Genomic DNA, 42,131 nt, shown 5'->3' on the forward strand with positions numbered 1-42,131 from the left:
AAGTCGCGATGAACCAAAAAAAAGGCCATTGAAAATTCCCTATTCAATGACCCATTACTAATCGCTTTATACGTGAACGTTTCTATTAACTAACGCTTTGCAGCTTGTTTTTTGAGTTCGAAATCGAACTCGTCAGGGAAAACGATCACACCTTCTTCTTTCTCATTAGGGAAGACAACTATCGACAGTTCATCGTCTTCTAAACCCGTTGTCCAGCGGCTATGCCACTTATTTAAAGAGATAGATTCGGCCTTGCACTCTTTCCAATCTTCCGTTGCCCAAGCAAGTGCAAATTCTTCATTTGGCCAAACAGGAACACAGTCATCCTCTTCTGTATTGAGCATGACACAACCATCTTCATCAGTCAGAATCCAGATTTGACGATTTGAAACCATCTCTTTAATGCAGTATTTGAATCTCTGCTCATCATTGTAACTATTAATGGTCGAGATCTGATCGGCGCTTAATGCTGTTGTTGTCATCATTAGTTCCTTAACTTCGGGTTGCTTTCGTAGTGCGTCTTTAATAACTAAAAACGCCCACAGAGGTTATCTGTGGGCGCTTACCTGACTAGTCTGAAATTATACTAGTTCAGCTTGTAGCCAAGGCCAACCTTGTTTCTTACGGCTTAGCGTATTTTCCATCATTAGTAAGCCATCTTTCTCGTGCTTAACTAATTTCTCAGCCCACTCTCCTTTATAAAGTAGACGAGTTTGAGCGGTTGTGATGTCTGTTAGCATCACTGCAGCGAATGCAAGACCATCTTTTTCACAGCGCGACTCTAAATCAGCTTCTAGAGCATCAATCATGCCGTCTACTTGCTCTAAAGTTGCAAGCTCAACCTGGCCAACGACCACGTCACGACCATTGAAAGGGTAACCTTTCAGGTCTTTCTCAACTAGCTCGGCAGCTGTTAGGCCTTCAATGTTAGTTTTCGCGATGAGTAGCTCTTTGATGAATGTGTCTACATCTTGTACGTCAGCGATCTCAGCTAACTCTGCGACAGCGTCTTTATCTTTTTGGGTACAAGTTGGAGAGGCGAAACCAACAGTGTCAGATAAAATAGCTGACATCATCAGTTTAGCGATCTTTTGAGAGATTGAATGACCTTCAATCTTAAACATATTGAAAAGAACAGTATTGGTACAACCTACAGGCCAGATCCAAGCTTCCATTGGGTTTACTGTCATCACGTCACCAAGGCGGTGGTGATCAACAATACCTAAGATTTCCGCTTCAGCGACATCATCTGGCGCTTGTGCGAGATCAGAGTAGTCAACTAGCCAGATTTTCTCGCCAGCTACAGAAGTACGCAGTTCCGGAGTTTCAGCATCAGCAACTTCTAGAATGTGCTGAGTTTCACGATTGATTTCGCCTTGGCGAATTGGCATTGCCTCTAAACCACGAGACTTAAGCAGCTCAGTGGCTACCAATGCACTACAAATACTATCGCTATCTGGGTTCTTATGACCGACAACTAGAATCATCTTTCTTCCTGTCCATTTAGTTTATTCACCCTCTAACGGGGTGAGGTTGCTCACAAAGGTGCTACTTTACCTGAATTTAAAAATTTGTCATTCCCTAAGCACGCAAAGCCCGAGTGATTGCACTCCCCTGCACTTCTTCCACCCCATTTGGGCTTAGAGCAAAAAACTCGCTTTGCTTGTTATAAAAGTTTACAAATAATATTGATAATGATTCTCATTTACATATAATGAGAATCATTATCAATGACGGGTACCCAGGTATGAACACTTCTAACCCATTTCTCAATTTTCCTAGTTGGCTTTCCGCTACCCAGTTTGATCTTGCCTATAAGCGACTGCTTCTTCCTATTTTGCTTGTCGCCCTAATCGCTTCTGAGACCACTAGAGAGCTCGTCGTTGCGACGTTATCTGATGCATTCTGGGCTGTTTCTTGTTATGTCGCGTTCACTCTCGCCATCTACCATTATTTGTCGAGCTACATGAACAAAACTAACGCGCTGGTTAAGCTTTACAACACTTCTCGTTCCCATCAGGTTTTCTTTGCCTCATTACTGGGTGCTTTACCAGGCTGTGGTGGAGCCATTGTTGTAACGACGCAATTTATTAGCGGTCGCGTCGGTTTTGGGGCCATTGTGGCTGTTTTAACTTCGACCATGGGAGACGCTGCATTCTTACTTCTCGCAAGTAAACCTGACGTTGGCCTCGGTGTGGTTGCGCTCGGTGTGGTTGTCGGTACGCTATCAGGCTGGGTCGTCAATTATTTCCACGCCGATGACTTTCTAAGGCCAAAGAAACAAGAAGATACCCCAGAGAAATGCTGTGTACGTAACACTCCAAAAGAAACGTCTTCTGGTGATTCTCTAGAGAAAAAAGCGATCAATCTGCAAGGGATATTTTGGAAACTCCTTTTAGTTCCAACCACTGCCATCGCATTATTGGGGTCATTTCAAGTAGACGTAAATCAGCTTCTTGCGCTTCCAGAAGTGACCATTGAATGGGTAGGCACGGGGTTAATCATCGTCAGCATGTTTTTGTGGGCAATGACTAAAGAGATCAAAGACTATCAATCTACCGTTTCAGAAGATGAAAAATACTCGGGTTCTCACCCTATCCAAAAAGCTGCACAGGATACAAATTTTGTCACAGCTTGGGTGATCGTTGCTTTCCTTCTTTTCGAACTCACCACGTTTTTCGCGGATATCAATCTATCTGAGTTAGCTTCAGGATGGGGAGTGTGGATGCCGCTAGTTGGTTTAGCGGTAGGGATACTTCCTGGTTGTGGTCCGCAAATATTGATTACAAGTATGTATATTTCAGGCGCAGTTCCACTCTCAACGCAATTGGCCAATTCGATTTCGAATGACGGAGATGCATTATTCCCTGCCATCGCACTGGCACCGAAAGCCGCTTTGGTGGCTACTTTCTACTCTGTCATTCCCGCTTTCATTGTTGGGTATGGGTTTTACTTCTTGTTCGAATAAAAAGAGTCGCTCTAAAGCTTTTCGGTAGAGCCGCTTAACAATATCAGCTAGCCGTAATGATAGCGCGGCTACTCAATCCCTTATCTAAACTGACTTCCAACACTTGCATAGGCTCGGAAGTCAGTTTCTTTCCTGTCCAGTAATCATACCAGTACACAGGCTTACTCGATGTCAGTGTCACTTCTGTTTCATCCCCTTGATAATGAAACAAACAGTGCAGGTCATTATGGTCTGTGATTGGCAAGAACGCGTGTGACAACGATAAAGATGTAAACTTAGCGACGTTCTGGTTGTGCTTTTGTCTTAACACCAATTTGGTAAGACTTGATTTCGCAAAAGGCGTGAGTTCTGGAAGAGGATCTCCAGATAGAAGCAACCCACCGCTCGCTAATAACGCTGTGCGATGAAATTCATAATACTGCCTTTCGGTCGTTTGGTTCGGAAGCGACACAAACGTTGCGCAATCTGGATCAATGTGCCAAAGCTTTCTGTGTTGCCAGCTGCGAAAAAATGTCTCTTGGGCAATCTGGCTAAATCGGTCTGGAGAACGTTCCACATCGTCAGACACTCTCATCGCATCAACCAAGCCTAAAGATGGCCACATCGGCGCGTTGCAGCCTAATATCCACGCATCCCCTGCCCCTATTTCAATCGCTGCCATGCCCATTCGATAGGCTTGTACGCCAGTAATACCGGATAAATACCGCTTCCCTTTTAGCGTTCCCCAATAATTAGCGTCCAATTTAAACAGCTCGACACCCCATTCTTCCCGCATCGTCCTCACTACTTTGGTGAGGTACTCTTGCACCTCTGGATGTGACGCATCGAGAATATACCAAGGTGTACAACGCCAACCGCCATAAGTAATGTCTTCAGCTTTGAGAAAATCTCCTGAAGCGTGCTTCACAAACCAATCAGGATGTTGCTTGAATAACTGAGATTCCGCTTGAGCAATGAATGGTGCGAGCCAAATAGCCGGTTTTTTCCCTTGTTTCCGTATTCCTTTAATAAGAGATTTCACACCATGAGAAAATTTGTCTGAAGGCGTTAACCAGTCCCCCATGAATGCCTGATAGCCATCATCGAGTAAGACCCACTCTAAATAATCAAGATCGTCTTTCATAGACACGACGTTTTGGCTGATATTCTCTTCCGTTACAGAGGCGTAGTAGGCATACCACGAGCACCACCCTATTGGGGATTTCTGCGTCAATGTGCTCTTAGGTGGATGATGGATACTGATCAGTTGGCTGTATTCCTCAAACAGAAGAGAAAGTGATGGGCCGCTAAGAATAGCGACTGACTCAAGGCTTTGACTGTCCCAATCGAGAGGGTAAGTTTGTTCTCCATCAACATTGGCGACAATCGTTCTCTGGCCGTCTATCTCTTCAATCAAGAAATACCCAGCGAATCGGTCACAGCTTGTGAAACCAAGCAATGTGTAGCCGGTCGATTCTTCGATAACCAAATAATTGTAATAGCGTTTGATGTCGGTTTGTGGATAGATTCTATAACTGGCGTTGTTATCTGGGCAGCGCCCAACATCAATGGGGTTGTCGCAGGTACCCGATGTTTGGGCCAACATTTGGAAGCCGTCACCTATCAATGTGGCTGACACTTCAAATTCAAACGGCAGGGTAAACAGACGATATTCATTGGAAATTTCATTGTTATGGATTCCGATGAATCGAAACGTAAGCTCTTGATTAGAGAGAGATACGGATAAATCGTTGTTCAGCACCGACACTTCTCGCTGGCAAGCTAGTGTAATAATCTGCGCCATAGTGTTGTCACCACCTCTTTTATTTCTACTGAAAACACCAACGAATCGTTACTTTATTATTTTTATACTATCTATTTGGATTTTAATACAAAAAAGCCAACCCTGTTGGGCTGGCTTAATTTTTTGTTACCGTAAGCGAGTATTTAGCTCACTTCAATCGGACCGCCGAATGAGGTTACTGGCGGCACTTTGCCTGTGAATTTCTCAAAGTCAACTTGGCAAGTGTTCGCAGAAGTCGCTTGGGCAAGCTCCGACGATGGAATGTCCTGCGTTAATGTGTTTGGATCACCATACGTATCAAGTGCGCCAATTTTTTCATTAATTGGGCCATACCATGCGCCTTCTTCAATACGAACAACCCCAGGTGCGTAGCTATCCATTAACACGGCGCCTGCAAGTAGCTGACCTCGGTCGTTAAAGACTCGGACGATGTCTCCATCTTTCACGCCTTTTTTCTTCGCGTCTTCAGGGTTGATGTAAATAGGCTCGCGACCTTTAACAGCATACGTTGCACGGAACTCTTCAGATTCACACATCTGTGAGTGCAAACGCTTGTCAGGGTGGCACGATTGCAACCAGTACGGGTGTTTATCAGAGCCAGGACCACCGTGAGAGCGTTCCGATTTCTCGAACCACATCGGGTGGTTTTGGCACTTCTCATACCCCATGTTACCGATCGTTCTACTCGAGATTTCGATAAAGCCAGAAGGTGTACCCAGTGCATTAATTTCAGGGTCTTCACGGAATGCGGCGTGACGAGTCCAAGGCTTGCCTTTACCGAAGTCTAAGAAACCTTTTTCCCAGAATTCGTCAAACTCTGGCATTTCGAAAGCGCCTTCATTCGCAGATCGACACTCATTGTACAGCGAGCGAACCCACTGCATTTCATCCATGCCACGAGTATATTCTTCGTGACGTCCCCAGCGACGAGTTAGGTTTCGCATAATGTCGAAGTCTGATCTTGACTGGAACAGTGGATCAACCAACTTCTGCATTGCCACTAACCCACGCCCAGAGTACGCACCGTAACCATCAATATCGTTACGCTCCCACTGAGTACAGGCAGGAAGAACAATATCAGAGTGGCGGCAGGTCGCTGTCCACGCAAAGTCAACTGCGACTACTGTCTGCAAGCTCTTAAATGCTTTACGCATTTTGTTACGATCTTGGTGATGATGCCAAGGGTTGTTACCACTGAACACCATCATCTTGATGTCTGGCAGTGTTACCGTAGACCCGTTCGCTTGAATCTTCTTACCTGGTTCAAGTAGGCTATCAACCCAACGAGCCACAGGGATAACGCGGCTGTAACCGTTAAAATCGTTGTTGTTGTATTTTGGCTCTTGCCCTTGGTCGATGTTCAGCGGGAATGAGCCTGGTGCACCAAAGCCCGTTGAAGAAACACCGATACCAGAGTAGTGGTGCCCGTAAGAGATACCACCGCCAGGAAGGCCAATTTGACCAACCATTGCTGCCAATACCGCACACATCCAGTAAGGTTGTTCACCGTGCTCTTGGCGTTGGATGCTCCAGCCCACCATGATTTGGGTGCGGCCGTTAACCAGCATATGAGCAAATTTACGAATACTTTCAGCGCTTGCGCCACAAATTTCCGCCGCCCACTCTGGTGTTTTCTCGACCTTGTCTTTGGTTTCACCTTGAACATACTGAATAAAGTCATCAAAGCCTAAACAGTACGTGTCAATAAACTCTTTGTCGTACAGCTCTTCATTATAAAGTACATGGGCAACACCTAGCATGAACGGGACATCGGTCTGCGGGTTGATGTACATCTGCTCGTTATTAAGGAAACGACCCGTTTTGTTTTGAACAGGATCAACAGAGACAACGTTGATCTCTTTGTTCGCCACTTTCTCTTTCAGTTGATTAAGGTATTCAAACGACTCATGTGTCTCACACGTCCAGCCAACCTGAAGGTTCTTAACGGGATCGTTGCCCCACATGATGATGTTGTCACTGTTCTCTAGGATGAGTTCCCAAGATGTACCTTGTGCGTATACCTCTGTAGACCCAAGCACGTACGGCAAAATGGTTTGGCCAGCACCCGTTGAATAGTCACCGATCTTCTTCACGGAGTTACCGTGTAATCCCATCGCTCGCATCATATGGTTGGTACAGCTGTGGAATTGACCCGTTTGACGCCAACCCGTTTGGCCCGTATGCAGCGCCCAAGGACCGTAATCTTTTTGTACACGCTCTAATTCGCGGTATACAAGATCAAGTGCTTCGTCCCAAGTCACACGTACGAAACGGTTGTTACCACGGGTATCTGCGCTGTATTTGTGCTTCTTAAGCCAATCTAGGCGAACCATAGGGTAACGAACACGTGAAGGGCTATAGATGATGCCTTTGATACCATTAAGCATCTCTGTTGGGTGCTTATCGATTTCTAGCGGTTTAATCTCTTGTACTTTACCCGCATAAACTCGTGCTCTAAATGCGCCCCAGTGAGAGCCCGATACTCGCCATGTGCCTTCTGTTTCAGCCGCCATCGCGGAAGTCGACGCAAGCAAGCTTGGCCCGATGACCGATGCAGCACTCGTTGTCGCGACGCCTTTTAGAAAACTTCTTCTTGAAATTGCCATTGTATTACTCCAAATTGACGTCGATTAATGATGACCTTCAGCGAAATCTGATGAGTGCTTCTGTAGATACTTAAGAACAAGTGCTTCTGTGTCAGTATCGAAATTTACGAACGCAATCATTCCATCAAGCATGCCGACCCAGCCGTTAGCACTGAAGTGCGCTTCTTCTGGTTGAGAGTGACAAGTTGAACAGTTGCTTGTGTAAGCCCCTTCCGCCGCATTCCAAATTGGATTGAACTCGGTCACCATTGATTCTTTTTTCATCCACAAAGACAAGCTAACTTCTTCCCAAGGAAGGCCTGTTAATTCATCTTCTTTCTTCTCACCGATACTAATCGATTCACTCTCAGACACTTCACGAGTCAGAATTGCCGTTGAAATATTCAGTCCAAAGTCTTCTTGGATGACTCGACCAAAGCCTTTCGCTTTACGCCAACCATCGATTTGAACCTCAATCATGTCGCCACTTTCAGCGATAATAGAGACTTCACTGGCTGGGCTTAATAGGCCTGCCTCAGTCGCCCCAGTTTGATCGGTATAAAGCGGTAAATGACGGATAGAGATGACATCACTGCCATTTGCGTAGCGAGTACCATTAGCAATTTGCTCGAGATCGCCAACAATCCCACTCGCTGACGCCATGTCTTGTGGTAAGTGGTGAGCGATGCCTTTATGACAATCAACACAGCTTTGGTCACGATCCGCTGCTTGTTTCATTTGAATGCGCGCAGTTGGAGACATTTGCTCAAAGTCCATGGACTCGTAAGCATGACAGTTTTTACACTCTAGTGAGCCATTTGCCGAGAATCGATCCCATTCATGGCGAGCAAGTTCTAAACGTCGAGCCTCAAATTTTTCAGGCGTTCCTAAATCACCGAATATCTGCGCAAACACTTCTTTTGAAGCTTGCATCTTACGCGCAATTTTTGCTGTCCATTCATGTGGAACGTGACAGTCAGGGCACGTTGCTCTCACACCAGAACTGTTTTTCCAGTGTGCCGTCTCTTGCAACTCAACGTATACGTTTTCTTTCATGGTATGGCAGCCAATACAAAATTCTTCTGTATTCGTTGCTTCTAAGGCCGTATTAAAACCGCCCCAAAAGATCACACCAGCTATGAAACCGCCCATTGTTAGCACACCAAGGCTAATGTGAACTGCTGGACGAGTCATTGTTCGCCACAGCTTAATAATCAATGATTTCATGTTTTGCTCTCTTAAAAATTCTAATCAAAAGTGGGTTGTGAGACGGTTTTAGCCATGTGCTCCAGGAGGCCCCATGAAGAACACTTGCAACATCCAAACAATGAATCCGTAACCGCCAACAAAGGCGACACTTAAGATTGGAAAGAGGATAACGGTAATGAAAAGAAACGACTTCCACTCCATTGAACGTTTTTCAACGCTTTGAACATTATTAACATCACTCATACATTTACCTGCATTTTATCGTTAATTTTCTGATGGCTCAGTTTTCTTACGACGTAAAACCAACTTTTGTTTTGATAAATTTTAGTTCAAAATTTCGGTTCACTTCAATTAGAACCGCCTAATAACCCTAGTTAATCAACGCTTTCTTGAGGTCATCCAAAGTTGTGTTTGAATAACAGAACATGTGTAAAATTATGAACAAATGTGACAACTTGTACATGTTAATTATAAGTAAAAATTACAACACATGAGAAACAAACACCCATAAGTAGCTTTTACCATACTACTCAAAATGAAGGCGGTTCTTCTCGGTTTGTTAACTAGCTTCTTTTGTCGTCGGAAAACAGTGCTATAAGGAAAGGGAATTCTGTACAATTCTATGTGGTTATAAAGGAGCTCTCATGGAATCCATCGTTGATATTTCTTTTCTGCAACTCGCCCTTTTCAGCTCGACGCTGCTTATCCCAATTTTCATTAATGTCCACTATCAACTTGATCTAGGAAAAGATATTTTTCTTAGCATCACACGAATGGTTATTCAACTCATTGCCATCGGAATTTACCTCGAGTATTTGTTCTCCATCAATAGCTTAGCTATCAATCTAATTTGGATAGCAATCATGATTGTCATTGGTTCGCTCTCCATCATTGGCAAAGCAAAGCTCCCTACTCGTTTTCTTTTTAAACCAGTAAGTAGCGGGCTTCTTTTGGGGCTATCGCCTATTCTCATATTGCTCTGTTTTGTCTTTATTCAGCCCAAACCTGTATACAATGCTCAATACTTGATCCCACTTGCCGGCATGCTATTGGGTAACAGCCTCAGCGGGAATATTATCGCACTACAAAACCTATTCACGGCTTACGAGAGTAGACGTTCAGAATACGAAGCTGCCCTTTCCTTGGGCGCTTCACCAACGTATGCCTCGATGCCATTTTTGCGAGAAGCCATACAAAAATCATTCGCACCTGTTTTGGCTTCAATGGCAACAACAGGACTTGTCACACTTCCAGGTATGATGACAGGTCAAATTTTAGGCGGCATTGCCCCGATGACTGCAATCAAGTACCAATTGATGATTATGATCGCGATTTTTGTGATGATGAGTATTTCCGTGACACTGTCTCTACGACTGAGCCTTAATAGCGCAATCAGTTCTGAAGGACGCATTCTCATCAATCGTATCGATGCGAGCAAAACCAAATCCGCGCGTAATTAAATAGCCGAGAGATTTAGTGGAGCGCTCTCGAAGAACCATTTTTCGTATACAAAATGTACTACCCTTTCATTTAGAAACACTTTATCCACAGAAATTGTGGATAACCTGCATAAGCCTATGAAATAGTTGTTTAATAGATGAGGGTAGTAACCTAGGCAGTAACCATCGTTCTGCACCTCTAAGTAGAACAAAACAGCGCCAATTTGGTTCTAATTAACACTTCTCATCAAGGTTGTTTGCAGTGCCTGAGATGCTTGCTTAATGTGTAGCAAAGAGTACTAAAAGGATCAAATAATGAAATATTCTCAAAAACACATCGCTGAACTGAACTTACTGCTTCAATTTGACGTCAGCAGTTCAGCAACCGGTATTAAAGTGCATCAAGATGCCTCTGACGACGTTCAGGAAGCCGTTGGCAGTCTGTATTCGAAGGGGCTTTGTACGCTACCTGATGGTGGCTATCTAACAGACGAAGGCATTGAAACTGCAGAGAAAGCAGACAAAATATTACGTGTGCTGAATGCCTAAGTAGCGCTTCTAAAATCTTAGAGCAACTAGATATCAATGAAGAACATCACAATTATTGGAGCGGGCTGGCTAGGCACACCTCTTGCCACTTCGCTCCTTTCTCAATATGACAAAGTATTCGCCAGCAGGCGGACAAGTAACAAAGCCTCTGAGCTTGATTCGCTAGGAATCTGTGGCTTTAACTGTAACCTCGAACAACCAGAATCTCTTAAACACTCACTTGATAAACAACAGCCTGATGTCATCATTGGCTGTTTCCCACCCGGTTTCCGTAAAGGACTGACCAACGAGTATAAAGAGATGTGGCGTTTTGTTGTCGAAGCCGCTGTCTCAGCAAACGTTAGAAAAATCATCATGGTGAGTTCTAGCGCAGTTTATCCAAGCCTAAACCTCGCAGAGAATAGTGATGCTCAATCAATTTTAGAAATGATTGAAAGTAAGGCGAGCTATGTTATTGCTCAACAATCGCCCGACTTCAGCAACAACGCTCAGGTTTTGCTTGAAGCCGAGCAACATGTCATCGACTCTGGGTTAGAATTTGTCGTGTTGCGAATGAGTGGTTTAATTGGCCCACAGCGTCACCCAAGTCGCTTTGTGAGCAAATTGAAACAGGTTAGTCGCCTAGCCCCTGCTAATATGGTTCACCTTACGGATGCTATTGGCGCGATTACTTATTCATTGAACTCGATTACCAATCAGGTCGTTAACGTTACTTCACCAAATACGGTGAGCAAAGAGACCTTCTATCAGCATGCCTTGCTTCAAGCGAATCAATCGCTTTCTTTAATGCCCGAAATCGTCGCAATACCTGACAAAAGGATCGTGACTGACAAAATCATCAAGCTTGGCTATCAATATCGCTACCCAGACATATTAAGTGCGTTGGAGAGTATAAATGAATAAAGCTTCTGACAACGGCCAGAAAGAGTCTCACAGGTCACCAGAGAAACGCTTATATCAGCATATAGAAACACTGTGGGACTATATGAAGATGGGCCACAAGCCGGCACAGTCCGATCTCATCTTCGTTCTTTGTAGCAATGACCTGCGTGTCGCCTCACATGCTGCCAAACTGTACCTAGAGGGATATGCTCCAAAGATCTTATTCTCTGGAGGCATGGGACGCTTTACCGACGGTCTATTTGATAAAACAGAAGCTGAGACTTTTGCAGATATTGCTAAAGACGCAGGTGTCCCATCTGAAGCTATTTCCCTTGAGACTGAAGCGACGAATACAGGTGAAAACATTACTTTAGGATATGAGGTAATGATCCGTAAAAACCTCGCTCATCAAAAACTATTACTCGTTCAAAAACCCTTCATGGAACGAAGAAGCTACGCAACGTTCATGAAACAGTGGCCCACTCAATGTGAACGTGTATTGGTCACTTCTTCATCAGAAAGCTTTTTTGATTATATCTGCCCAGATATGCCACTGGATATGGTTTTGAAAGCCACGATAGAAGATTACGAACGCATCAAGAATTATCCGGCTAAAGGTTTTCAGATTGAACAGCATATCCCTGACGATGTCGAAACGTCATACCAATACCTAATCAGGCACTACTTGCCTCTGTGTTAGAACCTCTAACAAAAGTGCGTATAACAGTCACCTATTATCACTTTCATTAAGCATAAAAAAACCAGAGTCATTAACTCTGGTTTTTCATTTACTCGCTTTTACTGTGATTAATGAAGCGCTTCTTCTTTTGCTCCAACATACTTAAACACAATATTGTCTTTTTTCAGCGTCACTTTCACTGTTCCACCATCCACTAACGACCCAAACAACAGTTCATTAGCCAGTGGTTTCTTCAATTGCTCTTGAATAACTCGACCCATAGGACGCGCACCCATCGCTTTATCATAACCTTTAGCTGCGAGCCAATGTCTAGCATCCTCAGCGACCTCTAGAGAGACACCTCGTACATCAAGTTGCGCTTGTAACTCAACAATGAACTTATCAACCACTTGATGGATTACCGTTTCATCCAGGCTATTAAACCAAATGATGTTATCAAGTCGATTTCTAAACTCAGGCGTGAAGACTTTCTTAATCACAGCCATCGCATCTGGCGCATTGTCTTGCTGAATCAAACCAATTGATTTTCTTTCTGTCTCCTGAACACCGGCATTCGTCGTCATCACGAGAATGACATTTCTGAAGTCGGCTTTGCGTCCGTTATTATCGGTTAACGTACCATTGTCCATGACTTGCAATAACAAGTTGAAGATATCTGGGTGAGCTTTCTCTATTTCATCCAGCAATACAACTGAGTGAGGATGTTTAATTACGGCATCAGTTAGTAAGCCACCTTGGTCATAACCAACATAACCTGGAGGCGCACCGATTAAGCGACTTACCGAGTGACGTTCACCGTATTCAGACATATCGAAACGAAGTAATTCGATTCCCATCAATTTGGCGAGCTGAAGCGTTACCTCTGTTTTACCAACCCCTGTTGGGCCTGCAAACAAGAATGAACCAACCGGCTTATTGTCAGCACCAAGACCAGCGCGAGTTAACTTAATCGCTTCACTTAACACATCGATCGCTGGATCTTGCCCGAACACCAGCATTTTCATCTTGTCGTCAAGGTTTTGTAGAATATCTTTGTCTGATGAAGAAACCGATTTTTCTGGGATTCGAGCCATTTTTGCAACCATGGATTCGATATCCGCAACGCCAACGGTTTTCTTACGACGGCTCGCCGGTGCTAATCGACTGCGCGCACCCGCTTCATCAATAACGTCAATCGCTTTATCGGGTAGGTGACGCTCATTGATGTATTTAGCTGAAAGTTCAACAGCTGCTCGAAGCGCTTTATTGGTGTAGCGAACTTCATGGTGAGCTTCGTATTTCGGTTTCAGTCCAATCAGAATCTTTGTGGTGTCGTCTAGCGATGGCTCTACAACATCAATCTTCTGGAAGCGTCGAGATAGCGCACGCTCTTTTTCAAAGATATTACTGTATTCTTGATAAGTCGTGGACCCTATACAACGAAGCTTACCACTACTGAGCAACGGCTTAATCAGGTTTGCGGCATCAACTTGACCACCTGAAGCTGCACCCGCGCCGATGATAGTATGTACTTCATCGATGAATAAAATAGCGTCGTCTTCTTTTTCCAGTTGCTTCAGAATTGCTTTGAAGCGCTTTTCAAAATCACCTCGGTATTTGGTTCCCGCCAAAAGCGAGCCAATATCTAGCGAATAAATAACGCTATTTTGAATGACTTCTGGAACCTGACCTTCAACAATTCTCCAGGCTAGGCCCTCAGCAATCGCTGTTTTACCCACTCCCGCTTCACCAACAAGTAGGGGATTGTTTTTTCTGCGACGACAAAGTACTTGAATCGTGCGCTCTAGTTCTTTATCTCGTCCAATAAGTGGGTCAATGTGGCCTTGTTTTGCTACTTGATTTAGATTCGTTGCAAAGCTCTCTAAACGTTCTTCAGAGCCTTGTTCCTCAGAGGCTTCTTGGCCAAACGATTCTGATGATGAATCATCATTTGAACTGGAAGACTTGGTAATTCCGTGAGAAATGAAATTCACAATATCTAGACGACTGATATCATTTTTCTTCAATAGGTAGGCTGCGTGAGATTCTTGTTCACTAAAAATAGCCACGAGTACATTCGCACCAGTAACCTCGCTGCGTCCCGAAGATTGGACGTGGAAGACTGCACGCTGTAGAACGCGTTGAAAGCTTAAAGTAGGTTGGGTTTCTCGAGTTTCATCGTTTTCTGGGATAAGCGGCGTTGTTTGGTCGATGAATATATCAAGTTCTTGTCGCAAAGCATCTAAGTCTGCCTGACAAGCCGATAAGGCCTCTTTAGCCGCATCATTTTCTAATAATGCAAGTAGGAGGTGCTCGACCGTCATAAACTCATGTCGTTTGTCTCTTGCGCGGGCAAATGCGCCGTTTAGACTCGTCTCTAACTCTTTGTTAAGCATAAGTACCTCCTTAAAGAACAACTAAGTTGTTCGGTGCAAGCGCTACGCTTGCTCTAATGTGCAGAGCAGTGGATGCTCATTTTCCCTAGAATACATAGTGACCTGCGCCACTTTTGTCTCTGCAACTTCAGCGGTAAACGTCCCGCATATTGCTTTTCCTTCATAATGCACTTGAAGCATGATCTGGGTTGCTTTCTCTATATCCATTGAGAAGAAGCGCTCTAGGATTTCAATCACAAAGTCCATCGGCGTGTAGTCATCGTTATTCAACAAAACGTTATACATCGCAGGTGGTTGGATTTTCGTTTTTTCTTTCTCCAGTAAATCTGAGTCTGGAGTTACCCATTCAAAATTTCGGCCCATGATCCATTCAAATATTCAAGATTTCTAACTCGATTTTACCACTTTGTAAAAGCAAAGTTTTAGATTTATCTCTTAGGATGGCGAGAAAAAAATGCGCCCCGAAAAACATCTCCTACTTAGAGACTAATCCAGCAATTCAATCGCTGCAAATAAAAGATGGGTCTCATTGATCAAGAATTATCTAATTGATTAAAAAGCAAACAGTTTAATACTTGAGCTATGTCAAATTAGCCATATTGACCACTGTCAAGTTGCAAAAATGTAAATCTCAAAAGTGATTTGTTTGCAAATATGTAGCAAATAAGACGTTTTGCCTATTGACTGTCTCGACTCATTGACTACATTGGTCAGTTAGTGAGTAAATATTTATAAGCATATGAATTAATAGTCACTGACGGATCGACGCTAGGTTTAAAGCGCAATCTTCTAAACACAACATCAGTAATAAATGCATGAGGGATGTATAGCATGGCTACAGGTACAGTAAAATGGTTTAACAATGCCAAAGGATTTGGTTTTATCTGTCCGGAAGGTGAGGACGGGGATATTTTCGCTCATTACTCCACAATTAAGATGGATGGGTATAGAACACTGAAAGCTGGTCAGCAAGTTGCTTATGAAATAGAGCAAGGCCCGAAAGGTTCCCATGCTAGCTCTGTCGTCCCTATCGAAGCTCAAATGGCAAAATAGCCGTTAATTCGCTTCATTCGAATAAAAAATAACCCCGCTATATAAGCGGGGTTATTTGTTTCTAGTTACAACAATTAGCCATTAATAACGTTATTCAACGTTTTGCTAGGTCTCATCAGAGAAGCAACTAAGTCATCATTCAATGCGTAGTAACCACCTAGATCGCCAACAACGCCCTGTGCTTCATTTAATTCAGACACGATTGTTGTTTCATTGTCACTTAAAGCTTTAGCGATTGGAGCAAATTCCGCAGCAAGCTTTGCATCAACTGACTGCTCAGCTAAAGCTTTAGCCCAGTAGGCCGCAAGGTAGAAGTGGCTTCCGCGGTTATCAAGTTCGTTCACTTTACGTGATGGTGACTTATTCTCATCTAAGAATTCACCCGTCGCTTTATCCAAAGCATCCGCCAAAACTTGAGCTCTTGCATTGCCTGTTACTGTGCTTAGGTGTTCTAAAGAAGCAGCAAGTGCTAAAAACTCACCAAGCGAATCCCAACGTAAGTGGTTTTCTTTCTCTACTTGTTGAACGTGCTTAGGTGCAGAACCACCAGCGCCTGTTTCAAATAAGCCACCACCATTCATAAGAGGAACGATAGACAGCATTTTGGCAGAAGTACCCAGCTCTAAAATTGGGAACAGATCCGTTAGGTAATCACGCAGTACGTTACCTGTTACTGAGATAGTATCCAAACCTTCTTTAATGCGCTCCAAAGAGAACTGACACGCTTCTAACGGTGCTAGAATTTTTATCTCTAATCCCGCTGTATCGTATTCAGGTAAGTAAGCATTAACTTTCTCAATCAACTGAGCATCGTGCGCACGGTTTTCATCTAACCAGAATACCGCTGGTACGCCAGTAGCACGAGCGCGCGTAACCGCTAGTTTAACCCAATCTTGGATTGGAGCATCTTTAACTTGGCACATACGGAATACATCGCCGTCTTCTACCGATTGCTCAAGTAGAGTAGTTCCAGAGGCATCCACAACACGAACAGTACCAGCAGCATCTAGCGTAAACGTCTTGTCGTGTGAACCGTATTCTTCTGCTTTTTGAGCCATTAGGCCTACGTTTGGAACGCTACCCATCGTTGTAGGATCAAACGCACCGTTTACTTTACAGAAATCAATGACTGCCTGATAGATACTTGCGTAGCTGCGATCTGGGATCATCGCCTTGGTATCTTTTTGCTTGCCATCTGGGCCCCACATTTGGCCAGAAGAACGCAACATTGCAGGCATTGAAGCATCGACGATAATGTCACTAGGTACGTGAAGGTTTGTAATACCACGGTCTGAATCAACCATAGCCAATGCAGGCTGTGTTTCGTAAACTGCAAGAATTGCAGCTTCGATCTCTTCTTTTTGAGCTTGTGGTAGGCTCGCTATTTTCGCGTATACGTCACCTAGACCGTTATTGACGTCAACGCCAAGCTTTTCAAAAACTTCGCCATACTTGTCGAACACTTCTTTGTAGTACACTTTAACAGCGTGACCAAAGATGATTGGGTCAGAAACCTTCATCATTGTTGCTTTCATGTGCAGTGACAATAGAACGTCTTGCTTCTTAGCATCTTCAATTTCTTTCTCGAAGAATGAAACTAATGCTGCTTTGTTCATCACTGAACAATCAATGATCTCTTTATCAAGTAGCGGGAAAGCTTTCTTAAGCACTTTCACTGAACCATCAGCTGCCGTGAATTCAATCTTCACATCAGTAGCACCGTCGATCGTGACCGACTTTTCACTACCAAAGAAATCTTTGTCTGACATGCTAGATACATGAGATTTAGAATCTGAAGCCCAAGCACCCATAGAATGCGGGTTCTTCTTCGCATAGTTCTTAACAGATAATGGAGCACGACGATCTGAATTACCTTCACGTAAAACTGGGTTTACTGCACTACCCTTAATTTTGTCGTACGTCGCTTTAATCGCTTCCTGCTCGTATGTGCTTGGCTCTTCCGGGTAATCAGGTAAGTCGTACCCTTTCGCTTGTAGCTCTGCTACTGCCGCTTTTAGCTGTGGTACTGAAGCAGAAATGTTTGGCAGCTTAATGATGTTTGCTTCAGGTGTTTTTGCGAGTTCGCCTAGTTCAGCCAGTGCATCACCAATGCGTTGTTCTTCTTTTAGATGCTCAGGAAAGTTTGCAATGATACGTCCCGCTAACGAGATATCTCGAGTGTCTACATTGATACCAGATGATGCTGTAAACGATTGAATAATCGGTAATAGTGAATAAGTCGCTAGTGCTGGTGCTTCATCCGTAATGGTATAAATAATCGTAGGTTTTTCTGTAGGCATGAAATTTCCCTATTGTTCTAAGCAGCTTCTATTATCTCAATAGCGCTGTGTGAATGTCCGTATCTGCGTTGATACGATTTTATCACTCTTTTAATCTTCTTAGGCTGCTAAGTTGAGTATTAACAACCTAAGTCCTTGAGTGCTGATACTTATAATTAAACAAAACCGCGAGAATAGTCTATTATCTTGTGCGTTATTCTGTTTTTGGGCGCGCAAATAATAGCTTATTTACAGATTCTACAAAACTTTTTAACACTGTTTCTTTACAATTTTGCAAGGTAGTTAACATGCAACTTCGCTCTCGTCGTAAACAAGGCCAACCTTCATCAGATAAAAATGGTGCGCATTTTAAACAGCGAGGCACTTCAAACGGAAACCAACGCGTGCGTATTAGCCGAAAACACAGCAAATCAAAACCAGCAAAGGTAAAACCGGAAGACCGTAAAGTTCTTTTGTTCAATAAACCTTACGATACCTTGAGTCAATTTACCGATGGCAATGGGCGAAAAACCCTCGCAGATTACATCCCAGTGAAAGAAGTATACGCAGCAGGTCGTCTCGATAGAGACAGCGAAGGCTTAATGATCCTAACCAATGATGGTGTTCTTCAAGCACGCTTAACCCAACCAAGCTCTAAGTCACCGAAAACGTACTGGGTCCAAGTCGATGGCTCTCCCTCTGACGAGAGCCTGAATAAACTACGTGATGGCATCGAGCTGAAAGATGGCCCTACTCTTCCTGCGACAGTTGAAAGAATGGAAGCACCTTCTGTTTGGGAGCGAAACCCTCCTGTTCGTGTTCGGGCGAAAATCCCTACCACATGGCTTGCCATAACCATCATTGAAGGCAGAAATAGGCAGGTGAGACGAATGACCGCGCATATTGGTCATCCAACGTTACGGTTAATACGTTACTCAATAGGCAATACTCAGTTAGGCGACCTAAAGCCTGGAGAGTGGCGAGAAATAGCCCTCTAGCGAATAGAAAATCAGAACCAAAAAGAAAGGCCAGTATTGAAATACTGGCCTTTAGATTGAACTCATTAAAAGCTTATTACTTATGACGTTCTTTAAGCTTGTTCACCACGTCGTTCATAGACAAACCTTGGTCTTGAAGAAGAACCATCAAGTGGTAAATCAAATCTGCTGATTCACACACTAACTCCGCCTTATCGCCCGACGTCGCCGCAAGCGCGACTTCAACGCCTTCTTCGCCCACTTTTTGCGAAATACGCTTGGTGCCACGGGCATATAAGCTGGCAGTATAAGAAGATTCAGGGTCTGCGTCCTTGCGGGCAGCCAGTAGCTGCTCAAGCTGATGAAGCCACACCATCTGTGTTTCGTCTTGCTTATCTGCGTCCCAGCACGTTGTCGTGCCTGTATGGCAGGTTGGGCCAATGGGATTCACCTTTACCAACAAAGTGTCACTGTCACAATCTAATGAGAGGTTAACCAACTGAAGAACATTTCCGGAGGTCTCTCCTTTGGTCCATAAACGCTCTTTTGTACGAGAGAAGAACGTCACTTGGCCTGTTTCACCCGTTTTTTCAAGGGCTGCAGGGTTCATGTATCCCATCATAAGCACTTGGCTCGATTGGTAGTCTTGAACAATAGCAGGCACTAAACCACCCACTTTTTCCCAATCAATACGCTCTGACAATGCGCCTACTTCTGTTTTTGATAAGCTTACGGGTTCAAAACTCATAGTCGCACCTCTACATCTTGTTGTTTTAAATATTGTTTAAGTTCACCAATATTGATGACTTGTTTGTGGAATACTGAAGCTGCTAGTGCTCCGTCCACGTTGGTTTTTTTATAAGCTTCAGCAAAGTGCTCCATCGCGCCAGCACCACCAGAAGCAATCAATGGCACATTACACACTTCACGCACCATGTTTAACTGATCGATGTCATAGCCGTTGCGAACACCATCTTGGTTCATCATGTTTAACACAATCTCACCTGCACCACGCTTCTGTACTTCCTGCACCCAGTCTTTGGTTTCCCACTTGGTTGCTTTAGTACGCGCTTCATCGCCAGTGAACTGGTAAACCTGATATTTACCGGTTTCTTTATCGAAGTATGAATCGATGCCAACAACAATACACTGCACGCCAAACTTATCAGCAAGGTCAGTGATCAGTTGTGGGTTAGCCAATGCAGGCGAGTTGATCGAGACTTTATCAGCACCAAACTCAAGAATGCGCGCTGCATCTTCTGCTGATTTAATACCACCAGCGACACAGAAAGGAATATCGATCACTTCTGCTACGCGTTTTACCCAGCTCTTATCAACCACACGACCGTCGCTTGATGCGGTGATGTCATAAAATACCAGCTCATCGGCGCCCTCTTCTGCATAGCGTTGTGCTAGCGGAACGATGTCACCAATAATTTCGTGGTTACGGAACTGAACGCCCTTAACCACTTGTCCGTCACGGACATCCAAACAAGGGATTATTCGCTTTGCCAACATGCAAATGCCTCCTCTGTGGTGAACTTGCCATCAAGCAATGCGCGACCAACGATCACACCAGCAACACCGCTACCTTTTAGAGCTTCGATATCAGCCAGACTACCGATGCCACCAGATGATTGGAACTGAACTTGTGGGTACTGCTTACAAAGATCAACGTAAAGCTCTACGTTTGATCCTTCTAGCGTGCCATCACGTGAAATATCTGTACACAGAACGTGTTTAAGACCCACTGTTAGGTAGTCTTCAATCAGCGCTTCAATCGTCACGCCTGAATCTTCTTGCCAACCTGAAATCGCCACTTTACGTGTGCCGCTTTCGTCGATATTGATATCCAGAGCCAGCACGATTTTTTCCGCGCCATATTTCTCCATCCAACCTTTAACAAGCTCAGGTTGCTTAACTGCTGTTGAACCTACAACAACGCGCTGTGCGCCAGCTTCAAGTAGGTCGACCACGTCTTGCTCGTTACGCACACCGCCGCCAATTTGGATATTGGCCGGTGTACTAGCTAGTAGCTTTGCGATCAGGTCAAGTTGACGAGCGGTTGTGTCTTTTGCACCTGTTAAGTCAACAAGGTGAAGCCAACCTGCGCCAGCTTGGTGATACAGGTTAAACTGCTCTGCAGGGTCTACTTTGTATTCTGTTACTTGCCCGTAATCACCTTGGAATAAGCGAACTACTTGGCCTTCAATTAAATCTAATGCGGGAATAATCATTTACATTCCTTATATGGCAACGTTGGCCGCTGCCTAATCCTTATTACAATTCCAAGAAGTTCTGAATCAGCTTAGAGCCTGCTTTTGAAGAACGCTCTGGGTGGAACTGAACACCATAATAGTTACCACTTTGCACCGCCGCTGTGAACGGGTTACCGTAATCACATTGTGCGATAGTGTAGTCACCCACTGGCATTGCGAAGCTGTGAACGAAATAGAAATACTCGCCTTCTTCAATGTCTTTAAACAAAGGGTGGTTAGGTGTCGAGGTTACTGTGTTCCAACCCATGTGTGGCAGTGGTAAATCGCCCGTTTCAAGTAAACGAACTTCACCATCACACAGGCCTAGACATTCAACTAACTCGTCAGCCTTTTGGCCTTTCTCTTGAGACAGTTTGCCTAACAGCTGCATACCTAAACAAATACCCAGCAGAGGTTTCTCTACTTTCTTCACAAGAGAAACAAGGTCACGCTCTTGTAGGTTCTTCATTGCCTCACTTGCTGTGCCTACACCCGGTAGGAAAAGCTTGTCGGCGGCAAGGACGACTTCTGGTTCTTTTGAAATCTCAACTGCGTAACCCAAACGTTCAATGGCAAATTTCACCGAAGAAACGTTGGCACACCCAGTATCAATAATGACGACTTTTTGATGTTTCATTGTTTTTCCTTGCTAACGTTAGCCTTACAAGACGCCTTTGCTGCTTGGTAACTCATTACCTTCAACTTTGATTGCTTGGCGAAGAGTACGACCAAACGCTTTAAACAAGCTCTCAATGATATGGTGATCATTATTGCCATCAGAAGAAAGGTGTAGCGTACAAGCCAGTGTGTCGGTTAGAGAGCGGAAGAAGTGAACCACCATCTCAGTTGAAAGATCACCCACTTGTTCGCGGCTGAATTTAGCATCGAACTTAAGATATGGGCGGCCAGAAAGGTCTAGCGCACACTGAGCCAAACACTCATCCATTGGTAGGCTGAAACCGAAACGGCCAATACCACGTTTGTCACCTAACGCAACTTTCAGTGCTTCACCTAAAGCGAGAGCAGTGTCTTCGATTGTGTGGTGATCATCAATGTGCAGATCGCCCTTCACCGTCAGGTTCATTTGGAAACCGCCGTGTGTCGCGATTTGATCCAGCATGTGATCGAAGAAGCCCATGCCAGTGTCGATCTTATTGCCACCGGTTTCATCAAGGTTTACTGCTACCTTGATATCCGTTTCTTTAGTCGTGCGAACCACTTCAGCAACACGAGCGTTAACCGTCAGATCTTTAACGATTTGTGGCCAATTAAGCGTGCCTTCCGTTTCTGCATCCGGGCCATATTGAATACCACGGATTGCCATATTCTCGGCAAGTTGAAGATCCGTCATTCGGTCGCCAATCACAACAGAGTGTTGGAAGTCGACTTTACCGCCTTGTAGATACTCTTTAACCATACCCAGTTTAGGCTTGCGGCAAGAGCAGTTGTCTTCGTCAAAGTGAGGACAAATAAGCACATCGTCAAACTTAACGCCTTGAGATTCGAAGAACTCCATCATCATATTGTGTGGCGCATCGAACTCTTCTTGTGGGTAGCTATCGGTACCTAAGCCATCTTGGTTAGTGACCATCACTAAGCGGTAGCCAGCATCTTGCAAAGCAAGCAGGCTAGGAATCACGAGCGGTTCGAATTTTAGTTTGTCTAAACGGTCTACTTGAAAATCGACTGGCGGCTCAACAATTAAGGTGCCGTCACGGTCTATAAAAAGTATTTTCTGTTGTTTACTCACTTGAACTTCCTTTTAATTTTAAATCTGGTGGCCTAGCTAAAATCAAACGCTAACCCAAAATATTGGTTTCACTTGCCAGCCTGCGATTAATCAAATCAAACTGGCCAATGTTATTACTGGTAAGCGTTTCGTTACTGATAAAAATTACGAATGAATCCAAGTGTCTTTTCGCACTCTTCGCGGTTACCAATACTAATACGAACACAGTTTTCAATTGGTGAATTACGCAAGATGATGCCCGTATCCCAAGCCGCTTTAAATAAATCGTCACCATTCGGGAATTTAACCAGTAGGTAGTTACCCCAACCATCAAATACCGTCACTTGTGGCATGCCTAATAAACCCGCTTGCAAATATGCTCGGTTAGCACTTAAATCCAGAACCTGGAACTTAGCTCGCGCTAGCCCTTGCTCTGAAAGTGCTTGAACGGCGATGTCAGCAACAGGGATTGGCACTGGATAAGGCGCAATCACTTTCAACAGTACATCGATCAGCTCTTTATTCGCTAGCGTAAAACCACAGCGTAAACCCGCTAAAGCAAAGGCCTTCGACAAGGTGCGTAAAATCGCTAGGTTTGGATATTTCTCAAGCAAATCAACGGTTGATGCTTCAGGACAAAAATCGATGTACGCTTCATCCATCACCACAATCGCTTTGTCTTGCGTCATTTCAAGCAACTTGATGATGTCTTTGCGATCGACCAAATTACCGGTTGGGTTATTTGGGCTACAAACAAACACCACTTTTACGTTGTCGAGTTGAGCTTCAATAGCGGGAAGATCCAATTGCCATTCAGAAGTCAGAGGCACCACTTTGCGCTCAACACCAATCGTCTCTGCACTGATTGCGTACATACCGTAAGTGGGTGGGCAGTAAAGAATAGCGTCTTCGTTCGGCTCACAGAAAGCACGAATCAGTAACTCAATACCTTCATCAGCACCACGCGTTGTCAACGTTTGCTCTGATTTCACGCCAGCATATTGAGCGTAAGCATCAATCAACTCTTTTGGCTGACACTCGCTGTAACGGTTAAGACGAGACAAGTTTAGGTTGTACTCGTTATCAAACGGAGATTCGTTGGCGTTCAACCACACATCTCCGCTACCACCAATGCGCCTTGCAGATAAGTAAGGTGTTAGAGCCTGAACCTGTTTTCTTGCTAACTTTTCCATGCCCTACCCTTATTTCGCTTTATCTAACTTTTCAATTCGAATGGTCACAGCACGTTTGTGCGCATCCAAACCTTCGGCTTCTGCCATCGTGACTACTGTTGGCGCCAGGCCTTTTAAGCCATCAGCCGTTAACTCTTGCACCGTCATACGCTTAGAGAAATCCGCCAAACCTAGGCTCGAATATGTCTTGGTATAACCATAAGTTGGTAAAACGTGGTTAGTACCTGACGCATAATCACCTGCGGATTCTGGAGACCAGTCACCAAGGAAAATTGAACCAGCATTATCCAGTAACGGAAGCAGTTCACGTGGGCTCTTCGTTTGCACGATTAAGTGCTCAGGACCATAATAATTCGAGATTGAAATCGCTTGAGTCAGTGACTCTGAGATTATCACTAGGCTAGAAGCCAGTGCTTTTTGAGCAATGTCTGCGCGAGTCAATTCTTTCAACTGACGCTGAACAGCATCTGTCACTTGGTCAGCAATAATCGATGACGGCGTCACTAGCACAACCTGTGAATCCGGACCGTGCTCTGCTTGACTAAGCAAGTCGGCGGCAATAAAGTCAGCATCCGCACTTTCATCAGCCAACACTAACACTTCAGACGGTCCTGCTGGCATATCAATCGCTGCCCCGCGGAAATCATTGCTCACCTGTCTTTTTGCTTCGGTGACATACGCGTTTCCTGGGCCAAAGATCTTGTCCACTTTAGTGACTGTTTCAGTGCCATACGCCATTGCTGCGACGGCTTGACCACCGCCAACGCTATAGACTTCATCAATGTTACAAAGCTTAGCGACGTATAAAATTTCATCCGCAATCGGTGGTGGGGAGCAAAGCACTACCTTACGGCATCCTGCGATTTGAGCTGGCACACCAAGCATTAATACTGTTGAAGGCAATGGTGCGCTTCCACCTGGAATATAAAGGCCAACTGTATTAATAGGGCGCGTTACTTGCTCACACACGACACCTGGTTGAGTTTCAACTTTTAACGGTTGTGGCCTTTGAGCTTTGTGGAATTTAGCAATGTTGCTATAAGCTTGCTCGAGTGCCGCTTTCATTTCTTCACTAAGGCGCAGAGAGGCGGCGTCGATATCATCGCCAGAGACACGAATTGAGTCCAACTTTACGCCATCGAACTTTTCTGTCAGCTCTACAAGAGCGTCATCACCTTTGTTTCGAACATTTGCTATAACATCAGAAACTGCAGCTGTAATGTTAGCGCCTTCGGTAATCGCAGGGCGCTCTAGCACAGAGTCTTGTTGAGATTCACTCAGTGACTGCCAAACTACGGTTCTCATCGCGTTACCCCATCATTTTTTCAATAGGAAGAACAAGGATTGAGCTAGCACCTAACTCTTTTAATTGTTCCATTGTTTCCCAGAACAGATTCTCTGTACTTACCAGGTGAACCGCTACTTTTTCTGTATCCATTGATAGTGGCAATACGGTTGGGTCTTCAGCACCTGGTAGAAGCGCTTTTACTTGCTCTAATTTCTCTACAGGTGCGTGAAGCATGATGTACTTTGACTCTTTGGCTTGCTGAACACCTTGCATACGTGTGAGTAGTTTTTCGATCAATGCTTCTTTATCCGCGTCAAACTCGCCTTTGCGTTGAATTAGCGTAGCTTTAGATTGGAAGATAACTTCAGCTTCTTTTAATCCATTCGCTTCAAGTGTTGCGCCAGTAGAAACAAGATCAGCAATCGCATCAGAAAGGCCAGCGCGCGGTGCGACTTCAACCGAACCAGTAAGCATACAAGCACTATAATCAACACCTTGCTCATCCATGAAGGCTTTCAATAACTGAGGATAAGTTGTTGCAATTCGCTTACCCGCAAGATCTTGAGGGCCGTTATATTCTTCATCTTTATTGATAGCGATAGATAAGCGACAGCCACCAAAATCTAAACGACGCAGTGGAACATATTCACTTGGTTTACCCAATGCTTTGCGATCTAAGCGTACTTCTTCTAACTCATTTTCACCGATAAAACCAAGGTCAACCACCCCATCCATAATCAAACCTGGGATGTCGTCGTCACGGACTAACAGTAGATCAATTGGCATATTTAATGAATGAACAACAAGACGCTCACCCATAACGATAAATTTCACACCACATTTTTTTAGTAGCTCCTGGCATTCTTTACTCAGGCGGCCTTTCTTCTGGATGGCAATTCTTAAACGTTGTGCTTGCATGATTTCTTCCCTGTACAAATTGTTGAATTTATTAATAATTGATTGAGCTAAAACTAAAAAACCCTCGGGAGACTATTGGTCTCCCGAGGGTTTGAATCTTGTATTGCAGATTTCACCTCCGGGAGCTTCTGCCTCCCGGGTATGCGTACATCTCCCCGAAAGACTAGATAGGGTGATGGTGAAGATGAATGTTCATATTAAAATAACGCATACTTATTGGCTCTGCTAGTGTCTCTTTGTTGATAACCACACTAACCAAGCTAGTTTCCATTTGCAACCTTTAATTAGCACTTTCTGTCATTTATTTACAGAGTATAGAAATATATTTACAGACATTAAAAAAGAGGACCTAAGCCCTCTTTTTAACTATGCAACCAGTACCAAAAACCTATTCGTAAATACTGTTTTTAGTCCCTAATCTTTTTTAAACGTTTTGGCAATTCTCAAGCTTTGACTTCGCTACAATCGACATTCCAAAACACACAAGGATGAAGGTTGCCAATGCCGCTAAGAATGAAAACAGTACTGACGCGGTCAACCCTAATACAATAAAGCCAATACAAGATACAAAGGCTACAGATAGTGCATATGGCAACTGAGTCGCTACGTGGTCAATGTGATTACAACGGGCCCCTGTAGACGACAAGATGGTTGTATCTGATATCGGAGAACAGTGATCACCAAATACAGAACCAGCCAACACTGAGCTTAGCATTGGAAGCATGAGTGCAAGATCAGTGGCACCAGCCATGTCACCAGCGATTGGTAACATGATACCGAATGTTCCCCAAGATGTGCCCGTCGAGAATGCCATCAAGCCAGATAACAAGAAAAGGATAACAGGCAACCATACTGGGCTGATATTACCTTCGATAAGTGAAGAAAGGTAAGCACCCGTTTTCATGTCACCAATGACCGTACCAATTGTCCAAGCAAAGATTAAGATAAGAATCGCGCCAAACATCGACTTAGCACCAATCCAAAGCGTCACACCAATATCACTTGGCGACATTTTTTGCTTAATGACGGTAATGAGTGCAACAACGAAGCCGGTAACACCACCATAGATTAAAGACATGCCCACATCAGTATTTTCAAACGCACCTAACACAGAGAAAGCTTCTCCATCAGATGCCAATGCTTGTCCACCGGTGTAAAGCATTGCGACAACCATAGATACGATGAGCGCAACAATTGGAAGCACTAAATCCGATACCTTTCCATGTTCGCTTTCTTCGATATCTAGCTCTTCATTAAGCTCATGCGCTTGAGGGAGATCCGCTTCTTTGTCTTTATCAAAGTCTCGGCCTTGTGATGCACGAATTTCATGTTTGCGCATTTGACCGACATCGAGCTGGAACCAAACAACAGCAAAAACCATTAATAGTGCAAATACTGCGTAGAAGTTCATCGGAATAATGCGAACGTACGCACCAATGGCCGAATACTCGGTAATGCCATGAGAGACAAGAATGCCACCGACGATCGTCATAATATAGGCTCCCCAACTAGAAGCAGGCATTAATACGCACATTGGCGCTGCTGTTGAGTCGAGGATATAGGAAAGCTTGGCACGTGAAACATAATAGCGATCAGTGACAGGGCGAGAGATTGCACCAACGGCTAGGCTATTGAAGTAATCATCAATGAATATGAACACGCCTAGAAAAGCGGCCAGCAGCTTTGAGCCTCGTTTGCTTTTTACGCGCACTTGTGCCCATTCGGCGAATGCTCTAGTGCCACCTGATAGGGTTAATAATGCCGTCATCATACCCAGTAAAATCAGGAAGCCCACAATACTCATATTCCAAGTATTGATACCACCATCTTCAATAAAGACACTGGAAACTGTAGTACCTACATAATCAAATAGGTTCCCAACAGAGTAGTCAGTCAGCAAAAGGGCGCCAAGTAAAATACCGACGCCAAGAGAAACTAAAACACGGCGTGTAATAATAGCAAGGCTAAGCGCCACGATAGGTGGTAAAAGTGACAAAGGGGATGATGCAAAATCGATTAAATTCATGATCTTCAAAAACCAGTTAGTAATAATGGCAAGAGATCTACTGCAGAAAAATCACGTAAATTCATTTCATCGTGATTTCAGTTTTAGAAGTGAAAGGCTAAAAATTAGAACCTGACTCTACAGTAGCGCTCCATAGTTTAAAAATTATAGACTATGGCAGTGTTGTACCTATTGAGTACAACCCCAGCGAAAAGTGTTGATGGCACAGATTCGCTTCGGCAAAACACCCTTTCACTGTTATTCATTGGCATCGCCCCAATAACAGCTACTCTTATGTTTCGCGCCTCTACCGCACAAGGCATGAAAAACTGCTGTTACGTCAATTTAACAACATTTTAACCGCACTCGAGCTTAAAGTGGCGGCCATTGTACTTTCATAAACAAAAAATGCAATATTAAATTCGACAGAAAACAATTAGTCTCTTTGAAAACACAAGTTGGGTTATTGAGTCAATTAGGTAAAAAGTAAAGTAATGTAAATTGGCCTAAATTTTCCTGTTCAATATCTATCTATTAACAATTTCTGGCAAATATTTTCAATAAACTAACTAACGAACTATTATTTATATGCTAATATATTTTTGTTGAACATATTGTACTCCGCTTATTTGCAGATTAATATTATCTCATCCAATTTACTTTCATAGGAATAGACATGTCGGATCTATCTAAAACACTATTAAATATTCGTAGCCTTCGTGCCTTTGCTCGCGAATTGACTCTAGAACAACTTGAAGAAGCATTAGATAAATTAACTATCGTTGTAAAAGAGCGCAATGAAGCGGAAGCGGAAGAGCGCGAAGCAAAAGCGCAACAAGAAGCGAAACTCGCAGCGATTGCTGATCAAATTTCTAAAGATGGTATTGATGTAGAAGCACTTATTTCTGCATTGTCTGGTGAAACAAAAACCAAGACAGGCAAAGTAAAAACAAAACGCGCACCTCGCCCAGCTAAATACAAATATGTAGATTCAAATGGTGAAGAAAAAACGTGGACAGGCCAAGGCCGCACACCTTCAGCAATTCAAGCTCAGTTAGACTCGGGCAAAAGTTTAGAAGATTTCGCTCTTTAAAAGGAGCTGAGCATGTCCCCACCTTTATTAGTAAAGTTCATGCTCAATAATTACTGCTAAAAACTAAAAAAGTTGATTTGTATAAACATTGTCTCATTGCTATATAGAACAACTTGTCTTCCTTGAATAAAAAAGGCTCCTTTCGGAGCCTTTTCTTTTATCTTTCCCAATAAGATTCTTCTAAACTATCTTCTCGCTCAGGAAGGCCTTTCGATAACCTTGGTGAGTGCTGAGCCAGTACTTCATAACTTGCTCGATTCGAATACTTACAGACCTGAGAAAAAGAAGAGTAGGTCAAGTAAGCATGGGAGTGCTTACTTGAATTCGGGATATTTTCTCTATGGTATTTATTTGCGGCCATATCATGCAACAAAGCGGAAAGCGCAGCATCCCCTGCTCCATTGGTGTTCTTAATCTTTTCAGGCCCACCCATATACGGGGCTATATGAGAGTAGACTTTAATCGGTGTTTCACACATACGTTTTGCGGCTGGGCGACTAAATTCATAACGGTTAAATTCCGCAATTGAACCAGGTAAAAGGGGTAATGACGTTTCTCGCTTAGACGAATCCTCAGTATAACCTGCCATAAATAGTCCTACTGGTCCTGCAGTGCATAAAACCAAATCTACCCAATTTAATGCGATATCAGCAGCGGCTAAAGGATCATGCTCACCCGTTAATGCTTCAGCTTCTTCTTCATTCATCGCCACAACTGAAACATGTTCATTAATAAATTCTTGCCAGAACTTTACATCATTTTGAATAACGTATTTCGTGCCGAGCGTTAATACAACTGGCACATGATACTTTTTCGCATATTCTATTGCTTTCATTGTCGCAAGTGGCATTGGATCGCCTTCTTTGCAACGAACTAAATAAGCAGTAAGTACTAAAGCAGATGCATTTTCAAATATCGACTCTGGAATACTTTCAGGTCGAAGTTGATTCATTTGACCTTCACTAATAGCAAAGGTCCGCTCGCCATCTTCAGTAATAAGAGCAAAACATCGACCTATTGCTCCTTCTACTCCTTGTAAATAATTTAAATCCATTCGACTAGAAGTATTACAAAGGTATTGGTACCCGTAGCTGCCGATTTTAATATCCTGGCTCATCACTCCAAGTAGCGTTGAGCGGTCATCTGCCAACACTGAGTAATTATGAAGTGTATTCCCTATTGTCCCGCCTGCATGCTCGTTGGTTATTAATTGTTCGTCTTTAAGCTCTTTATATAAAGCTTCTGCTGTTTCATCGTTTATAACCAGAGAATGCCCTTTGCTCAGATTATACTTTTCAATAAGCTCTGAACTCACTTTGGCTTCTATATCAACAAGTGTCTGGTCAATACCGATGATATGAGTTCTAGACATCTTTTTACTTTCTTGTGATTGACTCACTAAAGGATCACGGGCATGAACAGGGAAATAGTGTTTAGACTTTCTTTGGCCAGGAAATTTCATAAGCTACAGTTCGACATTGAGAAATAGGAGGCGAATTCTACCGCGCAGAAAAACGCGCGGCAATCCATCAAACTATAGCAAACGTTTGCTGATCTATTTTATTCTCCTTCCATAAAACTCAAATCAGGTAAACGCTCAAGGTTAGAAGAGTAACGCTTCAAGTTGAACTCTCCTTCATTCTTCATAACGTCGAAGATTTCGATAGACATACAACATGCAATCATGGCAATGGCATCATCACGAGAATTACCCATCATCATCAAGCGCATCAATGTTTCTTTCACCTTAATCGGGTTCCCATCTTCTAGCTGATTCTCAACGACCTCAATCAGCTCTGCTTCTTGCATGAATTCATTTTGCTCTGACATCTTTACACCTTAATGTTAATTTTGACCGCACTATGCCATAGGTAAGCTATTTACTTCTATATTATTCATCTCTTTTAGGGTCGTTGGTAATGTGATTCTGCTCTCGGATCTGTCACCGATTAGATGTTTCTGATAGAATCTCCGACCAGTTCTAGTAAGTGGTATTTAGTAATGTCAAACAACAGTGAAAAGAAAGTAATTGTCGGTATGTCTGGCGGTGTAGATTCATCCGTTTCAGCCTATCTTCTCCAGCAGCAAGGCTATCAGGTTGAAGGCCTATTCATGAAAAACTGGGAAGAAGACGATAACGAAGAGTATTGTACGGCAGCTGAAGATCTCGCCGACGCTCAAGCTGTTTGTGACAAGCTAGGTATACATCTTCACACCATCAATTTCGCAGCAGAATACTGGGACAACGTATTCGAGTACTTTCTTGAAGAGTACAAAGCAGGGCGCACACCCAACCCAGACATTCTTTGCAATAAAGAGATCAAGTTTAAGGCGTTCTTAGACTTTGCTGATGATGTATTAGAAGCCGATTATATTGCCATGGGGCACTACGTTGATCGCACTTTCCCGGAAGGTGAAGAAAAACCAAAAATGCTTCGTGGTCTAGACAGCAATAAAGACCAAAGCTATTTCCTTTATACATTAAGCCACAAACAAGTAGCACGCAGCCTTTTTCCAGTTGGAAATCTTGAAAAGCCAGAAGTTAGAAGAATTGCTGAAGAGCAAGGGCTTATCACGGCTAAGAAAAAAGATTCTACTGGCATTTGCTTCATAGGCGAGCGTAAGTTTACCGACTTTCTATCTCGATACCTGCCCGCTCAACCAGGCAAGATTGAAACACCAGAGGGCAAGGTTATCGGCGAACATCAAGGCCTGATGTACCATACCCTTGGCCAACGTAAAGGCCTGCACATTGGTGGCCAAAAAGGTGGTGGCGGCAACGAAGACCCATGGTACGTGGCAGAGAAGGATCTTAAACGTAATGTCCTTATTGCTGTGCAGGGTGGCGATCATCCACTCCTCAAATCAGAAGGACTGCTAGCCTCTCAGCTTCACTGGGTGGATAGAACACCAATCAAAGCCCCAATAACCTGCACTGTGAAAACACGATATCGTCAAAGTGATATTCCTTGCACCATCATTCCTATTGATGATGAAAACATTAAGGTCATCTTTGATGAGCCCCAAGTCGCTGTGACACCAGGTCAATCCGCTGTATTTTATTCTGGTAATGTTTGCCTCGGTGGCGGCATTATTGAAAAACGCATTTAATAACCCGTACCTAGGAGTACTACTACGTGGCGAACTCTCTTTATGACCGTACTATTGCATTTGCCGGTATTTGCCAAGCGGTGGCACTGGTTCAACAAGTTGCAAAAGATGGCGAATGTGACGGTGAGGCATTCAAAACATCACTGCATGCCGTCCTAAATACGAGCCCAAATAGTACGTTAGACGTTTTTGGACATGAAAGTGACTTAAAACTCGGTCTAGAATGTTTGGTGAAAGGCATCGATAGCACACCAGCAGGCAGTGAAGTGACTCGTTACATCATTAGCCTTATGGCACTAGAAAAAAAGTTGAGTGCGCGAAACGATGCGATGTCTCAGTTGGGTGATCGTGTTCAAATGCTTGAACGTCAGCTCGATCACTTTGAATTGTTAGACGAGCAAATGCTCAGTAACCTTGCGAGTGTTTATCTCGATGTCGTTAGCCCTATCGGCCCTCGAATTCAAGTATCAGGCACACCAGCCGTATTACAACATACGACCAACCAACACAAAGTTCGTGCGCTACTGTTATCTGGTATTCGCAGTGCGGTACTTTGGCGTCAGGTTGGCGGTAAACGTCGTCACTTGATCTTTGGCCGTAAGAAGATGATAGAGCAAGCCGAGATACTGCTCGCTAGAATGTAATCATCTAGAAAGAACATCTAACTCGCGACTCGTCGCGAGTTATTTATTTAGAGCAACCAACACATTATTTTTAGCAACACTTGCGCCGCGCAAACGATTGCGCAATGTTCGTGACAATTGCTGAAGTTATTGGTATAAAGCTCACCATATTTTGAATACGTAAATTTTGAAACCCATTTCAGGAGAACACCATGAATTTGTCAGCATTAACTGCTGTATCACCAGTAGACGGCCGTTACGGTAGCAAGACGATTGCATTACGCAGCATCTTTAGTGAGTTTGGTCTACTAAAATACCGTACTATTGTTGAAGTTCGTTGGTTACAAAAGCTTGCAGCAACTGCAGGTATTGCAGAAGTGCCTGCATTTAGCGCAGAGGCAAACCAAGTTCTAGATAATATCGCAGCAAACTTCAATGAAGAAGACGCAGCACGCATCAAAGAAATTGAGCGTACAACGAACCACGATGTTAAAGCCGTAGAATATTTCCTAAAAGAGAAAGTCGCTGGCAATGCTGAGCTTCACGCGGTTAATGAGTTCATTCACTTCGCGTGTACTTCAGAAGATATCAACAACACGTCGCACGCTCTTATGTTGAAAGAAGCTCGTGAAACGGTGATCTTACCAGAAATCAAAAACATCATTGATGCTATCAGAGCATTAGCCGTTGAGTACCGTGACATTCCATTGCTTTCTCGCACACATGGCCAGCCAGCTTCACCGAGTACTATGGGTAAAGAAATGGCAAACGTTGCTTACCGCATGGAACGCCAATACAAGCAAATCGCTGACGTTGAGATTCTAGGCAAAGTAAACGGGGCTGTAGGTAACTACAACGCTCACCTTTCTGCTTACCCTGAGCTAGATTGGCATAAGTTCAGTGAAGAGTTTATCACTGAGTCACTGGGTGTCACTTGGAACCCGTACACGACTCAAATCGAGCCTCACGACTATATCGCTGAATTGTTCGATGCGATTGCACGCTTTAACACCATCCTAATCGACTTTGATCGTGATGTTTGGGGTTACATCGCACTTGGTCACTTCAAACAGAAAACAATTGCTGGCGAAATTGGTTCTTCAACAATGCCGCACAAGGTTAACCCAATCGATTTCGAAAACTCGGAAGGTAACCTTGGCCTTGCAAACGCAATGTTTAATCACCTGTCACAGAAGCTGCCAATCTCTCGCTGGCAACGTGATCTTACCGACTCAACGGTTCTGCGTAACCTTGGCGTTGGTGTTGGCTACGCTATCATTGCATACACTTCAACTCTTAAAGGCATTAGTAAGCTAGAAGTTAACCGCGAAGCACTACTAGCTGACCTAGATAAGAACTGGGAAGTGCTTGCAGAACCTGTTCAAACGGTTATGCGTCGCTACGGTATCGAGAAGCCATACGAGAAATTAAAAGAACTCACTCGTGGCAAGCGTATTGATGGCGAAGCTATGCGTAACTTTATCGATGGTCTTGAATTACCAGAAGATGAAAAAGCACGCCTGAAAGAGATGACACCAGCAAACTACATTGGTCAAGCGATTGAATTAACAGACAAACTGTAATTCATCCGCTATCTGTAGCGAGTAAAATAGAAAAAGGGCTCAAATGAGCCCTTTTTTAATGTCCAAAATTCACCACTAAGGAACACAGTTCTCATTAGTGATAAATAATAATTAACTGTAATCGTAGCTACGTAGAGCATCAATACGTTTATCAAGCGGTGGGTGGCTCATCAACAGTTCCGTCATTGAACGTTTACCGTTGATACCAAATGCCATCATTGAGCCTTCCAGTTGAGGCTCATGGCTCACCTTTAATCGCTCTAACGCCGCAATCATCTTATGGCTACCAACCATTTTCGCTGCTCCGTAATCAGCATGGAATTCGCGATGACGGCTGTACCACATAGTAATGAAGCTTGCTAAGAAACCAAAGACAAGTTCCAGCGCCATTGAAACGCCGAAGTAAACCATCATGTTACTGCCCTGACCTTCTTCATCGCTATTATTAGAAGCGACAATATTGGCAATAAAACGTGACAGGAAGATAACAAAGGTATTCACAACCCCCTGCATCAGCGTCATTGTCACCATATCACCGTTCGCAATGTGGCTAACTTCATGAGCCAATACGGCTTCCGCTTCATCACGAGTCATGCTGTGCAACAAACCTGTTGAAACAGCGACCAACGAATCGTCTCTTTTAGCGCCTGTAGCAAATGCATTAATATCTGGAGAATCGTAGATCGCAACTGTCGGCATACCGATACCAACCTGCTGGGCTTGACGACTGACTGTTTCAAGTAACCAGTGCTCAGTCTCATTTCTAGGGCTTTCAATAACGGCTCCACCCACAGATTTCAAGGCAATTTTCTTAGACATTAGTAGCGAGATGAAAGAGCCACCAAAACCAAACACCGCTGCCATCACCAATAAGCCTGATAAGCTACCCGGTTGCATCCCTGTCACGGCATAAACAATATTAAGAACAACACTTAATACAAGAACCACTGCTAAGTTAGTGGCTAAAAACAACATTATCCGCTTCATTACTTATCTCCAATGGGAAGCCTATTCAGCGTAACGATTGATCAAAAAGACTCGTTACGTCTAATACATATAGTTTAAACGTTATTAAAACAAGGTTAAGTGCTAAATTGAAACATTTGTTTTCTATCATAACCAGGTAAGTTGCAAACGGATTAGACTTTGGTCTTATTGTGCTTAGAAAGTAAAAATACTAAATTTTCTGTAGAACAAAGTGCGCCCACGAATATAAGGACGAATTATGGTGGAAGCTAACAACTATCAAATGGCTATCGATTTACTTTGCTGTCATCTTGGACTTTCAGAAGACGAAGCAAAACAGCAACTTGGTATTCAAGCAGAACAAGAAGCCAGTAGAAAAGTGATCGACACACAACAGGCTTTAATGGGCTTAGTACAAGAAAAGTAAATTGTATTAGAAGAATCAAAAAGGGGCTGCTCAATGCAGCCCCTTTCTTTTATGTGAACAGATTGATAATCACATGGAGTCAGGTAAGAGATCAAGATTGATGTACTTACCCAGATCGGTACGTTTTGCTGAAGGTATATAAGGAATCTCGCCCAGCTTAGGCGCCCCAAGCTGATTTTCTAATGTCTCAATCAACTCTGAGTAATACTCAGTACCAGGGTTAATACGATTGGCAACCCAGCCAACAACATTCAAACCATCGGCTTTAATTGTTTCAGCGGTCAATACAGCATGACTAAGGCAACCTAGCTTAATACCTACGACAAGAACAACAGGTAAGTTCTCTTGTTTTACCCAGGTTGAAAGGTAGTCAGTATCTGAAACAGGTACTCTCCACCCACCAGCCCCTTCAACTAATACAAGATCTGCTTGTTGCTTATGCAGAGCCAACTTATTACTTAAGACAGAATAGTCGATCTCAATATTCTCTTTCTTTGCCGCTATATGAGGTGACGACGCCAGCTCTAACGCATATGGGTTAACATCATCATAAGCAACATCTAAAGTCGCGTCTTGCTGAAGATGCAAAGCGTCTGAATTTCGCATTCCATCTTTAGTCATATCACTCCCAGCCGCTACAGGTTTATAGCCAATGGTTTTTAATCCTTTTGCCGCTAAAGCATGTAGTATCGCTTTTGAAGCGACTGTTTTGCCTACGTCGGTATCCGTACCAGCAATAAAAATTGCATCAATCATCGATAAAGCGCCCCTAAACATACCTGATACGTAACAGGTAATTGATTTTGATGGTTTTTAAATACTTGGTACTCTTGTTCCACTTTGATCAAAGCCTTACGGCTTGTTAGACCTTGTGAGCGCCCGCTAACATGATTGGCTCCGATGCCTTTCAAATCACGCATAACCGCGAACGCAGAGTCGTACCAAACGGTAATTTTGGAAAAGTCTAGAGTAATGTCGCTAAACTGAGATTGAGCTAACGCAATTTTTACCTGATTAGAAGAATCAAAGTGATTGATATGTTGATATTTATCAACTTTTTTCCAAGATTCCTTTAACTCATGTAACGAACCGTCTAACAAAGTCGAAAAATAGGCTTGGCCACTTTTTTTCAGTACACGCCGAATTTCTCGCATCGGTACCGACAGATCCTGGCACCATTGCAAAGCTAAACTTGAAAAGACGTAATCTACACTCTTAGTTTCTATCGGCAGACTCTCCGCATCCGCCACTAGATAAGCCATGTCATGGCTGCCACATCGCACCTTGGCTTGAGATAGCATTGAATCTGAGATATCTACACACAATACAAACGCACCTCTATCTGAGAGTAACTTAGAGAAATAGCCTGTCCCACATCCCAAGTCGATGACGGTCTTTCCGGTCAAATCTAACGGCATGAGTTCAATCAGCTTCTCTCCGACCTCTCGCTGAAAAGCTGCGTGTTTATCGTAGCTTAACGCGGCTTTACCAAACGCAGCCGCTATGTCACTTTTATCGTCGATAAGACTCATTGTATCTAAAGCCCTTTCAAACGATCCATCATGACGATTTGCATTAGAAACATCTAACATCAGTTCAACCCTTGCAACGTGACTTCTAAACAAGAAGATAGGCTTTTCACCTGATCGACCGAGTGCGCAGCCGTTAATGTCACTCTCAAGCGCGATTGATTACTCGGTACGGTAGGAGTGCGAATAGCGGTCACTCCAAAGCCTGCTTTATTGAGAGCTAAAGCGGCTTTAGTTGCTTGTTCTGCCTCGCCGATAATGATCGGGTTAATGGGCGTTTCAGTCTTTATAACTTGCTCAAAGCGACTCAAGTTTTCACTATAAACGGACTTTAGTTCGGCTAATTTATCTCGGCGCCACTGCTGCGTTTTTATCATTTCGAGCGCTTTCGTCAAAGCATAAGCTTGAGAGGGTGGCATAGCAGTAGAATAAACATGGTGTCGAGCAAACTGAGTAAGATAATCGCCAGTGCTGGCGTCACAAAGTATCGCTGCGCCAGATAGGCCAAAGGCTTTGCCAAACGTCACGACCAGTACATTAGGTTTGATATCCTGTGCAGCGCAACTTCCCTGCCCTTCTTTGCCCAATACGCCAATTCCGTGAGCATCATCGACAGCTAACCATGCGCGATCTCCTATGACTTTATTCAGCGCGTTCAACGGCGCCATATCACCATCCATGCTGAACACGCCTTCAGTCATGACCAATGAACTGCCACAGTTGTGCTCATAGAGATTTAAAAGGCTAGATAAATGGCTATCATCATTGTGTTTAAATCGACGCATTGTCGCTGGCGACAGAATCCCTGCTTCAATTAACGATGCGTGATTCAATTTATCTTGATACACAACATCACTTTCTTCGAGCAATGTGAACAGCAACGCTTGATTAGCACTAAAGCCAGAAGAAAATAGAACTGCTCTTTCAAACCCAAGCCACTCGCATAATGCGCTCTCAAGGTTAGAATGAGCGGGACTGAACCCCGTGACGATCGGTGAGGCTGCACTCCCACAGCCATAAAGAGATAGGCCTCGTTGCCAAGCGTCAATCAATTCTGAATCATTTGCCAACCCAAGATAGTCATTACTTGAGAAGTTGACTAGTTTCTGTCCATTTCTAATGAGCTCCGTTGTATTTCCACCTTGGCTAGCAATGAGAGATCTAGAAAGCCCTTTTGTAGCTCTATCGCTTAAAGCTTTGCTAATTCTTTCATCAAATCCTATCGATTTCGAACAACGAGTTAGAGAAGACTCACTCATTAGATAGTGGCTTCGTAAAACAAATCATCCTTTGTCGGGCGAGAAGCGACTCGCTCAGTGACCTGTTCCAACAGTTCGTTCTCTTGAATTTCGTCCGGTTTTTGCACAACTTGCTGGCTATTGATGCCTAGCTTTGCAAATAACTGCATATCTGCATCTTCGCCTGGGTTTGGTGTAGTCAATAATTTGCAGCCATAAAAGATAGAGTTTGCACCAGCCATGAAACACAGCGTCTGCATTTGCTCATTCATCCCTTCGCGCCCCGCTGAAAGACGAACAGCCGAATTAGGCATCATAATACGAGCGATTGCGATTAGTCGGATAAAATCAAACGGATCAACATCGTCCACTTCTTCTAAAGGTGTGCCCTTCACTTTCACTAACATGTTAATTGGGACACTTTCTGGGTGAATAGGCAGATTGGCAAGCTCTACAAAAAGGCCAGCACGGTCATGTGCACTTTCACCAAGGCCGATGATTCCGCCAGAACAGATCTTCATACCGGCATCGCGGACATGAGATAACGTATCTAAACGATCTTGATAAGTACGCGTTGTGATAATGCTGCCGTAAAACTCCGGAGAAGTGTCAAGATTGTGGTTATAGTAATCTAAACCAGCATCCGCCAGTTCTTTCGCTTGATCTGGCTCTAACATGCCAAGAGTCATACAGGTCTCTAGCCCCATACCCTTCACACCTTTGATCATGTCGGTAAGGTGTGGCATATCACGCTGCTTCGGGTTTTTCCAAGCGGCGCCCATACAAAATCGAGTTGAGCCAGCATCTTTGGCTTTCTGTGCAGCATCTAAAACTCGATCCACTTCCATCAATCGTTCTTTCTCTACATCCGTTTGGTAGCGAGCACTCTGCGGGCAATACTTACAATCCTCTGGGCAAGCGCCCGTTTTAATAGAAAGCAACGTGCTGACTTGAACATGATTATGTGGCTGAAATTCCCGATGAACGAGTTGTGCTTCAAACAATAGATCCATGAATGGTTTTTGCATGAGTTGCTGAACTTCGGCATGAGTCCAATTATGACGTAACTGCACAGAGCTTTCCTTATTAAGTAATTCATCATTATTGTTATGGATACTTGGCTAGTGTACTGATAAGAGATAGACTGTCAACAACATAAGAATCAACAAGTTTACAGTTGATTAATATACAAACAACGAAAGATAGTAGACTTTTTAATGGACTTAGATTTCGATAGAAACCATATCTGGCACCCTTACACATCAACGATAGACCCACTCACATGCTACCCAGTAGCTAGCGCGCAAGGCGTCCATATTGAACTCGAATCAGGCGAGAGCTTGGTTGATGGCATGTCTTCTTGGTGGTCAACAATACACGGTTACAATCACCCGCATTTAAATCAGGCTGCGCACAATCAAATTGATAAGATGTCGCACGTTATGTTTGGTGGTATTACCCATGAACCCGCAATCAATCTATGTAAGAAACTCGTAGAGCTAACACCGAGTAACCTCGAAAAAGTATTTTTGGCAGATTCAGGTTCAGTCGCTGTAGAAGTCAGTTTAAAAATGGCGCTGCAATATTGGCACGCCAAAGGAGAACAACGCCCTAAGTTTCTTACCTTAAAACATGGTTATCATGGCGACACTTTTGCTGCAATGTCTGTGACTGACCCTAATAACTCAATGCATAGCCTCTATAAAGGCTTTTTGCCGGAGCATATATTTGCCGACTCGCCGACAATCGGTTACTGGGATGAATGGAATGAAAGCGATCTCGACGATTTTCAATTGAAGTTGGGATCACACCATAAAGAAGTCGCTGCAGTCATCCTTGAACCTATAGTGCAAGGAGCAGGTGGTATGCGGATATATCATCCTGAATTTTTGAAAGGTGTCAGACGCCTATGTGATAAGTATGATGTATTGCTTATACTTGATGAGATTGCCACCGGCTTTGGTCGAACAGGAAAACTATTCGCATGTGAGCACGCGGAAGTGCAACCGGACATATTGTGTGTAGGCAAAGCCCTGACAGGCGGATACATGACTTTATCCGCGACCATAACCACCAAGTATGTCGCTGACACTGTCTGTGGTGGAGAGGCGGGATGTTTTATGCATGGACCTACCTTTATGGGGAATCCACTCGCTTGTGCTGTTGGTGCTGCTAGCCTGGAGCTCATTCAACAAGGCCATTGGGAAGATCAAGTCAGCAAAATAGAACAGTTGTTTTCTGAAGAACTGCCTAAACTACTCGCTTATGAGCAGGTGAAACATGTTCGCTGGCTTGGTGCTATCGGTGTGGTTGAAACACACTCTAACGTCAATATGGAAGTGATTCAGGCGCACTTTGTTAAATGCGGAGTTTGGATAAGGCCATTTGGAAAACTGATATACATGATGCCACCTTTCATAAGTAGTGAGGACAATATCCTTTCTTTAATTGAAGCAGTAACCAGTGCCGTAAATACACTAGAGTGTTTCAATTCATAAATTTCCCACTTTCTGAAAATTGAAGGGGGAGCTAAATTCGCTCCCCCCTCTTTAAAATTAGTTCTCAGTACAACTTAAGCTATAATTATTCTTGGTCAATGACCCAACGGCGGAATTCTTTGCGCTCTGATTTAGTGGCTTTCAGATACCAAGCTTTTAGCTGATCTAGGTTTGTTGTTTCTTCTACAGAAAGACTTGCCTGTTCAACTTGCTTTGAATCAGCAGCATGAACTACGTCTGCGGTTGTAGTCGCAGCAACGGCAGCGGTAGTCACTTTACCATTAGCGAAGTGCACTCCTTTTGACTGATTAAACTCAAGTACCGTTTGCTCTAAGCCCATGTAAGGGAATATGCCCTTTTTCTTCGGCAGTAGAGCTTGTGAATAAGCGATGTCTTTGCCGTCTTCAGTAACGCGCCACTTAGGGTCATCAGTCCTAAATGCTTTTTTCGCTTCAGAAAGACTTCTCGCTACAGGGTGATTAACTTTAATTTCGTTACCAGAAACTTCGAGGTTTAGTACATAAATATCAGAGGTAAATACCTCACTACTATTGCCTTTACCTAGTTTTTTATCCATGCGAATGATGATCTGCGCGTCACCTGTCGCAATATCATTTTTACCTATTTTTTCTTCTGCGGCTTCACCGTTAATATATAAAACAGAGACTCCCTGACTAGGTACAAGCACAGCAGCACTGGTTGATACTGAAAACAAACATAAAATTAACCAACGACACATCTTCATACTTAAAACTCCAAAACTTACAGGTCTTTGAATTATCTAGCTATCAGCCATTATGACATCTATATAATGTTACTTTCTAGTCAAAATAAAAAGCCACCCATAAGGGTGGCTTTTCGAAATCTAAATAG

39 protein-coding genes, 1 riboswitch and 1 other annotated feature are annotated in these 42,131 nt (G+C 43.6%); of the genes, 13 read left to right on the forward strand and 26 right to left on the reverse strand.

Features of this window, described 5'->3' with window-relative positions; genetic code table 11:
• Positions 1 to 89 precede the first annotated feature (89 nt).
• Positions 90 to 482 carry a DUF2750 domain-containing protein gene (locus tag BCU12_RS02110; protein WP_102402748.1) on the reverse strand — a complete coding sequence of 131 codons (393 nt, stop codon included), beginning with the start codon at positions 480 to 482 and terminating at the stop codon, positions 90 to 92.
• Between the two features lie 99 nt (positions 483 to 581).
• Positions 582 to 1,487, reverse strand: coding sequence for a manganese-dependent inorganic pyrophosphatase (locus BCU12_RS02115; protein ID WP_102402749.1), 906 nt, complete (start codon positions 1,485 to 1,487; stop codon positions 582 to 584).
• A gap of 260 nt (positions 1,488 to 1,747) precedes the next feature.
• Here BCU12_RS02115 and BCU12_RS02120 point away from each other — a divergent pair, with 260 nt between their 5' ends.
• Positions 1,748 to 2,968, forward strand: coding sequence for a putative manganese transporter (locus tag BCU12_RS02120; protein ID WP_102402783.1), 1,221 nt, complete (start codon positions 1,748 to 1,750; stop codon positions 2,966 to 2,968).
• 43 nt (positions 2,969 to 3,011) lie between these two features.
• Here the strand turns inward: BCU12_RS02120 and BCU12_RS02125 are convergent, their stop codons facing one another.
• From BCU12_RS02125 to torE, 4 genes are all read right to left on the reverse strand, one after another.
• Positions 3,012 to 4,751, reverse strand: a complete 1,740-nt coding sequence (locus BCU12_RS02125; RefSeq protein WP_102402750.1) for an alpha-galactosidase — start codon at positions 4,749 to 4,751, stop codon at positions 3,012 to 3,014.
• 143 nt (positions 4,752 to 4,894) lie between these two features.
• The gene (torA, locus tag BCU12_RS02130) at positions 4,895 to 7,357 is read right to left on the reverse strand and encodes a trimethylamine-N-oxide reductase TorA (RefSeq protein WP_102402751.1); all 2,463 of its coding nucleotides are present in this window, start codon (positions 7,355 to 7,357) and stop codon (positions 4,895 to 4,897) included.
• Between the two features lie 24 nt (positions 7,358 to 7,381).
• Positions 7,382 to 8,563 (reverse strand): pentaheme c-type cytochrome TorC, encoded by a 1,182-nt coding sequence (gene torC / locus BCU12_RS02135; RefSeq protein ID WP_102402752.1) that lies wholly within the window; start codon positions 8,561 to 8,563, stop codon positions 7,382 to 7,384.
• A 48-nt stretch (positions 8,564 to 8,611) separates the two neighbouring features.
• A complete protein-coding gene (gene torE / locus BCU12_RS02140) occupies positions 8,612 to 8,788 on the reverse strand; it encodes a trimethylamine N-oxide reductase system protein TorE (RefSeq protein ID WP_102402753.1) in 177 nt (58 codons plus the stop codon).
• 401 nt (positions 8,789 to 9,189) lie between these two features.
• Between torE and BCU12_RS02145 the strand changes: the two genes are divergently transcribed.
• The 4 genes from BCU12_RS02145 (at position 9,190) to BCU12_RS02160 (ending at position 12,115) form a co-directional block, all read left to right on the forward strand.
• Positions 9,190 to 10,005, forward strand: coding sequence for an ABC transporter permease (locus BCU12_RS02145; protein WP_102402754.1), 816 nt, complete (start codon positions 9,190 to 9,192; stop codon positions 10,003 to 10,005).
• Positions 10,006 to 10,299: 294 nt separating this feature from the next.
• Entirely contained in the window at positions 10,300 to 10,533 is a 234-nt protein-coding gene (locus BCU12_RS02150) for a TIGR02647 family protein (protein ID WP_102402755.1), read from the forward strand.
• A gap of 36 nt (positions 10,534 to 10,569) precedes the next feature.
• Positions 10,570 to 11,436: an NAD(P)H-binding protein gene (locus BCU12_RS02155; RefSeq protein ID WP_102402756.1), complete on the forward strand. Its 867-nt coding sequence runs from the start codon at positions 10,570 to 10,572 to the stop codon at positions 11,434 to 11,436.
• Positions 11,429 to 12,115: a YdcF family protein gene (locus BCU12_RS02160; protein ID WP_102402757.1), complete on the forward strand. Its 687-nt coding sequence runs from the start codon at positions 11,429 to 11,431 to the stop codon at positions 12,113 to 12,115. Before BCU12_RS02155 ends, BCU12_RS02160 begins: the two co-directional genes overlap by 8 nt.
• 107 nt (positions 12,116 to 12,222) lie before the next feature.
• Here BCU12_RS02160 and clpA read toward each other — a convergent pair whose 3' ends face one another.
• Together clpA and clpS are read right to left on the reverse strand one after the other, a co-directional pair.
• Positions 12,223 to 14,490, reverse strand: coding sequence for an ATP-dependent Clp protease ATP-binding subunit ClpA (gene clpA / locus BCU12_RS02165; RefSeq protein WP_102402758.1), 2,268 nt, complete (start codon positions 14,488 to 14,490; stop codon positions 12,223 to 12,225).
• Positions 14,491 to 14,532: 42 nt separating this feature from the next.
• A complete protein-coding gene (gene clpS, locus BCU12_RS02170; protein WP_102402759.1) occupies positions 14,533 to 14,853 on the reverse strand; it encodes an ATP-dependent Clp protease adapter ClpS in 321 nt (106 codons plus the stop codon).
• A gap of 468 nt (positions 14,854 to 15,321) precedes the next feature.
• Between clpS and cspD the strand changes: the two genes are divergently transcribed.
• Entirely contained in the window at positions 15,322 to 15,543 is a 222-nt protein-coding gene (gene cspD, locus BCU12_RS02175; protein WP_102402760.1) for a cold shock domain-containing protein CspD, read from the forward strand.
• A gap of 74 nt (positions 15,544 to 15,617) precedes the next feature.
• Here cspD and BCU12_RS02180 read toward each other — a convergent pair whose 3' ends face one another.
• Entirely contained in the window at positions 15,618 to 17,843 is a 2,226-nt protein-coding gene (locus BCU12_RS02180; protein ID WP_102402761.1) for an NADP-dependent isocitrate dehydrogenase, read from the reverse strand.
• A gap of 287 nt (positions 17,844 to 18,130) precedes the next feature.
• Here BCU12_RS02180 and BCU12_RS02185 point away from each other — a divergent pair, with 287 nt between their 5' ends.
• A complete protein-coding gene (locus BCU12_RS02185) occupies positions 18,131 to 18,820 on the forward strand; it encodes a pseudouridine synthase (protein WP_102402762.1) in 690 nt (229 codons plus the stop codon).
• Positions 18,821 to 18,896: 76 nt separating this feature from the next.
• Here the strand turns inward: BCU12_RS02185 and hisIE are convergent, their stop codons facing one another.
• From hisIE to BCU12_RS02230, 9 genes are all read right to left on the reverse strand, one after another.
• Entirely contained in the window at positions 18,897 to 19,547 is a 651-nt protein-coding gene (hisIE, locus tag BCU12_RS02190; protein WP_102402763.1) for a bifunctional phosphoribosyl-AMP cyclohydrolase/phosphoribosyl-ATP diphosphatase HisIE, read from the reverse strand.
• Positions 19,544 to 20,317 carry an imidazole glycerol phosphate synthase subunit HisF gene (gene hisF / locus BCU12_RS02195; RefSeq protein WP_017060270.1) on the reverse strand — a complete coding sequence of 258 codons (774 nt, stop codon included), beginning with the start codon at positions 20,315 to 20,317 and terminating at the stop codon, positions 19,544 to 19,546. The genes hisIE and hisF overlap by 4 nt, the downstream gene beginning before the upstream one ends.
• Complete coding sequence (gene hisA / locus BCU12_RS02200) at positions 20,299 to 21,036, reverse strand: 1-(5-phosphoribosyl)-5-[(5-phosphoribosylamino)methylideneamino]imidazole-4-carboxamide isomerase (protein ID WP_102402764.1); 738 nt, start codon at positions 21,034 to 21,036, stop codon at positions 20,299 to 20,301. The genes hisF and hisA overlap by 19 nt, the downstream gene beginning before the upstream one ends.
• A gap of 43 nt (positions 21,037 to 21,079) precedes the next feature.
• Positions 21,080 to 21,694: an imidazole glycerol phosphate synthase subunit HisH gene (gene hisH / locus BCU12_RS02205; RefSeq protein WP_102402765.1), complete on the reverse strand. Its 615-nt coding sequence runs from the start codon at positions 21,692 to 21,694 to the stop codon at positions 21,080 to 21,082.
• A 24-nt stretch (positions 21,695 to 21,718) separates the two neighbouring features.
• Positions 21,719 to 22,807 (reverse strand): bifunctional histidinol-phosphatase/imidazoleglycerol-phosphate dehydratase HisB, encoded by a 1,089-nt coding sequence (gene hisB, locus BCU12_RS02210; protein ID WP_102402766.1) that lies wholly within the window; start codon positions 22,805 to 22,807, stop codon positions 21,719 to 21,721.
• Between the two features lie 131 nt (positions 22,808 to 22,938).
• Complete coding sequence (gene hisC, locus BCU12_RS02215) at positions 22,939 to 23,979, reverse strand: histidinol-phosphate transaminase (RefSeq protein ID WP_102402767.1); 1,041 nt, start codon at positions 23,977 to 23,979, stop codon at positions 22,939 to 22,941.
• 9 nt (positions 23,980 to 23,988) lie between these two features.
• Positions 23,989 to 25,284 (reverse strand): histidinol dehydrogenase, encoded by a 1,296-nt coding sequence (hisD, locus tag BCU12_RS02220; protein WP_102402768.1) that lies wholly within the window; start codon positions 25,282 to 25,284, stop codon positions 23,989 to 23,991.
• A 4-nt stretch (positions 25,285 to 25,288) separates the two neighbouring features.
• Positions 25,289 to 26,185 (reverse strand): ATP phosphoribosyltransferase, encoded by an 897-nt coding sequence (gene hisG, locus BCU12_RS02225; RefSeq protein WP_102402769.1) that lies wholly within the window; start codon positions 26,183 to 26,185, stop codon positions 25,289 to 25,291.
• A gap of 52 nt (positions 26,186 to 26,237) precedes the next feature.
• Positions 26,238 to 26,373, reverse strand: a sequence feature (His leader region).
• Between the two features lie 236 nt (positions 26,374 to 26,609).
• On the reverse strand, positions 26,610 to 28,211 hold the full coding sequence (locus tag BCU12_RS02230; protein WP_102402770.1) for a Na+/H+ antiporter NhaC family protein: 1,602 nt from the start codon (positions 28,209 to 28,211) through the stop codon (positions 26,610 to 26,612).
• Positions 28,212 to 28,326: 115 nt separating this feature from the next.
• Positions 28,327 to 28,508, reverse strand: a riboswitch (Lysine riboswitch).
• A 358-nt stretch (positions 28,509 to 28,866) separates the two neighbouring features.
• On the opposite strand from BCU12_RS02230, the gene BCU12_RS02235 reads away from it, so the two are divergent.
• On the forward strand, positions 28,867 to 29,283 hold the full coding sequence (locus BCU12_RS02235) for an H-NS family nucleoid-associated regulatory protein (protein ID WP_102402771.1): 417 nt from the start codon (positions 28,867 to 28,869) through the stop codon (positions 29,281 to 29,283).
• A 157-nt stretch (positions 29,284 to 29,440) separates the two neighbouring features.
• Here the strand turns inward: BCU12_RS02235 and BCU12_RS02240 are convergent, their stop codons facing one another.
• Positions 29,441 to 30,745 (reverse strand): inosine/guanosine kinase, encoded by a 1,305-nt coding sequence (locus BCU12_RS02240; RefSeq protein WP_102402772.1) that lies wholly within the window; start codon positions 30,743 to 30,745, stop codon positions 29,441 to 29,443.
• Between the two features lie 98 nt (positions 30,746 to 30,843).
• Positions 30,844 to 31,113: a hypothetical protein gene (locus BCU12_RS02245; RefSeq protein ID WP_102402773.1), complete on the reverse strand. Its 270-nt coding sequence runs from the start codon at positions 31,111 to 31,113 to the stop codon at positions 30,844 to 30,846.
• A gap of 171 nt (positions 31,114 to 31,284) precedes the next feature.
• Here BCU12_RS02245 and mnmA point away from each other — a divergent pair, with 171 nt between their 5' ends.
• The 3 genes from mnmA (at position 31,285) to purB (ending at position 34,600) form a co-directional block, all read left to right on the forward strand.
• Positions 31,285 to 32,394: a tRNA 2-thiouridine(34) synthase MnmA gene (mnmA, locus tag BCU12_RS02250; protein WP_102402774.1), complete on the forward strand. Its 1,110-nt coding sequence runs from the start codon at positions 31,285 to 31,287 to the stop codon at positions 32,392 to 32,394.
• A 26-nt stretch (positions 32,395 to 32,420) separates the two neighbouring features.
• The gene (gene hflD / locus BCU12_RS02255) at positions 32,421 to 33,038 is read left to right on the forward strand and encodes a high frequency lysogenization protein HflD (protein WP_102402775.1); all 618 of its coding nucleotides are present in this window, start codon (positions 32,421 to 32,423) and stop codon (positions 33,036 to 33,038) included.
• 191 nt (positions 33,039 to 33,229) lie between these two features.
• Positions 33,230 to 34,600 carry an adenylosuccinate lyase gene (purB, locus tag BCU12_RS02260; RefSeq protein ID WP_102402776.1) on the forward strand — a complete coding sequence of 457 codons (1,371 nt, stop codon included), beginning with the start codon at positions 33,230 to 33,232 and terminating at the stop codon, positions 34,598 to 34,600.
• A 111-nt stretch (positions 34,601 to 34,711) separates the two neighbouring features.
• Here the strand turns inward: purB and htpX are convergent, their stop codons facing one another.
• Positions 34,712 to 35,587 (reverse strand): protease HtpX, encoded by an 876-nt coding sequence (gene htpX / locus BCU12_RS02265; protein ID WP_102402777.1) that lies wholly within the window; start codon positions 35,585 to 35,587, stop codon positions 34,712 to 34,714.
• 238 nt (positions 35,588 to 35,825) lie between these two features.
• On the opposite strand from htpX, the gene BCU12_RS23390 reads away from it, so the two are divergent.
• On the forward strand, positions 35,826 to 35,993 hold the full coding sequence (locus BCU12_RS23390) for a hypothetical protein (RefSeq protein ID WP_198599228.1): 168 nt from the start codon (positions 35,826 to 35,828) through the stop codon (positions 35,991 to 35,993).
• Between the two features lie 69 nt (positions 35,994 to 36,062).
• Here the strand turns inward: BCU12_RS23390 and bioD are convergent, their stop codons facing one another.
• Genes bioD through bioB form a run of 4 tightly spaced genes read right to left on the reverse strand, consistent with a single transcriptional unit; the run spans position 36,063 to position 39,833 of the window.
• The gene (gene bioD / locus BCU12_RS02270) at positions 36,063 to 36,749 is read right to left on the reverse strand and encodes a dethiobiotin synthase (RefSeq protein ID WP_102402778.1); all 687 of its coding nucleotides are present in this window, start codon (positions 36,747 to 36,749) and stop codon (positions 36,063 to 36,065) included.
• A complete protein-coding gene (gene bioC / locus BCU12_RS02275; RefSeq protein WP_241909724.1) occupies positions 36,746 to 37,525 on the reverse strand; it encodes a malonyl-ACP O-methyltransferase BioC in 780 nt (259 codons plus the stop codon). The genes bioD and bioC overlap by 4 nt, the downstream gene beginning before the upstream one ends.
• Positions 37,526 to 37,584: 59 nt before the next feature.
• Entirely contained in the window at positions 37,585 to 38,781 is a 1,197-nt protein-coding gene (locus BCU12_RS02280) for an 8-amino-7-oxononanoate synthase (protein WP_102402780.1), read from the reverse strand.
• On the reverse strand, positions 38,781 to 39,833 hold the full coding sequence (gene bioB, locus BCU12_RS02285) for a biotin synthase BioB (protein ID WP_102402781.1): 1,053 nt from the start codon (positions 39,831 to 39,833) through the stop codon (positions 38,781 to 38,783). The genes BCU12_RS02280 and bioB overlap by 1 nt, the downstream gene beginning before the upstream one ends.
• Before the next feature lie 144 nt (positions 39,834 to 39,977).
• Here bioB and bioA point away from each other — a divergent pair, with 144 nt between their 5' ends.
• Complete coding sequence (gene bioA, locus BCU12_RS02290) at positions 39,978 to 41,258, forward strand: adenosylmethionine--8-amino-7-oxononanoate transaminase (protein ID WP_102402782.1); 1,281 nt, start codon at positions 39,978 to 39,980, stop codon at positions 41,256 to 41,258.
• Positions 41,259 to 41,343: 85 nt separating this feature from the next.
• On the opposite strand, the gene BCU12_RS02295 is transcribed toward bioA, so the two are convergent.
• Positions 41,344 to 42,003, reverse strand: a complete 660-nt coding sequence (locus tag BCU12_RS02295; RefSeq protein WP_241909723.1) for a DUF2057 family protein — start codon at positions 42,001 to 42,003, stop codon at positions 41,344 to 41,346.
• Between the last annotated feature and the right edge of the window lie 128 nt (positions 42,004 to 42,131).

It is taken from the genome of Vibrio sp. 10N.261.55.A7, assembly GCF_002877365.1.
Lineage (GTDB): Bacteria > Pseudomonadota > Gammaproteobacteria > Enterobacterales > Vibrionaceae > Vibrio.

Excerpts from the sequence above, each read along its gene's own strand:
- BCU12_RS02110 (WP_102402748.1), bottom strand. The coding sequence starts at position 482 with ATGACAACAACAGCATTAAGCGCCGATCAGATCTCGACCATTAATAGT.
- BCU12_RS02115 (WP_102402749.1), bottom strand. The coding sequence starts at position 1,487 with ATGATTCTAGTTGTCGGTCATAAGAACCCAGATAGCGATAGTATTTGT.
- BCU12_RS02120 (WP_102402783.1), top strand. The coding sequence starts at position 1,748 with ATGAACACTTCTAACCCATTTCTCAATTTTCCTAGTTGGCTTTCCGCT.
- BCU12_RS02125 (WP_102402750.1), bottom strand. The coding sequence starts at position 4,751 with ATGGCGCAGATTATTACACTAGCTTGCCAGCGAGAAGTGTCGGTGCTG.
- torA (WP_102402751.1), bottom strand. The coding sequence starts at position 7,357 with ATGGCAATTTCAAGAAGAAGTTTTCTAAAAGGCGTCGCGACAACGAGT.
- torC (WP_102402752.1), bottom strand. The coding sequence starts at position 8,563 with ATGAAATCATTGATTATTAAGCTGTGGCGAACAATGACTCGTCCAGCA.
- torE (WP_102402753.1), bottom strand. The coding sequence starts at position 8,788 with ATGAGTGATGTTAATAATGTTCAAAGCGTTGAAAAACGTTCAATGGAG.
- BCU12_RS02145 (WP_102402754.1), top strand. The coding sequence starts at position 9,190 with ATGGAATCCATCGTTGATATTTCTTTTCTGCAACTCGCCCTTTTCAGC.
- BCU12_RS02150 (WP_102402755.1), top strand. The coding sequence starts at position 10,300 with ATGAAATATTCTCAAAAACACATCGCTGAACTGAACTTACTGCTTCAA.
- BCU12_RS02155 (WP_102402756.1), top strand. The coding sequence starts at position 10,570 with ATGAAGAACATCACAATTATTGGAGCGGGCTGGCTAGGCACACCTCTT.
- BCU12_RS02160 (WP_102402757.1), top strand. The coding sequence starts at position 11,429 with ATGAATAAAGCTTCTGACAACGGCCAGAAAGAGTCTCACAGGTCACCA.
- clpA (WP_102402758.1), bottom strand. The coding sequence starts at position 14,490 with ATGCTTAACAAAGAGTTAGAGACGAGTCTAAACGGCGCATTTGCCCGC.
- clpS (WP_102402759.1), bottom strand. The coding sequence starts at position 14,853 with ATGGGCCGAAATTTTGAATGGGTAACTCCAGACTCAGATTTACTGGAG.
- cspD (WP_102402760.1), top strand. The coding sequence starts at position 15,322 with ATGGCTACAGGTACAGTAAAATGGTTTAACAATGCCAAAGGATTTGGT.
- BCU12_RS02180 (WP_102402761.1), bottom strand. The coding sequence starts at position 17,843 with ATGCCTACAGAAAAACCTACGATTATTTATACCATTACGGATGAAGCA.
- BCU12_RS02185 (WP_102402762.1), top strand. The coding sequence starts at position 18,131 with ATGCAACTTCGCTCTCGTCGTAAACAAGGCCAACCTTCATCAGATAAA.
- hisIE (WP_102402763.1), bottom strand. The coding sequence starts at position 19,547 with ATGAGTTTTGAACCCGTAAGCTTATCAAAAACAGAAGTAGGCGCATTG.
- hisF (WP_017060270.1), bottom strand. The coding sequence starts at position 20,317 with ATGTTGGCAAAGCGAATAATCCCTTGTTTGGATGTCCGTGACGGACAA.
- hisA (WP_102402764.1), bottom strand. The coding sequence starts at position 21,036 with ATGATTATTCCCGCATTAGATTTAATTGAAGGCCAAGTAGTTCGCTTA.
- hisH (WP_102402765.1), bottom strand. The coding sequence starts at position 21,694 with ATGAAACATCAAAAAGTCGTCATTATTGATACTGGGTGTGCCAACGTT.
- hisC (WP_102402767.1), bottom strand. The coding sequence starts at position 23,979 with ATGGAAAAGTTAGCAAGAAAACAGGTTCAGGCTCTAACACCTTACTTA.
- hisD (WP_102402768.1), bottom strand. The coding sequence starts at position 25,284 with ATGAGAACCGTAGTTTGGCAGTCACTGAGTGAATCTCAACAAGACTCT.
- hisG (WP_102402769.1), bottom strand. The coding sequence starts at position 26,185 with ATGCAAGCACAACGTTTAAGAATTGCCATCCAGAAGAAAGGCCGCCTG.
- BCU12_RS02230 (WP_102402770.1), bottom strand. The coding sequence starts at position 28,211 with ATGAATTTAATCGATTTTGCATCATCCCCTTTGTCACTTTTACCACCT.
- BCU12_RS02235 (WP_102402771.1), top strand. The coding sequence starts at position 28,867 with ATGTCGGATCTATCTAAAACACTATTAAATATTCGTAGCCTTCGTGCC.
- BCU12_RS02240 (WP_102402772.1), bottom strand. The coding sequence starts at position 30,745 with ATGAAATTTCCTGGCCAAAGAAAGTCTAAACACTATTTCCCTGTTCAT.
- BCU12_RS02245 (WP_102402773.1), bottom strand. The coding sequence starts at position 31,113 with ATGTCAGAGCAAAATGAATTCATGCAAGAAGCAGAGCTGATTGAGGTC.
- mnmA (WP_102402774.1), top strand. The coding sequence starts at position 31,285 with ATGTCAAACAACAGTGAAAAGAAAGTAATTGTCGGTATGTCTGGCGGT.
- purB (WP_102402776.1), top strand. The coding sequence starts at position 33,230 with ATGAATTTGTCAGCATTAACTGCTGTATCACCAGTAGACGGCCGTTAC.
- htpX (WP_102402777.1), bottom strand. The coding sequence starts at position 35,587 with ATGAAGCGGATAATGTTGTTTTTAGCCACTAACTTAGCAGTGGTTCTT.
- BCU12_RS23390 (WP_198599228.1), top strand. The coding sequence starts at position 35,826 with ATGGTGGAAGCTAACAACTATCAAATGGCTATCGATTTACTTTGCTGT.
- bioD (WP_102402778.1), bottom strand. The coding sequence starts at position 36,749 with ATGATTGATGCAATTTTTATTGCTGGTACGGATACCGACGTAGGCAAA.
- bioC (WP_241909724.1), bottom strand. The coding sequence starts at position 37,525 with ATGAGTCTTATCGACGATAAAAGTGACATAGCGGCTGCGTTTGGTAAA.
- BCU12_RS02280 (WP_102402780.1), bottom strand. The coding sequence starts at position 38,781 with ATGAGTGAGTCTTCTCTAACTCGTTGTTCGAAATCGATAGGATTTGAT.
- bioA (WP_102402782.1), top strand. The coding sequence starts at position 39,978 with ATGGACTTAGATTTCGATAGAAACCATATCTGGCACCCTTACACATCA.
- BCU12_RS02295 (WP_241909723.1), bottom strand. The coding sequence starts at position 42,003 with ATGAAGATGTGTCGTTGGTTAATTTTATGTTTGTTTTCAGTATCAACC.